Source organism: Paenibacillus apii, assembly GCF_011043685.1.
Lineage (GTDB): Bacteria > Bacillota > Bacilli > Paenibacillales > Paenibacillaceae > Paenibacillus_AQ > Paenibacillus_AQ sabinae.
Map to the genome: position 1 here is coordinate 57,539 of NZ_JAAKGU010000012.1, position 57,671 is coordinate 115,209.

The following is a 57,671-nucleotide window of genomic DNA, read 5'->3' on the forward strand; positions in this document are numbered from 1 at the left end:
ACCCGGTCGCACATTTCCGCAACGACGCCCAGATCATGGGTGATCATCATGACGGCTGTGCCCTGCTCCTCGTTGAGACGGCGGATCAGATCCAGAATCTGCGCCTGAATCGTCACATCCAGTGCCGTGGTCGGCTCGTCCGCGATCAACAGCTCGGGACTACAGGAGATCGACATCGCGATCATTACCCGCTGGCGCATGCCACCCGATAATTGATGCGGATATTCGTCAATAATCGCTTCCGGTCTTGGAATGCCGACCTTGCGCAGCATTTCGACCGCATGCTCCCGGGCTTCCTTTTTGGACAGCCCCCGATGCAAGCGCACCGTTTCAATAATTTGCTGCCCTACAGTGAACAGCGGATTGAGCGAGGTCATCGGCTCCTGAAAAATCATGGAGACAGCGTTGCCGCGGATTTTGCGCATTTCCTTCTCTTTAAGCGGCACGATATCCGTCCCCTTGAAGACGATGCGGCCGTCCACAATGCGGCCAGGCGGACTCGGCACAAGCTTCAGCACGGACAGGGAGGTGACGCTTTTTCCGCAGCCCGATTCTCCCACCACGCCAAGCACCTCGCCGGGATTGATATAGAGATCGACGCCGTCGACCGCAGGCACTTCCCCTTTTTCCGTAAAGAAATGCGTATGCAGATTCTCGATTTTCAATATAGGCTGAACCAAAGAAGCTTACCTCTTTTCCCGTATGAATTGAACATAGGTCAAATTTGAATAAAATAAAAACTCTCCAAAAGTCTGCAGAGAGCACCGAACCTGACATCGCATGAAAGTATTAACCTGACATCACATGAAAGAGATGCCGCTTTAAACCAACACAGTTGTTATATTTATTGACTTTACTATATATAATCTGCTCCGACAAGAATAAATTTTTGAAACTCGGGTTCTCTTTTTTCACAACTTGCATGAACATACATATGATTACATAAAAAAACACATAAAAAAATGACTGCGCTATTTATACAGCGACAGCCACTTCTCAATACGATAGCGGAAGGCCTCCCGGTAATGGGTGGGTTCGATGATTTCCGCTTCCTCTTTAAAATTAGCTACCCATTCCATGAACTCCCTGTCCCGCTCAAGCGAAACTTCAAAGCAGGCATATTTGCCCTGGGGCTTCATTTCTACAGGGGCGATTTCCGGTTTCCTCCGCTTGATCTCTTCCAGCGCGTTGTCGGAAAACCTGACTTTGAACATCACCCGCAGGCTGTCTTCTTCAACGGACCATTTCTGCTTCGTAAATGCCTGCAAATTGAAAGATTGTTTGGAAAAAGGCCTATCCAGCAGCTTTACATTCGTCAGGTCATGGGTGTGAAAGCTGCGAAAGGCCTTGAAGCTGTGGCAGTAGCCAATGAGATGAAAACGATTGTCCAGCGGGACCAGATAATACGGGTCGATTTCGATTCCGCTCTCCTCCTGCGAATTATCGCAGAAATCGACTCGAATGCTTTTTTGTTTCAGCACAGCGTTCAGAATGCGAATCAGATGGGACTGCTCCGTGCCGGAATCGTACCGGTCGAGAAAGAGAGAGCCGGCTTCCTTCTTGGCGCTTTCCATATTCTCTTCCCGATCCGCTCTGAATTTATAATCAGCCGCCAACACCTTCTCGTAGGCGCTCTCGAACCCTTCGGGCAGCCAAGGCTTTATCTTATCTATATTGACGCGAAGCTGCGAAAAAGCGGCCGCTTCTTTCGATGACCAGTCCAGGGGATACAGCGCAAAATTACCGATAAAAGCATAACCCTTCCCGTGGCCCAAATGGGTAATTGGAATATGCATGGCGCTCAAGGCATCCATATCCCGATAAATCGTTCTCTCACTGGTGCCGCAGCGCTCGGCCAATTCGCGCGCCAGGATGCCGGGCTTGGCCTGAACGAGCGTAATTACACGCATCAGACGAATTAATCGGTCTGTCATATTAACTACTCCTTGCCAACATTAGTAAAATAAATTCGTCTTTAAGCTGCATTCGGAAATGTGCGTCTATATCAAACCTAAATAATTCCACATAATGGGATATGTAATAGAACTATTTTACTATTTTAACACAATTAACAGTGCGATTATAAACTCCTCTTTTATAAAAATAAGCATAAAGTCTCATATAATTGTTTAGGTATTAATTCCTATATTTTTTTTGAAAATTTACCCGTTTGCGTATCGGGGTTCCCCGTTTTCTTCAAGGAGAGATCCTTCCTTCCATTCGCTCTGCCTATAGAGCAGCTCGGCTTGACGCAGCAGCACGCTGTCTCCGGAGCGCACGGCCAGCAGCAGAAGCTTGTCGGCATGACGCCGCAGCATCTCCCGGGCGTCAGTCTGCTGCCCGCAGGCGTATAAAGACAGAGCCTCCGTAATGGTCTTCTCCGCTATCAGGAGCTCCCGGTGCTTCTCAACGTAAAAAGAGCAGACCTCATCCATGTATCCGGTGTGGCGGCTGTATTCCAGCGTCAGCTTCTGCACAGGCAGTTCCCGTTCCCGTTCGCCTGTCCGCTGCCGGTATCCCCACTGAAGCCAGAGCATCTCGTAGCGGCCGGACGCACGGGGCTCCAAATCAAAATCCAACGCGATATATTTCGTCTGCCCCGCGCGGATCGTCCCCAGTGAGAGAACGATCGCCCGGTCTTCGCTGTCCGCCTTGTGGCAGCCATGCAGGCCGGTCAGGCTTACATGGGGCTCAAGCCATATACGCAGCTCAATATCGCGCGCAGCAATTGGATTGGATTTCTTCCGCCCTGTAATCGGCTGTACGAATCCGCGCCATTCGATGAGGAGGACGGCTTTTTGGGGTTTTCCGGAAAAAATGCAATCGCGGCTCCATGTATAAGCCGGTTGAATACTGGCATGCATGATTTCCACCTCTTTCTTTTTTTGGGTCTTCTATATAATGTACCAATATTGGCGGACAACTCCTTGTCATGGAATGTATGTTCGGTTTGATATTATCGACAAAAAAAGAGCATATTCACCCGAAAGTAAACCGCTCCTATGGCAGCACCCGCTATAATTTGCATCTTGCAATGATTTATTTCATTATACCGAATTATTCCGATAGATTTCTCTTCCGCCTCCCGGGACGCGCCGATTGAATAAAAAGACCTGACCCTACAACAAAACGCGGATCGGGCGGCGTCTTTTGCCGCAATCTGCCCGGATGCTGACATGCTATAATCAGTATAGTAGTATGAAAGAAACCCAACTTCATGTCTGGCGGTGATCAACCTATGAAATCGAAATTTCTTCCTGCACTCCCCCGTCTGCTTGGCGCCATTGTGTTAATGGCTTCCCTGGTTTACAGTCTGCCGGCTTCAGCCGCCCAGGCGAATGTATTCGGCGATTTGTACCGCGGGCTGGAGCAGTTCTCCGAGCTGCCGGATCAGGTAAATGAACTGCAGGAAAGCTATCAACAGACCGTAAGCGAGCTGGAGCAGACGAAGGATCAGCTTGGCCAGACGATAGATCAGCTGGACCAGACCCAGCATCAACTGGAAACCTACCGCAGCGAAAACGCCTCTCTGCAGGAACAGAACCGGATGCTTACCGCGATGGTCGATGAGCTGAGGGACGAGCGTGCCGCCCGGGAAGGCTATGTCCACCGGCTGAAGGTGACTATATTTACAGGACTCGGACTGATTGCGGGCTATTTTGTGCTGACCAGGGTTATCCGCCTCGGCATGCGCAGCCGCTCAAGCAAAGGAGACAGATTTCGTTAATACACAGTACGGCACAGAATACCTGGGACTATCGGGAAGAGGTGAGGGCGGTGAACGTGGAAGTCCAGGATCAAGAACATTCTTCAAGCGGCCAGGCCTTGACCTTCACGCTGGAGGAGAATGAGGAAATTCATGTACTGCATCCGCAGCAAATCATAGCGTATCAGGGACCTTCCTCGGGAAGGGCCGACCGGCTGATGGATGTTAAGGGAATATACCGCAAGCGCAAGCTGATCCGGGCGGATATGACCGGTCCCTGCAGGTTCACGGCGGCGCTGCCGCCAGGCTACCGGATCAAAACGTTCCGGCTGGAAGGCAAAGACGACCTGCTCTATGACTTCAGGCATTTGTTCTATTACAGCAAAGGCATTGAAATGCAGACCCGTATTCTGAGCGTGAAAAATATGATTGTGACCCGTGATCTCATCAAGGTCAGGTTCTCCGGCAGCGGAAGCATCGGCATTCTGACCGAAGGAACCGTGTGCGAAGCGGCTCTGGACCCGGTCGAGCCTCTGTATGTCGATGCGGGCAGCGTGATCGCCTATCCCGAGAATGCCAAGCTGGAACTGACGGTCTACGGGAATCATCTGGCCAGCCAGCATATGAGCTATCACTGGAAAATGACCGGCAGCGGCCCGGTCCTCTTTCAGGCCGGCCGGCAGAACCGCAGATTTGAACAAGAGAACCGGGAGGACGGCATTCTCAAACGATTCCTAAGGGAAGTGCTGCCCTTCGGAGGCGTCTTCATCAAGTAATCCATCATCCCCCGCTAATTAATAAACGGATGCCAAAATCAAAATGGCCGGTTCCAGTCATAATCCGACTGGAACCGGCCATTTGGCGCTGCTTAAGCTTCCGCCGTTCGTTTGCCGCCTGTGCGCAGCCGGCAGACATCCCCTTCTTAGCCGAGATAAGCGTTCAGCATCCATACATGCTTCTCAACATTTGTCCGGATTCCGATGAACAGATCGCCTGTCGGCTGATCGCCGGATGCCTCGGCCAGCGTAATGCCGGCGCTCAGTTCTTCCGCAAGAAGCGCGTAATCCTTTGCCAAAGCGGCCACCATTTCCTTGGCGCTCTCGCCGCCGGTTGCTTCCTGCAGGCTGGACAGAGCGAGGTATTCTTTCATTGTCGAAGCGGGCTTGCCGCCGATGGCCAGCAGACGCTCAGCCAGCTCATCCACATAGCCCGCAGCTTCGTTATAGTATTCTTCGAATTGGCTGTGAAGCGTAAAGAAGTCCGTACCAGTAACAAACCAGTGATAATGATGAAGCTTAATTCCCAGCAGTGTCCAGTTGGCAGTTTGACGATTCAATACGGCATGCAGTTCGGTTTGAGTTTTCAGATCAGTGCTCATTGATTCATTCCTCCGGTCTTAAATTCTTTAATATTTAGACTTAATCTAAATCTATATTTAATTTAGCACAAATCTAGCTGCTTTGCAATCCATTGACTGTATTTAATTGGTGCATATTTTACCATGTCCCTCTTGGAAAGAACTGTTATATCCGTCACACCCACTCGGTTGGCCTGATAAGAGGCTGCATAGGAAAAAGGGGGCTCCGAAGAGCCCCCGCTAACGTTCAACTATATTTCATTCCCGCGATCAATGTAAAGTCGTCAGCGGGAGCCTCCCGCTTGTGAGCCAATCAGCTTAAGCTTCATCGCTAGCGGGGAGATGGTTGTTCCCTGAATGACGGCCGAGGTCAGGACGACGAAAAAGACAACATTAAAGAACATCCTGCCGTGCTCCAGCCCGGCCAGGAGCGGGTACATGGCGAGAACGATCGGAATGGCGCCCCGGAGTCCCGCCCAGGAGATGAGCGTTTTTTCACGAATGGAGTATTTAAAAAAGAGCAGGCTTAAAAAGACGCCGACCGGTCGCGCCACTAGCATTAATATGAAAGACAGAAGCAGCCCCTCCCAGGCTATATTCACCAGTTCCTGGGGGAAGACCAGCAGACCGAGCAAAATGAACATGAAGATCTGCATCATCCAGCCGAATCCGTGATTGAAGCTCATAATGGTGCGGTAGTTGGTAAGCTCGGAATTGCCGAGAACAAGCCCCATCGTATAGACCGCAAGCAGACCGCTGCTGTGCAGCAGAGCGGCCGAGCCGTAGGTCAGCACGGCAAATCCGAAGGCCATAACGGAATAAAGGCCGGTGGAATCCAGGTTGATCCGGTTGATCGCCTGAACAGTAGTTTTGCCCATTGCCAGGCCTATGAGCAGGCCAATTCCCATCTCCCAGATGAAAGACAGCAGCAGACGCCATACCGCGGTATCCGGATGGTGTATCCATTCGATCAGCGACACGGTAAGAAAGACCGCCATCGGGTCGTTGCTGCCCGACTCCGCCTCCAGCGTGGAAGTCAGGCGTTTGTTGATATTTTTGCCGCCCAGTACGGAGAAGACCGCCGCGGCATCCGTCGATCCGACGATGGCTCCGAACAGCAGCCCTTCCGCCCAGGAAACATCGAGGACCCAGGTGGCGAACAGCCCTACTACGCCAGTGGTCACCAGAACCCCCAGGGTGGAAAGCGCCAGCGACGGACCGATAACGGGCCGGATATCCTTAAAGCGAGTCTGCATGCCGCCTTCAAACAAAATGACAACGAGGGCGAACAGGCCCGCAAATTGAGTGAGCGGCACATTATTGTAGTAAACAAAGCGGCTGAGAATCATGCCGGCGGCGATAAACAGGACCAGGGACGGCAACCCGAACCGCGAAGAAAATTTGGTGGACAGCACTCCTATCAGCATGAGAGCAGCCAGCAGCATAAGGATGGAATCGGCTTGATGAGTCATCTTGTCGATCACGCCCTTTCTAAAGATGTCGTGTCCTCCCTATTAAGTTTCTGCAGCTTCGCCTACTCTCTTGAGTAAATTTGCAATTCGTGGATGGACCAGAAATTTCCGCCGGTTCCGGTCTGGACGATTCGGACATACCTGCCCCTTGTCTGGGCAAAAGGATACATGCTGACGTCCTTCCTTCCCCTGCCCGACGTAATCTGCTGCCAGTTTTGCCCGTCCTCCGATACATAAATGTTGTAGATCCTCGGATAATCGTAAGGAGACTTGGAGGTGTCCATCTCTACGGCCTCTATGGAATGCGAGCTTCCCATGTCGATCTGAACCATTTCTCCGGAGGTCATATTTTTACCGCTATCCCACCGGGTGCTCAGATCTCCGTCGATCATGTAAAAAAGCTTCCTTTCGCTCATGTTCAAATTGTCCGAGACCTTCCAGTCGGTCCGGTCCACCGGCACAAGGCCGGTAGCCGTAATTTGCGTCTTGGCCGACAGCAGCGCTTTGCCCGTGACCCGGACCCCGTAAGTGTACAGTACTCCCTCTTTGAGCGCGCGGTCGGTGTACGACGTAGCTTGAACTTTAGAGGCGATCTGCTTCAGCTGGCTATCCGTGCCCTCCGCGCGAAACACATCATAGCCGTTCCCCGGAGATTCCAGCCAATTCAGCCGTACGGAGGTCCCTCTAACCGCGGTGGCCGTCAGGTTTTTGGGCGCCTCATCCCCTACTTCCGAGGACGGCTGCAAAATATATTGAACCGCTTCTCCAGGGGCCAGCGTTTCCGTAAAGGTAAGCTCAGGCTGCGCCTGCAGGCCGGTCACGTAGCGGCGCGATTCTTCATACGTATTACCGTCTCCGAAACGTTCCCCCTCATAGAGCGTTTGCTTGGGCATGGTAACTTTGACGCTTACGGTCTGCGGCGTGTTCTCGAAATTGACGAAGTTCACCAGGACCTTGTTCGACGTCGCGTTGCTCCCGGGAAGCGGAGCCAGCTTGGAGGTATCCACGGCCCGGACGTATACCAGTTTGTCGGCAAGCGCGCTTTGGTTCAGCAGATTATAGGTAAGCGGAGCGCCGTGAGTCGCATAGGCCAAGCTCAGTCTTCGCATGATTCTGACGCGGGAATCCTCGCCTTCTTTGGTGTAGTAAATCTCCGTCTTGGCCGGATCATGCGTCTTCAAGTTGATGTTTTTGAACTGAAACAGACTGAAATTGTAGAAAAAGGCGGCGTGCTGCACGAACATATCCGCATAGCCGATATGAGCTCTCATGATCCGGTCGAACGCGGCCGACGTCCGCTCCTTCGCCCCGTAATGATAATCGTCCACATGGGTGTCGGAAGTGCCGAACTCGGTCACCAGCATTTTTTTGGGAAGCCCGTCATTCGAGCCTTGGAACGTCTTCAAGTTCTCGGTAAAGCTGCCGCCGTTCTTGGCAACATAAGAATCCCCGTATGAATGGCCGTTCGTAAGATCGGTGACCTTCTCCAGCTCCAGCCGCTGCTCGGGATCGCGTTCCCAGCCGTCCGGGTCGCCGCATTGCTTGACGCCCCCTCTCTGGCTCCCGCAGGAATCCTCTCTGTATGCCGGCCAATACGCCCAGCCCGGAGCAACCGTCTTGAGATGGGGCGCGATTTGTTTGCCCTCCTTGTTCAGCCAGTCGGCAATCGCCAGATTGACCGCTTTGGAGCGGTTAAACAATCCCGGTTCGTTGTCTACCTCGTAATACTGAAAATAAGAGCCGTACTGCCGGAAATATTCGGTCAGCTTCTTCTTCGCGCTATCCGGCAAAGAGCCGTCCGCATTCAGCTTGATATCTCCGGTGTACAAATACAGCGCGACCGACTGCATATTGTAATCCTTAAGCACCTTGTAGTAATTCTCCAGGTCGGAACGGGAAAAGCTTACATCGCTGGCGCCGCCCGTCCGCATAATATTGCCGCTGTACGCCAAACCAAGCCACTTGATAATGTACGGCAGATGAGCGGTGGCGCCTGTATCAAAATAAAACTGCTTGTTGGCAACCATGGTGCCCGTAAGCACATAGCTGCCGTTAATCGGATCGCTGATCGGCGAATTCAGCGAACGCAGGCTGAGATCGTCCCAGGTCCACCATGAATATTGATCCTCCGCGCTCGACGCATACATGGAACGAACCACTTTCAGCTTGAGCTCGTTTGTGCCTATTTTCAGTTGTTCCTTCGGAATATACAATTCGTATGTTTTACGGTAATCGTACCCGCTGCCCGTTCCTGCGGCGCCCGCGATTTGAATTATCCCCGACAGCTGGCTGTTGGAAAAGGCCGCCATCTGCGGGACGGATTTATGGGCGTCGAGAATGCTGACCTGAAACAATACCCCATTGTCGGGAATTTGGGTCAAGCTATACGAGATTCGCAGTTCGGGCAAGCTCTTGCCGTTAAGACCGGAAGGCACCTTTTTGAGATCTCCCGTGTCAAGTTCAGATGTATCCATACTCACTGCGCTCCCCGCGGATGATGAATCCCTGAGCGCGAACTCGCCGGACGATTCATTCCGAGTGCCCAGCTGCCAGATGATTTTCCCCGGCGGGGATACGGGCGCTGTCTTATACGCGGTGGAAAAGTTGGAATTTCCGGGTTCTTCCGCTCCTTCGTTCCCTAAAAAAGAGACAGACAGCAAAAATAAGACGATAAATCCTGCAAGCTTCAAAAGTACGGTTAAAGGTAGGGCTTTTCGTGGTATACTCATTTCCTGTCCTCGCTTTCTCAAGGAGTCCGACCTCCCGGTTTACAATCATTGTTTAGTCGGGCAGAAAAAGCTCTTTGGGAGGAATGACCTCTTCCGGCCGCCCCGGTCCTTGCCAGAGCAGCTTGATATCGGCTTTACCTTTATTTTCGAAGTACTCCACTTTAATGTCGTAAAAGGTATTCTCTTTCAATTTAATCGTTCCTGCCCGGGGAACATCGTTCTGAAGCGCCCAGTTGTCGATGACAAGCTTGCCGCCGATCCATACCCGTACACCGTCGTCGGCTATCGCTTTAATTGTATAGCTTCCGGTGCCGGGAGCTTTGAGGCGGCCTTGCCACCTCACGGAGAAGAAGTTGCTGTTCACGGCTTCCCCGGGCGCCCCCTCCTGCCAGCTTAAGTCCAAATTCGCGTCAGTCTTGCTGAAAGCCGGCTTGCCTTCCAGTTCTCTGTTGGTGAAGTAATCTCCCCGTAGTCCGTTGCCGGCAGCCACCGCCTCTTTATCAACCCATTGGATAAAATCTTCTTTGGACAACGTGTAGTCGGCGTTCATGAATCTGTTGATGGTTTGCTGGCTGTTGTTCTCGGTGAGCATTTTTCCCCAGGTCATCACATAGACCCATTTGCTCTGGCTCTTGGCCAGCAGCCGGGGATCGGGCAGCTCGCCGCTCTCGCCGATGGCGATCGGCTTGCCGTCTGCAAGCTTCAGCAGACTGTCGTAATACGGCTGCTGATAATCGTTATTGTATATATCCGCTGCCAGAATATCGACCTTGTCCGCCCCCGGGTAATAGGGATCGTAGGCGTCGGCATACCCGTTGGGCGCATTCGGATTCCATACCCAGAGCAGATTATTTAATTTATGTTTACCCACAAAACGGTCATACATAATACCCCAGAGTGCCGAAAAATTATTTTTCCCGCCCCACCAGAACCAGTCTCCGTTCATTTCATGGTAGGGTCTCCACAGAACGGGCACCCCAGCGCTTTGCAATTGCTTCAAATATCCTGCGGTCTGATCCAGGTCGGCAATCAGGCGCTTATACTGTTCCGTGCCGGGAGTAACGTAGGCGTCGAACTCGCTCTGGCTCAGACTCATGGAGACATTGGACCAGGTGGGAGCAGTGCCGGGCAGGTTCTCGTGAAAAGTCATGGCCACGATTCCGCCGCTTCTATACCAGTTGATGGCGCTATGTACAACGGCATTCCGCTGGCGGTCGATCGTGTCCGGCGACTGGCCGTTAATAGCTCCAAGCTCGTAACCGTGAAGCGCGGCATACTTGCCGGTCGCGTTCTCGAGCTTGTTACTAAATTCGTCCGGGCTTTCCAGATAATCATGCTGGCCGGATATCAGACTGTTGCCGCTTAAACCCGCAAGGTACCCGAGCAGTTCTCTTGCTTCAGCCGAGGCTGACGGATTCACGGGTACGGGCGGCGTCCGGATTACGGACTTTGGCGGGGTTTCCGGCTGCATCCACGGCAGCAGGGACATGATCAGAATCAAAGGCAAAACTGAAGCGAACAACCGATACTTGGAGGATTTGTTCAATTTCATCATCCTTTCTAAAGCCTGGAATCCTTTCGGAGAAAGCCGGCCTCCCGAATGCTTCGGAAAGATGGCCTTCCCCAAGAGGGGCTTATAGTTTTGAAGCCCTGCTGTATTAAGCAGGGCCTCGCAAGGCTCAAATGAACTGAATATTGTGATGATAAGTATCGGGAGCACCCGTGGGGGGATCGCCGTAAAAGCTATATCAGAGCGAATCGGAAAGATAAAACGCGCTTGCTGGAACGGCTTCCTTGATCTGGCTGCTGCTTTCCCACATCAGACGCGCTTTGGCGCTTCCCGTATTATCGTAATATTCAACTTTAATGTCGTACAGTTTCCCGGCTTCCAGGTCGATTCTACCCTTCCGCTCTAGACCGTATTGGGTAGACCAGCTGGTAATAACGGCAACGCCGTTGACCCACAATTTAATACCGTCATCCGAACTGGTGTAGAAGGAATAGTTCTCGGTGTACAGAGGCTTGATTTTGCCGCTCCACCGCGCGGAAAACTTATCGGGACCGACGGTGGAATCCGGCGTTCCGAGTCCCCAGTTGAAATCGATGGCCGATTCTTCCCGCACCAACGTTGGCGTTCCGGTTAACTGCATGTTTGAAAAATATTCGCCCAGCAGGCCATGGCGCGGCCCCGAAGGCGTGGCCGAAGGCAGCGGCGCGGTCAGGGATGAGCTACCGGTTGAAGAATCCGCAGCGGACTGCTGATTGTCCGGCGTATATGTTGGTGTTGGCGTCGGTGTCGGGCTTGGCGATGGTACCGGCGTCGGTGTCGGACTTGGCGTAGGTGTCGGTGTTGGACTCGGTGACGGCGATGGTGTTGGGCTCGGCGTCGGTATCGGTGTCGGCGATGGTGTCGGCGACGGACTTGGCGTCGGGCTTTCCGACAGCATTGGCACCGTATACGAAGCCAGAGCCGTACTAATTTCATCGCGGGTTAACGTAAAACCGTTGTTCAGAAAACTCTTGATTGTAGTCGTGGTGTTGTTTTCATAGAGCATTTTGCCCCAGGTCATCATAAAGACCCATTTACTCTGATATTTGGGCAGCATTGTAGGGTCGGGCATTTCACCATTCTCGCCAATGGCAATCGGCTTGCCAGCGGCCAGACTTAACAGATCGTCATAATAGCTCTGTCTGTAATCCTTGTTGTAAATGTCCGCCGCCAGAATATCCACTTTATCTGCACCGGGATAAGTATTGGCGTAAGGATCGGCCCAGCTGTTCGGAGCATTCGGGCTCCACACCCAAATCAGGTTGTTCAATTTATGAACATTGACAAAACGGTCGTACATAATATTCCAGAGGTCGGTGAAATTGGTCTTCTTGCCCCACCAGAACCAGCCCCCGTTCATTTCGTGATAGGGCCGCCACAGAACGGGCACTCCGGCATCGCGCAGGGTTTTCAGCGAAACCGCCACCTTGTCCAGCTCCGTGATCAGATTTTGGTACTCCGGGGTTCCGGGTGTAACATACTTGTCGAAGTCGGCCTGGGATAACGACATCTGCACATTGGACCAGCTGTATGATGTTCCCGGCAGATTCTCGTGGAACGTCATCGCGACGATGCCTCCGGACTTATACCATTTGATGGCGCTGTTCACCACATTTTGCCGGAGCCATGTTACGGCGCCGTCCGTTTGGCCGTTGATCGCGCCAAGCTCATATCCATGGAGAGCCGCATATCTGCTGCTCGTAACTTGAAGCTTGTTGTTGAACTCGTCCGGGCTTTCCAGATAGTCGTGCTGACCGGTGATGATTCGGGTACCGGAAATGGAATACAGGTAACTCAGCAGCTTGACCGCTTCGGGTGAAGCGTCGGGGGTCACCGGCGCTGTGGACACAGCCGCCGCGGAAACGGTCGATGCGCTTCCTCCGCCCATGAACGGAACAAATGATAGGAGCAGAGTCAGGGTTACCAGCATGTAGAACAATCGATACGTACGGTGAACTTTCAATTTCATCTTCCTTTCGGTAGCCAGGCTGCCTCTCTGAAATGGAGAGGCCCTATGGCTTTGCGTCCCTACCTCGCGATAGGTTTGCCTTTGTCGTATTGGAAGGCTTAACCTTCTACCGTAAATATCGACGGTGTACAATTAATGATGAAGACTGATTTTCATAATCTTCTAATAAATGAGTCAAAAGACCCGTTTAACAACCTTGTTATATGGTTAATAAGTAGGTTATCCCTCGTTCAGGCATTATTACGAGATAAACTGCTGCAGTTCAATATCCTTCCAATCCAGCGTTATGCGGATATTATCCTCTTCCACCAGCTCCGATCCGGTTTGAACCTCGATGAATTCCACATCGGTCAAAGCGAGAATGCTGTGCTTCGTTCCTTCCGGTATGCGCACAACGTCTCCGGCTTTCACCTTATGCAATTTTTCGTTGAGGATGATACTGGCTTCCCCGCTGATGAAGGTCCAGATTTCGCTGCGCTTGAGATGATACTGGTAGCTGATATTTTTTCCCTCTGCGATAAAAATCCGCTTAGTCAGCACTTCATTGCTTTCCTGGTATTTGACGTAATCGATCACCTTATAGTGGCCCCACCGGCGTTCCTCGTACATCGGTCTTTGCTCCGTGCCCTTCAGCACCTCTTTGATGCGCGGGCTTTCCGATTTGTGAGTAACGAGGATGCCGTCCGGACTCGCGGCGATAATCAGGTCCTGGGCGCCGATTACCGTGATCGGAATGTCAAGCTCGTTGACAAGGCAGCTTGTAGAGGAATCATCGGTCAGCACGCCCTTGCCCAGTTGGTTGCTCGCCATTTCCTCGGTCAGCGTATTCCAGGTTCCCAAGTCCTTCCAGAATCCGTCATACGGCTGGACAACGATCTTGTCTTCCTTTTCAACCACTTCGTAATCGAAGCTGATGGAAGAGAGCAGCTTATACTGCTTCTGCAGCTCCTCGTAAGTCAAAGGCAGCCCTTTTTGCTGTAAAATATTAAGCAGATATCCCAGCCGGAAGGCGAACACCCCGCAGTTCCACAAGGCGCCCTGTCCGATCAGTTCTTCGGCCCGCAGGCGATCCGGTTTCTCCAGGAAACCGCTAACCGGTCTTACCTCTTTCTCCGGCGCGCCGCCCGAAGGAATGATGTATCCGTATTTCTCCGAGGGATGCTCCGGCACAACGCCGATCAGCGCCAGATTCGCGCCGGTATCGTCAAGCGCCTGCTCCAGCTGTGAAACCGAGCCGAAGAAGGAGCCTTCCACATAAGGATCGACCGGGAGGATCGCGACGGTCTCATCCGGGCGAACGCCTTCTACCGAATACAGGTAGACAGCCGTCAGCGCAATGGCCGGAAACGTATCGCGGCGCTCGGGCTCGACGATGATCTTAACATCCCCGCCCAGCTGGCTTTGGATCATCTCCACCTGCCCGCGTCCTGTCGCCAAATACGACGATTCCGCAAGTCCCGCTTCTCCCAGCTGCCGCCATACCCGCTGAACCATCGATTCCGGCTCACCGAGCGGGCTTTCCAGCACCTTCAGAAACTGTTTCGACCGAGAGTCGTTGGACAGAGGCCACAGCCGTTTTCCCGAACCGCCAGACAATAATACCAGTTTCATAATGATACCCTCCCTCATAATGGTCATGATACAGCTGTGAACAGCCTGCTTTTTAACGGGATATCTCTTGGTAGCGGCGGCGCCGCGGCTTAACCTGCTTCGCCCGCGGCCGCGCCGCCCCTGATCCGGTTCGTCACATACCGATATATACCGCTTATACCGCTCCTGCCACGCTTGGAGACAAGCCGCTGAGTCCGCCCATCCGCGGGCGTCCCACCGAATAATACTCCAGCCCGGTTCCTTCGATTTGTTCTTTGGAATAGACGTTGCGCCCGTCGATCAGGACCGGCTTGCGCATTCCTGCGGCCAGAAGGTGCAGATCAATATCCTTGAACACGGCCCAATCCGTGAGCAGGCAGACCGCGTCGCTGCCGGTTCCCGCTTCCTCCGGCACGGCGCACCAGTGAATCAGCGGGTGATCGTATTGCTTCCGGAAATTGTCCGCGGCAATCGGATCGTACACCTTCACATGCGCGCCTTCCTTAACGAGCGCCTCGATAATCTCCCTTGCCGGCGATTCGCGCACATCGTCGGTGTTCGGCTTGAAGGCCAGTCCCCAGATTCCGATTGTCGCGCCCTGCAGACTGCCTATCGACTCGTGGAGCTTCGCAAGAATCATGAACCGCTGGCCCTGATTGACTTCGACCACCGATTTCAGCAGCTTGAATTCGTAGTCGACGTTCCCTGCGATCTGGATCAGCGCCTTCGTATCTTTCGGGAAGCAGGAGCCGCCGTAGCCGATTCCCGCCTGGAGGAAGGAAGAGCCGATGCGTTTGTCCAGGCCCATTCCCTCGGCGACCTCGGTCACATCCGCTCCTACCTTTTCGCAGATATTGGCGATTTCGTTGATGAACGAAATTTTGGTCGCCAGAAAAGCGTTCGAAGCGTACTTTATCATTTCCGCGCTGCGGATGTCGGTGACAACAATATTTTCGGTGAAGCCCTGATGAAGCTCCCGCATGACGGGCTCAAGGGCCGGGTTGTCGAGACCGATGATCACCCGGTCGGGATGCAGCGTATCCTGGATGGCCGAGCCTTCCCGGAGGAATTCCGGCGCCGATACGATATCGAACGGATAGCCGGTGTGGGCAGCGATAATCTGGCGGATTTTCTCGTTCGTTCCTACGGGAACGGTAGACTTCGTCATGATGATCTTATAACCTTCCATGGCCCGGCCGATGTCCGCCGCCGCGCTTTCGATGTACTGCAGATCCGCTTCCCCGTTCGGGAGAGATGGCGTACCGACAGCAAGGATGACGATATCCGAGAGGCGAACCGACTCCTGGAGATCGGAGGAGAACTTCAGTCTTCCCTCTTTCAGGTTCATTTCGATCAGCGCTTCGATTCCCGGTTCGTAGATGGGCGACTTCATCTGGCCCAGCCGGGCGATCTTCTCCTCATCCTTGTCGACGCAAATAACATGGTTACCCCCAAGTGTAAAGCATACGCCCGATACTAGGCCGACATAGCCGGTGCCGATTACCGCCAGATTCATATCTTCATCCTCCTTTTAGAAAGTTCACATACGCCTGTTCAACATACTGTTTGAACTGCACCATAAACGTTCGTTCATCGAATTTCTGCGCGTGCTTCATAATTTTTCCGACGTCCCATGCATACGATTCCACTTCGGCAATAGCCCCAAGCAAATCGTTAACTTCCTGCTTCTTGAAAAATACGCCGTTGACATAGGGAACTATCGTGTCCAGCGCTCCGCCCGCCTGATAGGCGATAACCGGTCTTCCTGCGGCGTTCGCCTCCAGCGGCGTTATGCCGAAATCCTCTTCCCCGGGAAAAATATAAGCCCGGCACTGCGACATCAGTCCGTTGACCTCATCGTCTTCGAGACGGCCGAGGAATTTTACATTGCTCTTGGCCATTCCTTCCAGCCGCTTCCGGTCGGGACCGTCGCCGACGATGAGCAGCTTCAGACCGTTGCGGTTAAAGGCTTCGACCGCCAGATCGATCCGCTTGTAGGAAACAAGCCTGGAGACGATCAGATAATAATCGCCGATGGAGCTCGAGCTTTTGAACCGGGATGTATTGATGGGCGGGAAGATGACATCAGCATCCCGATGGTAGTAGTTCCGTATCCGGCTCTTGACAACGGATGAGTTGGCAACGAACTGGTTCACGTTTTTGGAGGTCCGCTGATCCCACATTTTGAGCTGCTGGATGTAGAGCTTCAGCACTCTTTTGAATAAACCGGAATTCGACTGCCGTTCCATATAGGTGTCATAATCCCAGGCAAATCTCATCGGGGTGTGGCAGTAGCAGAGATGAAATGTGCGCTTGGGAACCTGGATGCTCTTCATGAACGCGCTGCTGGAACTCAGTACGATGTCGAACCCGCTGAAGTCCAGATCGCGGATAGCCATGGGATAAAGCGGCAGCACCCCTTTAAAATTGTCCTTCACTCCCGGAATTTTTTGCAGCCAGGAGGCCCGGATATCCGCGTCCTTGAGATTCTCGGTCAGGCGGTTTCCGTTAAAAACCGTCGTGAAGATCGGAGCCTCCGGATACATATGGTGAAAAACCTCCACCACCCTTTCCGCTCCGCCCATTTGGATTAAGTAATCATGCGCTATCGCTATTTTCATGTGAATCATCCTCAACGTTTGATGGAGCTATGTGTGTCAAGAAGCGGCTGCTTAAGAGCCGGCTGCTTGCTTCACAGGTGATATCCGCTCTCCTTTTGTTCGTCAGGTGCCCGCCACCAGGCCTTTATAGTAGGCGACAATCTCTTTGACCGTGTTCTCGATCACAAAATGTTCCTTCACCCGCTTGATCCCGGCTTCCGCCATTCTTTCACGCTCTTCGGGATGCTCCAGCATCCAGTTGATCGATTCCGCAAGAATGGCCGGGTCTCCAGGCTGAATGAGCAGTCCTGTCTCACCCGGCACGACGATTTCAACCGGTCCTCCCTCGTTGGACGCGATTACCGGCAGACCCGCCGCCATCCCTTCGACAATCACCTGGCCGAACGGCTCCGGTGTGATTGAAGTATGGACGAGCAGATCCGCTTGTTGCATCAATCCCTGAATGTCCTCCACATGTCCCAGAAGACTTACATTGTCCAGCCCCTCGCGCTCGATCGTCGCAAGCAGCTTCTTCTTGTATTCGTCTTCGCCGAAGAGGGCGTCGCCCGCCAGCCAGAACTTGATTCGGCCGTTGCCCTGAAGCTTCTTGGCCGCATCCAGCAGAATATGCTGACCCTTCCATTCGGCCAGCCGCCCGACCAGCAGAACGTTGAAGTCCTTCTGGTCCCCGCGTCCGGCTACGCCGCCGATCGCTTTGGCGAAAGCGGAATAGACGACCAGCGTCTTCTTGGACTTTGGCAGCTCCAGCGCGCTGAGCGTGGACTTCGAATTGGCGATGACGCCGTTCGGCAATAGACGCGAGAGTAGCCGGATGGCTTTGGCGACAACCGGCTTCAGATAAGGCGCGCCAATATGGTCGCGAATATGCCAAATCAGCGGTACGCCTGCCATCTTGGCGGCAACCGTTCCGTACAGGGCAGACTTAAGGGAGTTGGTATGCACGCAGGCTACCCGCTCCTTCTTCAGCAGCGGAGCGATTTTACGGCCGTAGGCCAGCAGCTTCATGGCAGCAGCCGGCGCGCCGAAATTGACGGTGTTGCGGCCGCGGCTTCGGACGCTCTCGTCCATCGGCACGATCCGGACGTCGATTCCTCTGTCGCGCAAGCGGTCGGCCAGCGCACCTTCCTCCGCCAGAATCACAAGCGGGTCAACCTGTTCTCCGATATGGGTCAGAATGTTGAACAACGCCACCTCGCCGCCGCTCCATCTAGCCGTGTGATCGATATATGCCACTCTCAGCATCCAGCGTCTCTCCTTTCCCCATTACCTCTCTGAATACGGCCTCCACCTGATCCGCTACATGCTCCCAGGTGTACCTTTCCAGCACATGCTCCCTGCATTCCTCCCGGCTCGGAAGAAGCCTTCGGTTGCCGAGCATGTGGGAAATCCCTTCGGCCATATCCGCAGCGGACGAGCTCTTGAATAGCAGCTCCGGCCGGAAATTCTGCAGGATTTCCCGGTTGCCGCCGATCGGCGTCGCCATGACCGGTAGCCCGCTCGCCAGCGCTTCGGTTGTAATTAGGCCGAAGCCCTCCAGAGCCTGCGACGGAACGACGAACAGGTCGGCCGCCTGATAATAAGAGGCCAGCTCATGGTCGGGGATATAGCCGAGCAGCCGGACCTTGCTCGTAAGCCCGTAGTCTGCGATACGCCCTTCGAGCTCCGCCCGCAAGGGGCCTTTGCCGCCGATCAGCAGGATAGCGTTCGGGAAGCGCTCGGACACGGACCGCCAGGCTTCCAGCAGCTGCAGGAGGCCCATCCGGTTCACGAGCCTGCGAACCGTCAGCACTGTAGTGGCCCCTTCCGGCAGATTCAGCATTCGACGGACCGCAAGCCGGTTGCTTGAAGGAATGAACCGGTCGATGTTGGCTGCGCCGGGAATGATGACGATCTTGTCAAGCGGAATACCGTGCAGCGAATGGAGAATGTCGCGGAAGGTCTCGCTGAGGACGATGAACTTATCCGCGAGCCGGTAAGCCTTCCGTTCAATCGACTTGGCAATCGCGGTCTTCACCTGATGCTTGATTCCCTGGCCTTCGATCTTCATTTCCTCATTCCAGGGGCCGTGGAACGTCATGACAACCGGAATGCCCCGCTTCTTCGCCTCGATGGCCGGACCGACCCCGTAGGGAGCGAAATGGGAGTACAGGATGTCGATCCTTTCCTTCCCGCTGTTAAACATGTCCGCCGCCTTTCTCTGAAAGGCGTCCTTGCGCTTCCAGATCGACTCTTTCGGATCGCCGGCGTTATGGATAATCAGTTCCTCGGGAGTTGCCGGCATCTCCTTGGTGCAAATCAGCGCCTGCACCCGGTTGCGGGAGGAGAGCTGCTCGCAGACGGATTTGAAATACGTGTTGAGCCCGCCGGGCTGCACGGAAGGCCAGCTAAGGCCCGTTGACATAATGTTCAATCCGTCAGGATAAGACATAGCTTCTTCCTCCCTTCTTCTGTACTTTCTCCGCCTGGCTTGCCCTTAAAGCCTTTAAAGCCCTCAGGGTTTGAAGCCGACTATGAATTCTCACATGATCAGGGACGCCAGGGGTGTCCGCGATCTCAATCGCCCCATCCCCGCTTCCCTCACCCAACATAATCTCTTCGGCGAACGGCCGGCAGTCTAACCGGATTTCGTCATTTGGGGTGGCGTTGTCCCCGGTCATCGGGTCAAAGCCGGCAAACACGCTTGAAACTGAATTCATGCAGGTTTCCTCCTTTATCTAACCGTTCGCATCCGTTGTTTTCTTGCCCATATAGGAATTCATTGTCGTCTTCGCCTTAAGCCGGGAGCGGTTCTTAAGAAATCACCGGCTGTCCGCAGCAGCTTGGCCTTTAGCTCCGGCCAGTACGCTTTCGGTCTCCGGCTCGATCACCGCCGGGGCGGCTTCTTTCCTGCCGGCCTCGATCAGTTCTCTAACGCCGAGGCCAAGACCGATCAGCATCCAGATAAGATAGGCTTTCAGACCCGAGAACCCGTTGTCCGACACCAGCCCTACCACCGCGCCTACCCACGCCGCGAGGGCCAGCCTGCCATACAGCTGGAGCCGGTTCGTGCCGGCAACCCTGCCGTAAATTTGCCTGGCTACCGCGCCGAGTGCAATAAAGAACAGCAGGCCGCCCGGAGCGCCGAAGGTGAGCAGCAGGGCAATGAACCCGTTGTCCATAATGCCGTATTCGCCAAGTTCGCCGCTGTTGCCAAGCTTCGTGCTCTGTCCGACGCTGCCGATTCCCTGGCCTACCGGATTGGATTTAATCGCAGGGATCATCGTTCCGAGGAGGTTGAGCCGGTCGTTATACGAGCGGTCCTCTTGGATAGATGAGAGGGTCTCCATCCGTGCCGTCAGCCCCTCCGCTCCCGGAAGCTTGGGAACAATCCAGAACAGCGCAAGTGCTACAAAGACCACCTGAATCAGAGTCTTCCATTTACCCTTGGAAGATGAGGACGCGATATAGACAAGAAGCATAACCAGCAGAAGCAGCCAGGCGGCGCGGACGAGCGTGGTCAGCAGGCAGACGACCACAAGCAGAACGCCGATCCAGCTGAAGGCTCCCCGCCAGCGCTTCTCAAGGATCATCGGCACCAGCGCGAACACCAGGAAGGTTGCGGCGGGTCCCGGCGAGTTGAGGGTGGAGAAGACCCTGACCTCCAGCGGGTGCGGCGTGCCGATGGAATTCATACCCGAATTCTGCATCCAGAAAGCGTCCCATGCCGGAACCGTCAAATACTGTATGATCCCGTACACGGCTACCAAAACCGCGATATTGGCATATGTGCCAAGCAGCTTGTCGATATCGCGGGCTGTAAACGGCGTTACCGCAAAATACAGCAGAAGAAGAAGCGGAACCAGATAGTTCAGCAGATCGTATACCGAGCCTACGCCATTCTTCGCCAGCCCGACCAGGGTGGCGTATCCGAGCGGAATCGCGAACAGCAGCATCAGCCGCATATGAGGCCGCTTGAGGGTATGAATTTCGCGCAGAACCGGTATGGCAACCGTCGCCCCTGCAAGCAGCGGAGCCAGGCTGAGCAGCGAGACGGAGTGATAGGTGCCTTCACTCCAGTCGGCAAGCCGGCGAAGCTCAGGAGCGACGGCCCAGACCAGCAGCGTGTACGAAACGAGCAGCCGGGGCTTCAGCAGCGAGAGCAGGAAGGCCGGGAACAGCAGCGCCGACACAATCGCCAGCTGCAGGCTGCTCGACGAACTGAGCTTTGCGCTGACAAAGCCGATCATCAGCGGCACGACCGCGCAAACCGCCGCAAAAATGCCCGCAGTCACCACAGTGCGAAGATTTCCCGGCAGCGGAAGACCGGTACTGCCCGAATGGCGGCTAGTCATCGTCTCATACACCTCCTGTTCCTTGCGGACAAGCTTTTATTCGAAGCTCTGTCCGTTCGCTTTTTCCCGTTTGCGCAGTTCCTTCAGCAGAAGAACCAGAAACTGGGCATCGTCGACCAAATACCTCTTCCACAGCCTTCCCGGCTCCTGGCTTAGCCTCCAGAACCATTCCAGCCCCGTTCTTTGCATGAAATCCGGTGCCCGCTTGACCGAACCGGACAGAAAATCAAAGGTGGCTCCGACGCCGATCGAGATAGGCGCCCGGTAGGACAGATAATGACGGTAGATCCATTTCTCCTGCTTGGGAGCTCCGACGCCCACGAACACGATGTCCGGCCTGGTTTCATTCAGCATGCTGATAATCCGCTTGTTCTCTTCCTCGTTGTTCTCGAACCCGTAGGATGGAGAGTAGCAGCCGACGATGTTGATATCCGGATAGGACGCTTTGAGGTTCTTCGTCGCCCGTTCCGGCACGCCTTCGGCGGAGCCCAGGAAGAACAGCCGGTATTTCCGCTGCTGGAACGCATGCCCCAATCTGCTGAACAGATCGGCTCCGGACACCTTCTGCTTGAGCGGCTTGCCCAGCATCCTGGAAGCCCAGATGAGAGGCATCCCGTCCGCGACGACAGCGCCCGCCTTGGAGTAGACCGTCCGGAATTCCTTGTCCTTGCGCAGCTTGATCACATGATCGACATTGCAAGTCAGAATGTAGGAATGGTTCCTCTCCCGGATCGTAGTATCGATATACTCCAGCAGATCCATGAAATCATAATTGTTAAAATTGACATCGAACATGTTTACTTGATTCATCGTATCACTTCTTTTTGTGGGGAATCGGTTGGCTGCGAAGCCCGATACAGGCAGTTCAGGTACCAACAGAACGGAATAATAAATTGGACCGTCGACAGCGTATTATCAGAAAAGGAATAAATCAGAAACGCTGCTATCAAGAGCAGGTAATACATTTTTACCGGCGGCGCCAAAGCTCTGTAAACCAGAAGGAACACAGCCATTAACGACAGCCACAGCAGAGTCGAGCCGATGTACCCCCCGTCGAAGTAAAACCGGATATACTCATTGTGGGGAACGACAAAGCCTATAAACAATGTACCGTCATTGGCTACCGTAACGGCGCCCAGGCCTCTACCCGACAAAGGGGAGCCCGACGCTTTATCCAAAAAGTAAGTCCATGCTTCCGAGCGTCCCGACAAGTCGATTCCATCGCTGGTCTGCCTTTCGAAGGACCGTTTCTTGATATTGTCCCACTGCATGAATACGGCTCCGGCAATGACGGCCACCGAGCACAGCAGTGGAATCAGATAACGGGTCTTGCCTTTCAGGTAGCGCCGGAAGATGTCTAAGAAGTAATAGAGGGCCATAGGGATCAGTGCGAGCAGTGGCCCCCGCGTTCCCGTAGCGATCAGCGTCATGAAATTCACGGCCAGTATGGTATAAAAGAACCGCTCATGGCCCGGATTCCGCTTCAGCTCAATGAACGGAATCACCGTTCCAAGGAAGGCGAGCATCGCCAGATGCGACGGAATATTCGCCCCTTGAACCCTCACCGCACCAGTGAATTCAACATTCAGCATCGGGTGAAGATGCGCAGCCTGCAGCAGCGCTCCGACCACAAGGCTTACCGCCGGGAGCAGACAGATCAGCCGGATCTGCCGCTCTGCCACTTCTTTCTTCCAATTGATCAGCAGGAACATGAACGGCAGAGACAGTCCGATAAATGCCTTGACCGCAATCTGTGATGTCATCTCGGGGAGCCATATGGAGACCGTAAAGGTCATGAACACTATCGCGGCCAAAGCCCACAGCGGATAGCTGAGCTTGAAGCGCAGGCCGTTGACGAGGATGCAGGGCACGAGCAGCGCCAGCATGGCCAGCTTATACAGCGACAGGATTTCCATCCCGAAAAGGCTGCCGCCGTATAAAAAATTGATGGATATCGCCGTCGTCAGAAGGACGAAATAGCTGATATAATCCGGCCGGGTCAGGGATACGACGAGCAGCAGGAGCAAACCTACAGCGGCAACCGCAACAGCCGGCATGTATATCACTGTCGTGCCTAGAAACAGGGCCGATAGGAGAAAGAGCATTCCATACGGCAGAGCATACAATTTGGAAGCCCGGTGTCCGCTTATCATCATCCATTCACCCCGTTGCCGATTCCCGATTTCGATTCCGCAGCATATGGAGCGTTCCGCGGACGCTCTCCAGCCTGCATTTGTTCAGCAGCTTTCTTCCCTGGCTTCCGGATACCGCCGACAAGGCCGAATCCACGGCGATATACAGAATTTTGGCTCCCGTCTTCCCCCAAAGAAGCAGATTGCCCACCGGGCCTTCACTTCCGAGGGCGTTGGACAGCCCCTGGCTGTAATACCGCTTCATGATCCAGTCCTGCGTCAGTCGGCTTGCCGGAACGAAATGATCCACTGCCATCTGCGGATGATAAAGGATGGATTGTCTTTCTTTCCGGATTCTCCCGAACAGCCAGGTCTCCTCGCCCGACAAGAGCGATTCCCCTTTGCGGCCAAGCTCCAGCGGGAACAGGCTCAGATTGAAGACTTCGCGTCTCATCGCCATATTGGCGCCGCACGGGTGATACTTGCCGGGATACTCCTTGATCCGGTTCCCCAGATCCATGATCGTGTAAGGGAACTCGAACGGCTTGATGAGCCACTCCGGCCTCCCGTTCTCAAAGATGGGAGCTACCTTCCCGCCCATGGCCATCACGGCCGGTTTGCTTTCCATTGTGTTCACAATGGTAGAAATCCAATTCCGGACCGGCAGCGCATCGTCGTCGAGAAAGGCGATCAGCTTCGCTTTGGCCGCCAGTATCCCCGAGTTGCGGGCCGCCGACAGTCCTTGTACCGGTTCCAGCAAATATTTCATTTGAATCTGCTGCTCATACTTGTCCATGAACCGCTTCACGACGGATGCGGTATCGTCGGTCGACCGGTTGTCGACTACAATGACCTCCGCCTCATCCAGCATATCGAGCCCGAGCAGGGAATCCAGCGTTTTGGATAACAGCCCGGCACGATTGTAGGTGCAGATGATGATGGACAGCCGGGGTACGTCTCCGTGCTCTAACATGGGCATTCACCTAATTTCTGAATTAATAAGCGTTTTTCGATCCTAACAGCATGAGGCCGGTTTTTATAATAATCTTGAGATCAAGCGCCGTGCTCCGCATCCGGATATACGTCAGGTCCAGCTGGACCATCTCTTCGAATCCGACGCTGTTCCGCGCGTGCACCTGCCAGTAGCCTGTGCATCCCGGGGTAACGGTGAGCCGCTGCTTGTCGTACTCCGTATACTGTGCCACTTCATCGGGGAGAGGCGGCCGGGGTCCGACCAGGCTCATGTTCCCGGTCAGCACGTTCCACAGCTGGGGCAGCTCATCGATGCTGGTTTTGCGCAAAAACTTGCCGATCCGCGTGATGCGGGGGTCGTTCTTCATTTTGAACATTGCTCCGCTGACCTCGTTGTAGGCCATCAGGTTCTTTTTTAATTCCTCCGCGTTCGAGATCATTGATCTGAACTTGTACATCTCGAACGGCTTCTCGTCCTTGCCTATCCGAGTCTGCCGGAAGAACACTTTCCCTTTCGGATCGTCAAGCTTGATCAGTATTGCGACTACGGCAAACAGGGGCAGCAGCAAGAAGAGACACAGAGCGGAAAAAAGGATGTCGATGACCCGTTTCATAACCAGGTAAGAATTGCTTTCCTGCGCTTCTTCAGCATGGAGCACGTAAAGGCTCGATAGAATCCGCTCAGCGTCATCCGGCATTTTATGCATGCTCATTTCCCTCTCAATCCTCCTTGAAAGAATGGCCCTTATAATACATGTAATATCTAATCATTAACCTGCGGTTTGCTCCGCCTTGCTTAACCATTCGGCCATGGCGTCCATAACGGGATAGCGGAGATCCTTGTTCTGCAGGGCAAATTCCAGCGTCGTCAAAATGTAGCCGAGGCGTTCGCCCACGTCATATCTCGTACCATCGAAATTGTAGGCGTAGACCCGTTCGCTTTGGTTGAGCTTCTGGATCGCGTCCGTCAGCTGGATTTCGCCGCCGGCGCCTTTTTCCTGCAGATCGAGATATTTAAAGATTTTCGGCGTGAACACGTAGCGGCCCATAATGGCCAGATTGGAAGGAGCGGTTCCGAGCTTTGGCTTCTCGACGAAGTTGTGGACGCGGTACAGACGGCCTTCCTGCAGATCCGGCTCGATAATACCGTACCGGTTGGTGAACTCGTCGGGAATTTCCTGCACGCCGATGACCGAGTTCTGCGTTTCTTCGTACTGGTCGATCAGCTGTTTCAAGCATGGCGTCTTGCCGGTAACGATATCGTCTCCGAGCATTACGCCGAACGGCTCGTCGCCGATGAATCGTCTGGCGCACCATACCGCATGTCCCAGGCCTTTGGGTTCTTTTTGCCGGATATAGTGAATTTCAACCTTGGAAGAACGCTGCACTTCCTGCAGCAGCTCCAGCTTGCCGTCCTCAAGCAGCCGCGATTCCAGCTCGAAGGCGTTGTCGAAGTGATCTTCGATCGCCCGTTTGCCTTTACCGGTTACGATAATGATGTCCTCGATGCCGGAAGCGATCGCTTCCTCCACAATGTACTGAATAGTAGGCTTGTTGATGATGGGAAGCATTTCCTTGGGCATTGCCTTCGTTGCAGGAAGAAAACGGGTTCCTAAGCCGGCTGCGGGAATAATCACTTTTTTCACTTTTTTCATCATCCATGCCTCCTAAAAGTTTTGTTAGCATAAGCATCCTTGAACTACTTCGCAAAACTGACTTCGAAAGCAAATCCGCCGTATACTCCTCGAACAACCTCGCACTTACCGGCTACGATCTTACTTGGCTTGATTTATGGCAATGCCGAGAATTGCGGTCCCGGCTTGTTCCATCAAAGTCTTGACCCGGCGGATCGAATCCCGCTTGGATTTGCCGTAGCGGGCGACGATGACGACGCCGTCGGTAAGCGGCGCGAGCACGCGGGCATCGCTGTATTCCACCGCCGGAGGCGAGTCGAGGAGAACCAGGTCATGGGTTCTTTTCAGTTCCTCCAGAAGCTCCGTCATTGCCGCGTTGCCCAGCAGGTCGGGCGGACTAACGGAGGAGGAGCCTGCCGTAACGATGGTCAGATTAGCGAGATTGCCATAGACGCCGATCTTACCCAGCTCCTTCTGGCCGCTCAGACCGTCGGCCAATCCTATTCCGTTGTCTAGCCCGAACACCGTGTGAATGCCGGGGCTGCGCAGGTTGCCGTCCACAACCGCCACTTTCTTGCCGTCCTGAACGAAGGAAACCGCGAGGTTGGCCAGAACTGTCGTCTTCCCTTCTCCCGCTTCGCCGGAAGTGAACAGCAACGCTCTTCCTCCTCCGCCCTGCAGCAGCCCGAGCTGCCGAATGTAGGTGCGAAGCGAGCGGAACGATTCGGACACATGCGACTGCGGATTGCGCTCGGCAATGAGACTGTTACTTAACCGCAGCATACGCTCCCTCCCCTACCCTTGCTTTGTTGTCGCCGTCCTTGCCAAGATCGCGTTTGCGGATTACCGGTATGGTGCCGATGACCGGAAGGCCGAACTCGTGCTCCGCTTCCTTCTCGGAGCGAAGAGCTCCGCTCAGCGTCTCCATTAGGAGGATAATCCCAAGCGCCGCCATCAGCGAGACGACGAAGCTGATAACCAAATTCATCGTGTAGCCGCCGTTTACGGGTCCAGGTACATCCTTCGGATCCGCCGGTGTAAGGAAGGTGACGTTGCTTAGATTCATCAGCTCCGGTAAGGAACGAATGAAAGTCTGGGATACCGCATTGACAATTCCCGCGGCCTTGACATAACTTTCGTCGTTTACGCTGAGATTGATGACCTGGCTTCCTTCCGATGATTTGAGGCTAACCTTAGAGCTTAGCTGATCACCGGTCAGTCCGAACTCCGGATGCGACGCGGCCACGCGGTCCATAATGGCCGGCGATTTGATGACATCCTTGTAACTCCCGATCAGATTGAGACTGAAATTCAGATTGTTAAGGTTATTGCCTTCCGACAGATCTGCGGCGTTGTTCACCAGCAGCTGCGCTGTTGCGGAATAGACGGGGACCACGTAGTTCTTGCTGACGTAATAGGTGGTAGTGCAGGAGATCAGCACGAACAGTACGATGAGCCATAGCCTTTTCTTGATGAGATTCAGGTAATCCAAAATCGTCTTTTCCACAGCGATCCTCCCTCCGTAGGATTTTGAAAGACTTCTGAAAATTTCAGATAACTTACTTTTATTCTAACAATCCTCATTTTTCGCGGCATGGTCCCTGCCATTACTTTCGATTTCACTTTTGAATAAAGAAAATTACCGCTTTAGGACAAAGTATGGTATACTTTGGTACCATGGAATATGGTACCAATTAGTCTGTTTCGCTCAGGAACAATTGCCGATAAAATTAATAACCAAAAATTAAAGAATTAGTGCGAAGCATAATCCGGTATCCGGGGCTCCCAGAATATATGAATTTGCCAAGAAGAAACGGCTGCGCCGTCCTCGCAAGAGGAGGGTATCCGTTTCGTAGAAATATAAGACCAAACGATAGAGGCGAAGCTTATACAGTCTTATATTTACAAAAAAAAAACACGGACATCTTGTCCGTGTTCCTGAAAACATATGATTCCGTCCGAGTTTATTCGACAGACATCTCGTATTTGGTCAATCCGACGGCGTTGGCATAAAGAGCCGCCTGTGTACGATCCGCAACCTGAAGCTTGGCCAAAATTTGGCTGACATGCTTCTTGACCGTGAACTCGCTGATGAACAGTCTTGACGCGATTTCCCGGTTGCAGGCGCCCTGACCGAGCTCGATCAATACTTCCCGCTCTTTGGGCGTCAATTCGTCGGTAGGGCTCTTGCCGCTCATTCTCATCTTGTCTTCCATTAGGCCGGGGTCGTAATATTTTCTGCCCTTGTGGACCAGCTGAATGGCGAACAGAAGCTCTTCAGGCAGCGCCTCCTTCAGCACATAACCATCGACGAGCACCTCCTCCGCCTTGAGGAAATCTTCACGGCTCGCCGATGAGGTCAGAAGGATAAACTTGCTCTCAATTCCGCGGCTCCGTGCCGCCTTGATAACGTCAAGACCTGATTCGTCAGCAAGCTTCAAATCGATCAGCACCATATCGGGTCGAAGTTCTTCCAGTACGCGCAGAGCTTCTTCGCCGTTTGTCGCTTCGCCAGCGAACTTCACATTGGGCTGCATGGAAATGACCGCTGCCAAGCCTCTTCTCACAAGGGGATGATCATCCACTATGACGATATCCATATGCAAAGACCTCCTGTTATCTTTTATGCGTTCTTTAGTTCAATTACGCCTACCGGAATGGAAATTAGAATTTGGGTACCTGAATTTTCACTGCTCGACAACTGAAAATCCCCGCCAAGAGACCGGGTCAAATGCTGCATATTTTTCATTCCCAGTCCGCCGGTGTTTTCCTCCGAACGGGTCCATAGCAGATCGGTATCAAAGCCTACCCCGTCATCGCGGACGGCAAGTCCAACCCATCGCGGCTTCAAAGTCAGCTCAACCTCGATTTTACGGGCAGCCCCGTGGCGGATCGCATTGCCGGTCGCTTCGGAGATGATCCGAAAGAGGGCCTTGTGATACGTGTATGGCAGACTGAAATCGTCGCCCTTTACCTTGAAATCAATCTCGACATCGTTCAGCCTCGACAAGCTCTGCAGATGCGACCTTACCATACCAAGCCAGGTCGGGCCTCCGCTTTTCTTGGAGCTCAGGCTGTAGATTGTAATCCGCAGCTCTTTGGCTGCCTTGGTCGCCGAATCATGGATCAACTCGATCTGCTCCTCCAGCTGGGAGGGTGTCATTTTTCGGCAGGACTGCTTGAGAGAATGGGCCGCATAAACAATGCCAAACAGACTCTGAGAGACGCTGTCGTGCATTTCGTCCGCAATCCGGTTCTGTTCATTCGTGACAATGAGCCGGTTCTCGGTAACGCTCAGTTCATGGCGTTCCAGCGTAATGGCGCTGAGCTCGGCCAGAAACATAAGCTGCTGAATGTACCATCTCCGGTTCTCCAGCCCCTCGTGCGCTTCCAGCTTAACTCCGATCACACCCACAAAGCGGGTGCTCATCCGAACCGGCATTAACAGCAGATCCCCAGAACTCGGAAAGCTCTTGAATATCGGTTCCTTCTGGCGCCGCCACTCCGACTCGTGAACTTTAAGCTCCCCGAATAAATTGACTTCCTCCTCGGGCAGCCAGCCGGTCTGACGGCTTACGGGAGACGGCCCCCCTGGATAGCTCGCAAACCAGAACAACGCCTTGTTCAGCTTCGTCAGCTTGACGGCATATTCGGTAATGACCTGACCGATATTCATAAAATCATGCTCGCTTGAGGTTTCCACAATGTGATACAGCGACTTGATATGCTCAAGCATCTCGTTCGTTCGGGCGTTCGCCTCCTCCCGCTGCCGCCTGAACCGCGACAGCAGCTGCATAAAGGTCACTGTTAAAGCAAGCGCCAGAAACAGATTCCCGTTCTCCAGCAAAACCGAGACCAACGTACTTTCCGCCGATTTATAATAAAAATAGCTGAATCCAAAGAAAATGGCAAAATAGCCGACCAGCAGACTCCAGCAAAAATAAAAGGACAAAGAACCCGCGGCAATCAAAATGGGATTAAGCGAATACAGCTTGAATGGGCTGTTATAACCGCCTGTACAAATCGCCAGCAGAAGAATCAGCGACATCTCGATGCTCACCGAAGCCATAACGGCATGCGGCTTGTGCCGCAAACTCCGATAGGCAATCGTAAACGCGGGGGCGAGCAAGGCCAGAACCATGATGATCGGAATTTTATAAAACAGTGGAGGACCCGTTCGCGTAATTAAGAACATCAGTGAAGTAAGAAAAAGTGAAAAATAACGGAAAAATGTAATCATTCGATCTTCCGCAGATAACTTGATATTCATCCCACCACCCTATTCTCCAAATTTGTGGAAAATGCGAGCTTTTTACCTTCATGGGAACTGCTGTGTTAAATGCATCATACAAAAGAAAAATGACAATAACAAGTTACCTTTTTCAATGTGAACGGTTACACGATTAAAATTTTAGTATATTTTTTTTATTTTTCCCTGTTTATTCCGTGCCAAAACGGGGTATAGCGAACAGTTTTTTCTAAATTTTTCTATTTTAGTGTCCAGGGGCGTCAAAGTAATGTCAGCTAAATTTCCGTTTATTTTCCGTCGGTGCAGCGCATTCAACTTTTATACGTTACACCGGCATTCCACAGGAGAGACTCCCATATATTTCTTAAACAGCCTCGAGAATTAAAAGGGGGCGTTGTACCGGAGCATACCGGAAATTTCCTGAACCTGAAGCGAGGTGTTGAGCAGGAGCTTCTTGGCTTCACCCATCTTCAGCCGGTGAATGTAATCATGCAGAGGGTACCCGCTGCCGATCCGCGCGAAATACAGCCCCTTCCGTCAAAAGTCCCGTCTCCCGCCATTCGTTCACCCGGCTGCCCGTAAAGTTGATATAATACTCGTCCCAGCTGCCGCCCGGCAGGGGACCGAAATCATAGATTCGTCCCGGCCGGAAGCAATATACACGAACGCCCAATGCTCAAACGTGACGCCCGTGCGGAACAGCGTTCTCCCGGGCAGATGGCCTACCTGGCCTACCCGGATGGATTTCAGCATCAGCTTGGAGGACTCCACCTTCGGATCTATTATTCCGATCGGATACGGACTGATCATATAATCCATACGTATGGAAATAATTTGCATTCCTCCGCTCTCAACCCGTTCCAATCCTTTACCCTGGTCCCCGTTCCCAAAAAATTGACCTTTCGTCCCGGTTCGCTTCCGGGTGTCCCGGGGCGACAAAGTTGTACTGAGCGGACCCGAAGACAAGCCGGCTCTCCCGGCGGCCCGGTCCGTACAGGATGCCGTGTCCAGGGATCTGGGTCTCAATCTCCACATATCCGTCGGTGCGCGTTCCGGTTCTCAATGCGCTTTCCTGTTTGCCCATGGCCCTGACTTGGGCGATCAGGCCTATGAAGTCCCGTCACTGAGACCGGAGCTGTGATCGATATCAGCCAAAGCAAAATTCCAAAGATGAAGACGCTGCGGCGGATTGTGGACCTGATGGCCGGCCTAAAGCTGAACCAGTTGCAGCTATATATAGAAGGAGTTTGGGAGCGCAGCGTCTACAGTCTAATTTGGCTGCGCGGTCAATACGAGGCTTTGCAAGAGGTGCTTGCTGCCAGCGGCACCGGCCCGAAACCGCCAAGCTCCCGGAACTAAAGAGGCGGGAATCATGATTGATCGTCGTTGCGGCTCCTAATAGCTGCCGATCCTTCTCTTCATTGGACATGGGTCTCGCCGTCAGTATTCAAAAATAAAGCACCCTGTCCCGCATAACCGGAGATGGTTGATGCAGGCCAGAGCGCTTTTTGGTTTCGTTATGATCCATCCGCTGACAAGCTTAACCATTGCCTCGCGGCGAAGCCTCCGCCCAGGGCTGGGTCTCTGTAACGATAGGAACGCCGTCCGCCGCGGCCCGCTGCATCTCCAGGGCCAGATAATGGTCCTGGCAGCCTTCGGCCAGGCTGTAAAAGGACGGGCAGCCCCGGACGTAATCTCCCATCCGGGCCAAGGTTTCAGCGACGGCGATTTCATCGTCGGACAGCCGGGCGGGAGCGTGGGGATTCTCATACAGCCATTCCCCGCAGCCCATAATTCCCTGCAGGTGGAAGCCCTCCAGGTTCCCGCCATGTCCGGTATCGATCCTGCGCAGCCTGTCGTAAAGCGGACGGTCGAAGGACGGAAGCCAGGACACTTCATCGTTCACGATCTCCCCGCGCTCGCCGCGAACCAGAATCCGCTTCCCCCGAATCCATGAAAAATACTGGTCCCCAGTGAAATCAAGCACGCCCAGTTTATTCCCAAAATCGAGCGTGGCGATAATCTGCTGCGACTCCGTCAGCTCTTCCGAGAGCGGAGGACCGCTGCGGTCCGGGCTCTTCACAATAGGCGAGGTGAATGTCTGGGCCCGGATGACGGCATTCTCGAAGCCGATTCCAAGCAGTCTGCGGATGAGGCTGATGCCGTGGTAATCATGCGCCGCGGACACCTGGGCCTGGCTGACTTCGCCCAGCCTGCCGGAACGCGCAAGCCGGATCCGTGCCGCGTGCATCGGCTGGAATGCATACTGCTCCGCGATCTGGACTTTGGCCGCAGGTCCCACCCGCTCCCACAGACGGTGCAGGCCTTCCACACCGTCGGCGGGAGGCGTTTCAACCAGCGCCGGAATGCCGGCTTCCGCCAGTCTTTCGATGAATTCGGGGTTTGCCAGCCGTTTTACGCTGACGACTGCGAAGGAACAGCCGTTCCGGCATGCGGCGGCAAACTCACCAAATGAAGTGTAGGTCTTAACGCCCCATTGTTCCTGCAGTTTGTCCGCTTTTCCCCGGTCCCTGACTAGGGCGGCCTTTACGGCAAAACGTTCCGGCAGCGCCTTGGCGATCCGCAGAAAGAACTCCGCTCTCCAGCCTCCGCCGATTAATCCGAACGCGATTGCTTCCATTTCGTCACGCTCCTTCCCGATTCTTCGCTTCTTACGGTTTGACAGCCGGCAGTTTGACGATCGCTTCCGTTCCTTTTCCCTTAACGCTCTTGAACTCGATGGTGCCGTTCATTGCCTCAATGATCCGGAAGGTGACCATCAGACCTAGACCGGTGCCTTTCGTTTTGTTGGAGAAATACGGCTCCCCCAGTCTGGCCAGCTCCCCGGCCGTCATGCCCTCTCCCGAATCCCGGATGCTGATGACGACATGGCTGCCGGATTTCCAGGCCGAAATGCTCACCAGTCCGTTCTCCTGAAGGGCTTCGATGCCGTTCTTGATCAGATTGATCAAGGCCTGCTTGAATTTGGAGGAGCTGAACTTCACATACAGCCCGTCCTCCAGCTGGATTTCAATGGTGCTTTCCTGCATTTTGGCCAGCGGAAGCAGAATTCCCGCGACATGCCTGAGCTCTCCCCCGACATCGAGACATTCTACCGTGTCCGTTTGCGGCTTGGCGAACGTGAGAAAATCGTTGATAATATGCGCCGCCCGGTCCAGCTCCGAAATGGCCAGCTGCAAATATTCCTTCTCCTTGCTGTCAGAGCCTTCGCCGATAATCTGCAAGAAGCCTCTGGTGACCTGAAGCGGATTACGGACCTCATGAGCGACCGAAGCGGCCAGCTCGCTGATGATCTCCATTTTTTCCGAACGCTGAAGATCGTTGTTGAACTTCTCCAGCTCCTTCGAATATTCGACCACCTGCTCATGATTTTTGGCGAACTTCCTTCCTACGATCACAATCAGGGAAACAAGGAAAATAACGATGCCCCATTTCCACCAGTACAGATGGTACTCCTCGCCCGACATATAGAAAAGGGACAGCTCGCTGAGCGCCGTCAGCGCAAACACGGCGAAGCCCGAGGTGAAGATAATCGCTTCCACATTGCCGCGAAAGGCGTAACGGAGCGCATGTCCCAGCAGAAACAGAAACTGAACGATCATCAGAACGCCCGCAATATCCACTGTGAACATCCGGTACAGACCGTCAATCCGATAAGACCAGGCAATGTTGAGCACGCTGAGTCCCACGCAGAACAGCGAATACACCAGCTGGAATTTCCTCAGCCGGGAAACGCCGCCATACATGCCGGAACCGAATAATTTCTCGAAAAAATAGGTGAACGACGGCAGCAGCGTAAACAGCGAGATATCGAAAAACAGTTCCATCCATTTCGATTTACTGCCCAGCACGAGCGAAAAATAAGGAGAGTAGTAGATCATCAGCACGCCGGACGACAGCATGATCAGCAAGAGCAAAAATCCAGTGAAAAACAGTTCTCTTTTTAAAAAGATCGAGCAAACGCCCAGGACGACGGCCAAAAAAATGAGCGCCCCGCCGATGATGACGTCCATCAAATCTTGCTTCAAGTACAGGTTCAGCAGATTTTCGTAGCTGCCAATCCTGATCTCTCCCTCTATACCGGGGTGGCCGTCAAGCCCTTCGCTGTATATGTATAATTCGCTGCCGGTCTTGGGAGCGTTCAGCGGAATCAGAATCTTGCTTCCATTCAGTCCTCCGCTGCCTGTTGAACTATAGACAAGCGTATCGTCAAGATAGGCCCGGATTTTGCTGCCGTATACTTTATTCACCAGCGCAGCCGAATGGCTGCCCAGCGTGGGCAACGAAGCGCGGAACCATACCGCCGCTATCTTCCCGGGCGCCCCGGTCTTAAGATCGGAGGACGACACGTCAATCCATCCTTGATCCCCGAGGGGAGGGCTTGTCCCTTGGTCTGCTCCCGCTTCGGTCACCCATTTCAGCTTCCACCGGGAAAGCTCCGTGCTCTCCTGTTTCCCCCGCTCCATGGAAATTCCGATTTCAATCATGGAAGCCAGCAGCAATATGACAAACGCTACCGCTGCTATTTTGTATAGTGGCAATTTCATAACAGTGGCACCTCGGCTATCGTAAAAAGATATGTCGCTATAAATTTCGGCAATTTGCAATTCTTCTCTTTAAGCGGATTAAAACAACCTTCTCTCGAAAGAATACACTTGAAGATCTGGAAGCAGCGACCCGAACGGATTCGCCAGCCCCTATCGGGGTATACAATTAGTATATACCGTTTGTTAGACCAGACTTTCGATGACCAAGAAGGAGGGCTGCCCATTGAAAGAATACCGGAATAAGAAGCGCAGCGGCTCGGAAGAAGACGAAGATTTGGTAACCGAGCGGGATATCGATGAAGAGTTCGGCCTGTTTCAGGAAGGAACTTTTCCGGATGCCCTGCCTGACCGAAATCAGATAGAAGCTGTTCGGGACGCGCTTCCCAAGGAAGCGGGCACCCAAGATAATACACCCAAAAGGAGCTGAATAAAATGGCTGATTTCAATAAAACGGAGGCGGATTTTGAATACGAACGCTACGCCAAAATGAGAGGCATCTCTCCGGAGCAGGATATCCCTGTGGACGACCTCCGGCCGGTAGGAACCGAAACGGCACAAAGCATAAGCGAAAAAGCTGCCGGCAGTGTGCGCGTTCCCATCGAATCTCCCTTTACCCGCCATGAACCGGTCGGCGCCGTTTCCGCGGAAGCAGGCGGATTCGCCTATTCCGCGGATTATGACGAGCTGGCCCGGGACCCGGAGCTTGCCGCGGATGTCGGGCTGTACGCTCCCAGATCTGGGCCAGGCGGTCCTCCCGATCTGGAGGAGAGCATCCTCTCGGAACCCACTTTCAGGCGGGACGAGCTCCTGTATTCTGATGCGGCCAAGGCATCCTTCACCGCCGGACTCAGTGAAGGCGCCATCGATTACGCCGATGATGAAGTGACGGGCGAGGATTGGGACGATCCGCTGGAGGATGTTCCAGACGCCGATGAGATCCAGGCCGGCAGCCCGGTCGATCCGGCTTCCCCTTCCCTTGACGCCGTGCCGGGCACGGATGTGCTGAACGGATCGACGGGCGAGGACGAGTAAAGAACCCTTAAGCGCCGCCGGATCATAACCTAAGCGTCCGGCGGCGCTTTGATCTGACAGGTTCGCCCGATTGGTTTTTGGCCGCTAAAGGCTACTCCGCCTTGAGGGCGGAAACCTGTGCCTCAATCCTGCGTGTCTTCACCGTCAGGGCCGCGGCCAGCAGCATCAGTCCATTGACTACGAACACCCACCGGATCGGAAGAATGGCTCCAAGGAGGCCGCCAAGAATAGGTCCGGCCATGGTCGCAAGCTGGGAGACCGACTGATTCAGGCCGAAAGCGCGCCCCCGGAAGCCCGGCTCCGTGACCTGCACGATCAGCGCATTAATGGAAGGAAGCACTGCGGCGTAGAACAGCCCGTAGACAAACCGCACAATCGCGAACTGGACATAGCCAGTCACGAAGAACTGCAGCATATTGCCGATTCCCCCGCCCAGAAGGCCGATAAACAGAATCGTTCCATAGCCCTTGCGTCCCCCGATTTTCCCCCACCGGGGAGCCATGAGCACTGTGGCGATCCCCACCGCGGAGAAGACGACTCCCGAAGTAAGCGATGCGCTGTCCTTTGAAATCCCCATATCGAGCATATATATCGGAATAAGGGGTTCCAGAAGCATGACGGAGAAATAGCTGATTCCCGTCATGATCATCAGGGAAACGAAAGCTCCGTTGCCTCCGGCTTCCCGAATATCGTCACGAACCCGGGATCTTGGATTTGACCGGTCCACCTTCCGCTCTTTGACGAACAGGGTGGCGATCAGCGCCGACAACAGCACGATCGCGGAAGAGAACAGAAAGGCGCTGCGGTTACCGTAATAATAGCTGATGACGCCGCCGATAAGCGGGCCGATAATGCTGCCGGCAGCCCCCGAGGTCGACATGACGCTAAGCGCCCAGCCGGTCTTCTCTTCCGGGGTATTCGTCGCCACCAGCGCGATGGAGGACGGCACGAACCCGGCCAGCAGTCCCTGAAGCACCCGAACGACAAGAAATACATAAGGGTCATGGACAAAATAATTGATCAAATACAGAGCGGCCAGGCTGAAGCCCGAGCGGATCAGCATCGGTTTGCGCCCGTATTTGTCGGCCAGGGAGCCCCAGAAGGGAGAAATCAGCGCGCTGGCCAAAAACGAGATGCCGAAGGCGAAACCGGACCAAGCCTCCAGATGGCTGGTTACCCCCAGATCATCGCTCAGAAAAATGGACATAAACGGAATCGAGATCGAATACGAGGTGCTGCACAGAAATACGCCCAACCAAAGGACGGCAAGGTTTCGCTTCCACGAGAAGTTCATCATGCTGTACATCCTTTCAAGCTTCTTGGAAGCATCCTATTATTGTAAACCGGTTTGACTCCGGTGCCAATCCCGGATAGCTGTGTGAATTTTGCAAAGCGGACCGGCTCCGGGTTATGATGGCAGGGTGATGCGGATTTATTAAAGTAAAGGAGCGACAAATCAGTGAGAGCTTCAAGCAAATCTTCCTTCGCCATTTGGGCTCTGCTTGGCCTTGTGATGCTGATGCTGGCATCCGGCTGCGGCAGCAAACCCGGCGGCGAGGCCCCCGCCCCGTCCCCCTCCACGGGATCGGAGACCAGTGGCGCGCCCGGGAACGGAACGCCTTCGGAGAGCGCCAGCCACCCCCTCGTTACCATTGAGATGGAGGACGGCGGAATCATCAAGGCCGAGCTGTATCCCGAGATTGCCCCGAATACAGTGAACAATTTTATTTCGCTTATTCACAAAGGGTTCTACAACGGGACGATCTTTCACCGCGTCATTCCCGGATTCATGATTCAGGGCGGAGATCCGGAAGGCACGGGCATGGGAGGGCCTGGGTACAACATTGCCGGAGAGTTCTCCGGGAACGGCTTCCCCAACAAGCTTCTACATACGAGGGGCGTGCTGTCGATGGCCCGGACGAATGCTCCCGATTCGGCGGGATCGCAATTTTTCATTATGGCAGCGGACGCTCCGAGTCTGGATGGACAGTATGCGGCCTTTGGTAAAGTCACCGAAGGGCTGGACGTCGTGGACGCCATCGTCAATCTTCCAAGAGACGCTAACGACCGTCCCGATCATCCGCCCGTAATCAAGCAGATAACGGTGGATACCTTGGGCGTCAATTATCCCGAACCGGACAAAATGCCCTAACCTTATATGCAGGTCCGCCAGAAAAAGAGCCTCTTGGCCGTTACCGATCACAAGGTCGGTACCTGAGCTTGGAGGCTTTTTTTGCACGGAATCCGTACACTTGGTCTTATTTTCCTATAAGTGGATATTTGTTTCCAGATCATTTATCACCTTTGTCAAGAAAATCTGCCCGGTTGCAAGCCCGGTATTCCGGGCTGGAGAAATGTCGGTTACAGCCGCTTTCTGCTCAGGTTATGATGGCCGTCGCGGAGAAAGGTACTCCGGCTGTTCTTGAGCAGAGCGATCCGTTCCTCTGCCAAATGGTCGGCTGCCGCGTAGGTCGGAATGCCCTTTTCGCGCGAAATTTCAAGGACACGGGTGATGCTGTCGTAAATCTTCGACACCTGCTTGAGTGCCCGCTCCTTGTTATAGCCGTTCAGCTCATCGGCAATATTGATCACGCCGCCCGCGTTAATCACATAATCCGGCGCGTAGACGATGCCCATCGCATGCAGCGCGTCGCCGTGGCGGGACTCCTTCAGCTGATTGTTGGCCGCGCCCGCGACGACTTTGGCCTTGAGCAGCGGCAGCGTCTGATCATTGATGGTCGCCCCAAGTGCGCACGGCGCGTAAATATCGCTTTCCACGCCGACGATCTCGTCAGGATTGACCGCTTGGGCGCCGTATGCGTCCACAGCCCGGCGAACGGCCTCCTTGTTGATATCGGTGACGATAAGCCGGGCGCCCTCCTCATGAAGATGTCCGCACAAGGCAAAGGCGACGTGGCCGACGCCCTGAATGGCAATCGTCCGGCCCTCCAGCGAATCCGTGCCGAATGCCGCCTTCGCCGCCGCCTTCATCCCGCGGTATACGCCGAAAGCCGTAACCGGCGAAGGATTGCCCGAAGAGCCGTAGGATTGGGAAATCCCGGTCACATAATCGGTCTCCTGGTGAATAATGTCCATATCGTCCTCGGTCGTTCCTACGTCCTCGGCAGTGATGTAGCGTCCGTTCAGCCCCTGGATATATCGTCCGAAGGCGCGGAACATCGCTTCGTTCTTATCTTTTTTCGGATCGCCGATGATTACGGTCTTGCCCCCGCCCAGATTGAGTCCGGAGACGGCGTTTTTGTAGGTCATGCCTTTTGCCAGGCGAAGCGCGTCGACGATGGCTTCCTCCTCGGAAGCATAGGTCCACATCCGGGTTCCCCCCAGGGCTGGTCCAAGCGTCGTGTCGTGAATCGCAATGATTGCCTTCAGCCCAGACGCTTTGTCCTGACAAAACAGCAGCTGTTCGTAATCGTCCCGTTCCAATGCCGAGAATAATTCCATGTTCTTCTTATCTCCTGTTCTCTTGTATTGCCAATGTTAGTTTTCATAACAAAACTAGTATAGAATTAACCAGTTGTCAATTCCTTCAGCGGAAAATCCGTCAATTAACCCGTCTTTCCTTGCGGCAAAGGGGGGGCTGCAGACTCCCCCGTTATTTTCACGTTAATTCTGAGGACGTCACCCTTACTCCCAATATTGGTCGGGCCGGTATTCGATTTCCGACTGGGCGGTGATAACCAGGCAGCCGGAAGCTTCGTCGTAATCAACCGGATTGTCGCCGACATAATACCAGTGTTTGACGACAGGTCCGCCCCCGGGCTCCTCGAAGCGAAAGACGTTCAGCTCCGCCTTCAGCATCACAACCTCCTGCCCCTTGCCGGCCGGCACACCGTAGACGGTAATCCGCGTCAGTTCGCCCTCCCGGCTGAAGGCGTAAGTCAATCCTTCCGCGCTGCTCAGCAGCAGGCGTCCGGTTATGGCATGCTTGACTAATAGTCTTTCCCGCTCGCTCATTATAAAGACCTCCTTGAATCACGGGTGCGCCGCTTACGGCAGATCGATCAGGATCACAAAAGTGGGCTCCGATGCCGCAAGCCGGACCGATTCCTCTTCTTCGATGCGCGCCGAATCGCCGGAATTCAGCTTGCTGCCGCTGACCTCAAGACTTCCTTCGATAACATATACAAAAATGCGGCGCCCCGCATCCTGATGAAACGTAAGGAGCTGGCCGCCGAAGAGACGCCCCAGATAAATCGTCATGTCCTGTCCGATCTCGACGATTTCATCCGAGCCTTCGGCGGAAACAACCGGCACCAGAGCGCCATCGAGCTTCTCCGTCCGGTATATTCCCGCCCGGTACGAAGGCTTGGAACCGCGGACGGCGGGCATGAACCAGAGCTGGAGCAGCCGCACCGGCTCATCCTTCGACGGATTATGCTCGGTATGGATGACCCCGGTCCCGGCGGACATCCGCTGGATGCCGCCAAAGGAACTTTCCGCGACATTGCCCAGATTATCTTCATGGCGGAGCACGCCGGAGAGAATAATGGAGACAATCTCCATATCGCTATGTGGGTGGGCTCCGAAGCCCTTTCCCGGAGCGATGATGTCGTCATTGCATACACGCATCGGCCCGAAAGCCGTATTGGCCGGGTCATAATATTCCCCGAACGAAAAAATATGGCTTCCCTTCAGCCAGCCGTGATCGAAGCGGTGGACCAATTCCTCCGTATATACCTTAATCACTCGCGCTTTCGCCTCCTTTGTTCGAATGCTTTTCCGCCGGGGCTGCATATCCCGAAACGGCCTTGCCGTCTCACCAAAATTGTAGCAGAAAGAAACGGCAATAGCGAAACCGCCCCGGACGCTAACGAACCCCCGCCGGGATGGCGGGGGTTCGCAATTAACCGCCGCCTTCCGGAAGACAGCGGGGATTAGCGTTAGGTTTGGGATTCAGCCCTTGAATCCGTTAAATTGAACCACATCTTCGAGCGGCAGGCGCGTGGTCTGGCGCCCTTCGGCCGCGGCATGCCCAACGGCAATCAGCATAACGGTCGCATAGCGCTGCGGAATCTGGAACATCTCGCGGAACCGATCGGCATTGTAGCCGCCCATAGGCACCGTGTCGTAGCCTTTCGCCTTGGCCGCCAGCATCAGCTGCATGGAGATCAGGCCGCCATCGACGAGCGCGATTTCCTTCTGCTTCTCCCGGCTAAGCGCGGAGTAGGTGTTCCAGCTGTTCTCGACCATCGTGTTCCGGACTACCGGAGTCGCATAACCGGCCTCTACCGCCGAGTCCCAAATCTTGTCGACGTTCCGGTAGGCTTCGAGGTCGCCAAGCACGGCAATAATGGCGGATGCTTCTACAACCTGCTGCTGGTTAAAGGCGACCGGCAGCAGCTGCTCCTTAAGCGACTGATCCGTAATGACGATAAACCGCCAAGGCTGAAGATTCGAAGAGGACGGGGCCAGGATGGCATCGCTTAGCAGATCCTGGATCTCTTCATCGGACATTGTCCGGGAAGGGTCGTATTTTCTTACTGAATGGCGATCCCGTATAACTTGGCTGAAAGACAGGCTGTTCTTTACTTGGGTTTCCATAGAGGTTCCTCCTGAATAATCATTCGACCGGCCGGGCCGTGCGGTTGCTGCTCCTACCCTCAATTCTGTGTGTATAACAGCACAGTTAAAAACAAAAAAATAGCACTTCCGGTAATTCGTCTCAACATTTAACTGTTGTTTAATAAGCACAGTATAAAGCAACAAAAAGCAAACTGTCAATATTCTGCTTTTCGGACGACGTCGGCAACCGTATAATTTTTGAGCACCTCGGTAACGCTTCGGTCGACCTCTTCCAAAATGCCGCAGCAGGCCTTCTTCATCTGAGTCCCGAAATCGTTCACGCACATCGTGCCGCTAACCGCTTCATGTCGGGCCTCTCCTACTTCCAGCGCGCGGTACACTTCAGCCAGCGTCAGCTGATCGGGCGCCTTGTTCAGCGTGTATCCCCCATCCCGCCCTTCCCGGGTGACCAGGATGGATGCCTTCGCCAGCTTGGCCAGTATGCGGCGCAGCAGCGTAGGCTCGGATGACATCATCTTGGCGATCTCGCAGCTGGGACAGGTTCCCCCGTCCTTGGCAAGCAGGACCAGCGCCTGAAGGGCCAGACCGAATGATTTATACTGCAGAGAGCCTATATTGCGTTTGGTCATCCCCTTCTCCTCCCTTCGCCTTAGTCCCTCTAATTGTATCAATGGCACACCCAACAAGCAATCCGTTTTAAAACGGCCCTCATCAAGAGCATATCCGGCAAAAAAAAGAGAACCCCTTGCCGCTAGCGGCTTTCGGGATTCCCTGCGCCTATCTTTCCCGCTGACCGGGGACCCGGCCTCGAGGCCTGTCCGGCAGCTCCGCGGGCTCTAAATCATAAATTCCGCTCTTTAACCTACAGCTTGGAGATCGTTTCGGTAAGCACCGGCACGATTTGCGATTTGCGGGAAACGACGCCTTTAAGCAGGGCCTTGTTGCCGTCCAGCTTCACATTATAAGCCTTCTCGACGGCGCCTGCCGCGCTGCCCAGCGCTACGCCGATGGAATCGCTGTTCAGGATGTCCGTTACGACGAACAGGAACAGGTCAAGCCCCTTCTCGTCGATAATGCCCTGCAGGGCGGCTTCAAGCTCGGCCTGGCGGGACAGCACATCGTTCGTATCCACGGCGTTGACCTGGGCGATAACCACTTTCTTGTCGCCCATTGAGAATTCCTTCGCGTCCAGATTCAGCAGCGTATCGATGCTCTTGTCGCTCAGGTCCGCTCCGGCCTTCAGCATGCTCAGACCGTAGCTATCCGCGTCCACGCCGGCGATCTGTGCCAGTTCCTTGGCTGCAGCCACATCTTCTTCCGTGCAGGTCGGGGATTTGAACAGCAGGGAGTCGGACACGATGGCGGACAGCATAAGTCCGGCTACCGGCTTCGAAATCTCCACTCCGTTCTCCTTGTAGAGTTTCTTCAGGATCGTTGCCGTGCAGCCTACCGGCTCGGCGCGGTAATACAGCGGGTGAGCCGTTTCGAAGTTGGCGATCCGGTGATGGTCGATAACTTCGACGACGCGCACCTGGTCGATGTCATTGGCGCTCTGCTGACGCTCGTTATGGTCGACGAGAATAACCTGCTTCGCTTCGCCGGCCACATTTTCTACCAGACGCGGCGCTTCCACTCCGAAATGGTCCAGGGCGTATTGCGTTTCGGAGCCGACTTCGCCGAGGCGGATGGCTTCAGCGTCCCAGCCCAGCTCTTTTTTGAGCGCGGCGTAGGCGATGGCGGAGCAAATCGTATCAGTGTCGGGATTCTTGTGTCCAAAGATTAATGTTTTTTCCATTTCCAAGCTCCTTACTTTGGTTTTGTTCCATTAATATACCACAGATTGATAGGAAGCCGCCAGAAGCGGAAGTCGCCAGTCTCGAACGAAACCCCGTTTTTGAGCCTCCCGCCGGTCTCTCCGCCCCAGACAACTGCAGAGCTCGTGAGAGTGCTTCTGTTTCCTTTTCCAGGCATACGACTCTTCAGAATTTCACTTTCTTAAAATAAGTAGTTGAAATTTCCTTAGTTAACTATTAAAATTAAGGCAACTAAATTTTTACTGAATGAAATAAACATACTATATAGGATGAACTTGCAAAATGACATCAGGGTAAGGAGTAACGAAGGGGAAGTTTGGAACTGTAGGAGCGATAGCGATCGCCTTTGTCACCGGATTTCATCCGCGAATAGCGGTTTTAATTAAGAAATCTGGGGACAACAGCGGCCGGAAGTCCAAACATTCCTCGTAGTTACCGACTGGTATCTGATGTAAAAAATTCAAGTTCAGCTTATATATAGGAGGTATTCACATGGAACTCAAAGGACTTCACCATGTATCCGCCATTACGGCCAATGCGCAGGAGAACTTCAAGTTTTACACCGAGGTTCTGGGTCTGCGTCTGGTTAAAAAAACGGTCAATCAGGACGATATCTCCGTCTACCATTTATTCTACGGCGATGAAAAAGGAAGCCCCGGCACCGAGGTCACATTCTTCGAAATACCAATGGCGGGCCGCAACCGGGACGGCAATAACAGCATCTCCGCACTGTCTCTGCGGGTTCCCTCCGACGCCGCTTTGGACTATTGGCAGGAGCGGCTCGGACAATACGGGATCAAGCTCGGAGAGATTACGGACCGCGGCGGGCGGCTAACGCTGTTCTTCCGCGACCCCGAAGGGCAGCGGCTCATCCTCGTCTCGGATGAGAACAATCAGGGCGTCGCAGGCGGGCGCCCGTGGGCCAAAGGTCCCGTTCCCGCCGAGTATGCAATCGCCGGACTTGGGCCGGTGCATCTGACGGTGGAGAACGCTGCACCAACCGCGGCCGTACTAGAGCAGCTTCTCGGGTTCCGGCGCAGGGGCGCCTATCCTTCGGATGTCCCGGGCCAGCCAGACGTCATCGTGTTCGAGACCGGCCAAGGCGGCTCGGGCGCCGAGGTGCATGTCGAGGAGCGGAATGATCTGCCGCCCGAGCATCTGGGCCGGGGCGGCGTGCATCATGTCGCCTTCCGGGTGGACAACGAAGAGGAGCTCAAGCAGTGGATTGAGCGGCTCCGTTCCGCGAATCTCCCCAATTCCGGCTTTGTCGACCGCTTCTACTTCCGTTCCCTGTACTTCCGGGAGCCGGGCGGCATTTTGTTCGAGCTGGCTACGGACGGACCGGGCTTCGATACGGATGAGCCGGCCGACCGTCTTGGCGAATCGCTGGCGCTGCCTCCGTTCCTGGAGCCGAAGCGCAGCCAGATCGAGGAAATGCTTAAGCCGCTGGATACGCGGCAGTAACTTTGGCTGTTCAAAATAAAGAGGATGCTCTGGGGCGCGGCCCGAGGTCATCCTCTTTTTTACGCGAAAAATACGGTAGCTCAAGATATCGGCTCTTCCCTGCCCGGACCTCCTTCGACGCCCGGAAGCCCTTCCGGCTCTCTGCCTTCGATAATAAGCCGCAGCTCCGATAACGCCCGTATTTCATAGGTCGGTACAATTACCGGGTCCCTGGGCTTACCCAGGGGGTTAAACCAGCAGGTGTCGATGCCGTAGGAAATGCCGCCCTGAATGTCCGAGGTCAGCGTATCGCCGACGATCAGCACTTTGCGCTTGTCCCCGGCGGTGAGTCCCAGCCTTGCGAAAGCGTGGTCGAAGATGCCCCGCTCCGGCTTCTGGCTTCCGACTTCCTCGGAGATGATAATCTGCGCGAACGCACCGCGAAGCGGCGAGCCTTGAATGCGCGAGTACTGAACCTCCTTGATCCCGTTGGTAATGACCGCGAGACGGCAACCCGCAAGCTCATTGCACAGCTCCGCCGCCCCCTCAACCAGGAAAATCCCCTCTCCCAGATGGAGCAAGTAAGCGGAACTGAACGACTCCGGGTCCAGTTCAAGGCCATGCGCGGCAAACAGCCGGGTAAACCGTTCCACGCGCAGCGCGGCGGAGGTAATCAGCCCCAGCTCCAGATCCCGCCACAGCGCTTTGTTGATTTCTTTGTAGGCAGGGGCGCAAACCTCGTAGCTGGAATGCATGCCGAACTGCTTAAAAGCTTCCCGCAGCGCATAGCTTTCCGCCTGGTCGTAGTCAAACAGCGTATCGTCCGCGTCAAACAGAATGACTTCATACTTCACTTGCAGTCTAACCTCCCGACTTCATGCATGGAATTGACGCATACTTGGTTGATATCGTTCTTTAAGTTGAACTTCCTTTAAGTAAGTTCAACTTTCGACCCGTGCATTCCTGCCTCATCGGGGAGAAGGTTTTATGAACTACAGATCCGCACGTTCCCGAACCGCCTCGCTTAGCCTTCGGTAAATGCCGACAATTTCATCCATCGGCATCCGCACCAGCCCGCTGGAGGACGGGGCGACGAACTCGCGAACACCGTTCACCACCGGCTCCAGCGCCTCCTGAAAGCCCCAATCGGCCTTCGCCCTGCGGCTGAATTCCGTGTACACGCCCTTGCCGACAAAGCAGGCGATTTGCGGCCGGTACTTCATCAGCTTGGCGCGAAGCATTTCCCGCCCCTGATCGTATTCGTCGCGGGTAATATCCTCCGCTCCCCGTGTGGGGCGGGCGACGATATTGGTGAAGCCGTAGCCGAGCTTCAGCAGTTCGCCGTCCTCGGAAGCTTCGTACAGCCGAGGCGTAAGTCCGCTGCGGTACAGAATTCTCCAGAAGTTGTTGCGCGGATTCGCATAATGATGCCCGACTTCTCCGGAGCGCAGGCTCGGGTTGAAGCCGATGAATACAATTTGCAGCCCGAAATCAAGATGATCTTCCACCGGATTCATGACCCTCACCTCCGTTCATAAGGCATCGCCTGCGCATTTAATCTTCTCCATTCTCCGGCCGCCTTTAGGGCAGCAGCGCTTTTAATTCGGGCGTCAGATCGGAAGCCTTCAGCCTGCTAATGTTGCTGTTTCCATTCCTGAACTTCAGAAGAACGAGATACGAACCCTTCTCTGCCGAATACAGCCGCTGTATTTTTAAGATCTCATCAATTCGCGCCTTGTCTTTGACAATGACGGACCGTCCCGCTTCCCTCGCAGCCCGGAGATGCGCCCAAGGATCATAATCCATTCCTTTGGAAAGGACATCCTCGCCGCTCTGCTTCGCCACCTCGACGGATACGAGATCTTCGGGTTTGATCCGAACCTTTTCCGCATAGCCTTTTTGTTCGAGCCAAGCCCCCAGTTCATGAAAAGACGGTTTCCAGTTGTAGCCTCCGAACATGTATCCCGAATAAGGATGGTTTATCGACTCTTCCGTGGCGATACGGATGTTGGCCAGCGAAACCGCGTCGTCTGTCTGGTCTTCAAAGGACATGTTCAAGATCTCTTTTTTCAGAAGCTCTTTGAACGCCGCGATATCCGCAGCATCCGTGATGTTTACGTATTTGACGCCTGAGCTTACCTGAATGCTCGCGGCCTTCTTGTCAAGCAGCGGCAGGAGATATTCCGTCCGCTTGAATGACGGGGACTCCATCACCGCTCGAAGTTCGGGCTCGAAACCGGCCAACGGGATATTGTACTGCCGGGCGACCTTGTGGCCATCCTTCAGCTCATAGACCAGAGTATAGCCAAATAATCTTCGTCCCGTGTAAACCTTGTACCGGTCCTCCCCCTCACCCGGCCGCACCTGGATCAGCGCTTCATGAAGCTTGCGGACGGACGTTATATAAGCAGGGTCTGAAGAAAACGGGTCTACTCCCTTATAAGGACTGCCGATCGTATTGTAATCCGCCGGAATTGCATGAACCGATTGTGAATCCGTATAAGCCTGGTACAAACTTCCGGCAAATACCCCGGCAACCTTGTCTGCAGCGGGTAATCTCGTCTCAAAGCCGGTAAGGGGCGATACGGGAAGGTACAGCAGCAGTCCAAGAACAACCACGTAACCCGCAAAACGCAGGGGCAGCTTCCGGTTCAGGATTTGCCACGATTTCCGGATGACCATTTCCGCTCCGGCATAGCCGATAACGGCCCCGATCGCGAAGCCGGCGACGGCCCACCCGATGCCTCCCGGACGCATTTGGGCAAAGTAGGTTCCGGAGATCAGCATGGCGCACAACATGACTCCGCCTTTAAACAGCGGATTGAAGTAGGTGAATGCGATCGCCTGTCCCGCCGTCTCCACCTGACGCTTGCGGTACAGCACATACGACAGCAGGACGAACAGAACGATTAATGCCGCGTAGATGCCGAGTTCTCCCCAGGAATAAGGCACCGCGTTAATATTTATCATGTGGAGTAGCGGGGACCAGTAGTCTATCCCTCGCAAATTATTGTACGGAAACCCGTACAGGTACATAGATAAATGGAAAAGGGCCATTTGCGAGAGCACGGCGGGCAAAATCAGCAAAATATAGACAACGATGCCCTGCAGTACGGTAATACCGAGACATATGCCGGCGAAAGCAGTCAAGGTGAACAGGAACAGCGAGAGGAGGCTGACTATAGCTCCCCAGGACCAGACATCCGCACCGCTGTACAGGAACATGTTGCCGTCCCAGCCTTGCACCACGCCGGCGGTAAGCGCCGTAATCCAGACCGGAACGAGCAGCAGAATGAAGCCGCTAAGCAGTTGGACCGTAAGCAGATGCTTCCGTCGGAGCGGAAGGCTATGCGCCATGTCCGCCGCCCCTTTATGCTGAAGGTAGCGGAACAGCAGCAGACCGGCTGCCACAGGCAGCGACAGCGTGAACAGCATGGTCAGTGAGCCGCTGATGTAGAACAGATCCTTCACCTTCTGCGGCGGCGAGTCAGGATTTCCATTTCCGCCAAGAAACATTTGCAGCGGAAGAGCGAACAGCAGACCGAGCAGGTACACGACGGCGATCCAGGAATGCTGCCTTAGGTTTTGCCGGAGCATCCCCCGGTTAAAGTAGAATCGGCGCGATGTCATAGCCCGCTCCCTCCATTTCGTAAATAAAGATTTCTTCCAGGGTCAGCGGCAGAAGATCCAGCACGTACGGGTTATAGACCCGGAAGGCGTCCGCGATCCGCTCGCGTTCTCCTTTTACGATAAAGAGGGAGACGCTCCCCCGCCGTTCGCGGTGCAGAATGTTCAGCTTGCCAGACAGCGCCGACTCATGCCGTTCATCCCGGAAAGCGACCTGCACTTTATGCGTATCGGATTTGAGCTCGTCAAGCTCCTTGTCGATCAGCAGCGCCCCTTCGTGCATAATGCCGACATGGTCGCAGAGGTCTTCAATCTCGCGCAAATTATGCGAGGAGATGACGGCGGTAAGGCCGCGCTCGGCCACCTCCTGGAACAGCACATTTTTAATCAGCCGCCGCATTACCGGATCGAGCCCGTCGAGCGGCTCATCCATGATCAGCACATCCGGCATGCAGCTGAGCGCCAGCCAAAAAGCGGCCTGCTGCCGCATCCCTTTGGACAGCCGGTTCAGCTTGCGCTTCGGGTCCAGCGAGAACAATCCGCCAAGCTCCTCAAAGCGTTCCCGGCTCCAATGCGGGTAGACGGAGCTGTAGAAATCGGCCATCTGCCGGATGGAAGCCTGGGGGAAGAAATAAGGAAAATCCGGCATAAATACGATTCTCCCCTTGGTTTCAGGGTTCTCAAACACCGGCTTGCCGTCAATCCGCACGCTTCCCCCATCGGGAATGTAGATCCCCGCAAGCGTCTTGAGCAGCGTCGTCTTGCCCGCCCCGTTCGAGCCTAGCAGACCGAATATGTTCCCTTTATGTATGGTCAAGGACATTCCCTGAACCGCCTTCCGGTCCTGAAAAATTTTGCTGACCTCCCGTATCTCGATCATGGCTGATCCTCCTCCCCTTTTTTCTCCGACGCCTGTTTAAATAATTCGCCGATTTCCGCTTCGGTAAAGCCGAGGTATACGGCCTCTGCCATCAGTCGCAGCAGTTCCTCGCGCACTTCGGCCTTCTTGGCCGCATTCGTTCCCTGCTGCGCAGGCGAAACGAAGCTGCCCTTTCCCGGCCGGGAATAAATATAGCCTTCCCGCTCCAGTTCACGGTAAGCCTTCTGAATGGTATTCGGATTCACGGTAAGCTGCGCCGACAGCGTCCGTACGGACGGAAGCTGCTCATCGGACCGTAAAATGCCATATAAAATCAGTTCCTTGATTTTATCCGTTAACTGCTCGTAAATCGGCCTGCGGCTGCGAACGTCCAGCTCGAACACATGCGACTCCCCCTTCCCTCGCTCACGGGCTCATAGCTCCCTTTGAATGAGCAAGTGTGTCAACTGTACTATTATTAATAATACAGTTGGCGGACATTGTCAATACACTTTTCACCCAAATGGAACAAGCCGTCCCCGGGAGATTTCCTCATCTCCTTGGGGACGGCAGAATCAGCGGAGGTGAAAGGGATGCCGCCTATTTCGCCTATTTAGAGCAGCGTTCCTTTCTCCGAAGCCGGAATTGCTCCCTCGCTGCGCCGGCGGGCTCGGTCGCTGATCAGGGCGAAGAGAATCCCGGGAAGAAGTAGAAGGCCGGCCAGCGCAAAAGTGCGGCTGAACCCCTTCACCGCCGCCTCCTTCATTTCACGGCCGATCCGGCCAACGAGCGCTTCCGTCTCGCGCATCTGGCCTTGCGCCGACTGCTCAAGCGCCGCCCGTTCTTCCGGAGCAAGCTTCGAAGCGGCGGCATGAAGCTGCGAGCCGACTGCCGCCGCCGCGCTCTCGGGCGAAGGAAGCGAAGCCGCTTCGGCCGAATCCCCGGAACCGGCGCCTTGCAGCGACGCCATCAGGGCTTCCTTCACAGGCGGCAGCAGCTTTGCGTCGTTCCGAACCATCTGCACGGCGCTGCTGCGGGCGGCTCGGGCCTTATCATCAAGATTCTGCTGGAGCGAAGTGACGATGATGGCTACGCCAAGAACACTGCCAAGCGCCTTCGTCATATTAATGACACCCGAGGAAATCCCGACCTTCTCCTCGGGTACATTCCGGACCGCCGCCGACATGACCGGAGCCATCGTAAGGCCAATTCCGATGCCGGCCAATGCCAGGCGCAGCAGAATGCCGCTCACCGGCGAGGCGGAGGTCAACCCGCCAAGGGAATAGGTGGCGCCCGCCATCACCACGACTCCCCCCGCGGCAAACCACCGGCTTCCGTACTTCCCGGACAGCGGTCCGGAAACCGCCGAGGTCAAGGTTGAACCGATTGCCAGCATCGACAGAATCAACCCCGCCTTAAGTTCGGTCATTCCCATAATACGCGTCATAAAAAAGGTGGTCAGCAGCGAAATATTCATCAGTCCGGCACCGACAATCAGCAAAGTCAGAGCCGCTCCGTTAAAGGCTTTGATCTTCATCAGCTCCAGCGGAAGCATCGGTTCAGCGCCCTTACGCTCCGCGTACAGAAAGAGAAGCAGAGAAAGCAAACCTGCAGCGAAGAGCAGCAGAATGGCCGATGAGGTCCAGCCCCAATCATCGACCCGGATCAGGCCATAAACGAAACAGAACATACTCCCGGTAATGAACAGCGTACCCGCCAAGTCCACTCTCCGTCCGGCAGAGACATCTTTCGACTCCCTGATGAACATTGGCGTCAGAATCAAGCTCAGCACGCCGAGCGGCACATTGACAAAAAAGATCCACTGCCAGTTTAGATTCTCCGTCAGCACTCCCCCGAGCGCCGGTCCGCTGGCTGCAGCAAGACCCGAGACGGCCCCCCATATCCCGATAATTGCGCTATGCATCTCCTTCGGAAACGTCGTGGTCGTCAGCGGAATCGTCACCGGCACGATGATCGCGCCCGCCAGACCCTGTATGACCCGCAGCCCGATTAAGACTTCGAGACTCGGCGCAAATCCGGCGAGCAGCGACGTGACCGTGAATAAAGTGATGCCGATGAGAAACACCTTTCTGCGCCCGAACTGGTCTGCCAGCCGGGAAGCCGTCAAAATAAAGACGGCAAAGGCCAAATTGTAACCGTTCATGACCCACGAAATTTCCGCGACGCCGCCCCCAAAATACGTTGTCATTTCCGGCAGGGCGATGTTAACGATCGTCGTATCCAGCAGCGCCATAAAAAATCCCAGAATGATGGCTGTGAACGCAAATGCCCTCTTCATTTTTTCACTCATCTACAAACTCTCCCCTCGGTAAAACATGAACTATAGTTCGCGTTCAAAATTATATGAACTTTAGTTCATGTTTGTCAACAAAAAAATGAACAATAGTTCAACTTTTGTTTGACACTCCATGCCGCCTTCCTTACAATCTTGATTGAGGAGGGTTTTCGCGTGAACGAAACTGAAGAACAGCTAGCGGACAAAACAAGAAAGCCCCGGCAGGACCGGAGCATCAAGACCAAGGAAGCGATTGTTCAGGCGGCGGCCGAACTCTTTTCCGAAAAAGGCTATCACCGCACGAACACCAAGCAGATCGCCGCCGCCGCGGGCGTCTCCACCGGAAGCTTTTATTCCTATTTCACGGACAAGCGCGATGTATTTCTTGATGTTCTTAAAATTCACAGTGAAGCGATGCAGTCCCATGTTGACGCTACAGTGGCGCAGCTTAGCGCCAGGCAGTCGGACAAACGTACGGTCATCTCTCATATGATCGACAGCCTTATTCAATCCCACGCTCCGTACATCAGCTATCATCGGGAGCTTTCCGCTATGATGCTAGCCGACGAGGGGATCAAGGAGATGCTGGAGAGCCAATACGATACAGGCCGGCGAAAAACAGTGGAGTTTCTGAAGCTGAGCGAGCAGGAGCTGTGTGTTAGCGATCTGGAAGCCGCCGCCGTTGTTGTCTTCGAGTCGGTAAGCAGCGTCGTGGACCGTATTGTCTTCTTCGGCGGAAGCGTTTCAGCTGACCGTATTAAAGCGGAGCTAGCCGACATGCTGTGCCTTTACCTATTCGGCGAAAAATAGCCAAAAAAAGCGTCACCGAAAGCCTATAGAGCTCTTCGGGACGCTTTTTAAGTTTGAAATTCTATACGGGAGCCCGCACAAGTTCAACGCGTATCATGCCAGAAATTCACCGGCCTCAGAGCGGAGGTGATGATCTCGTATCGGTATCCTTTCTTTTGGAGATACTCCAAAATACGGGGCAGCACCTTGAGCGTCGCCTTCTGATCATGCATCAGAATAATCGGGGCGGCGGCGCCCTTCTCCAGCTTGTTCACCTGGCTGACCACATTGGCATAGACGGAATCACCCTCGCTCCCATACTTCCAGTCCAGCGAATCGACGTTCCAGTCCCACAGGCGGTAGCCGCTGCCCAGCACCTCATCTCTGAAGGCTTTCGTAAAATACGGCTTGCTGCCGTAAGGCGTGCGGATCAGCTTGGTGAATTCTCCGGAGACTGCCTTAAGCAAGGCATTGTCCCGGTTCATTTCGGCAAGCGCCGCTGACGGCGAGGCGTAAAATTTACTCTTCATATGGGTCATGCCATGCAGGCCGAGGCCCTGCTTAGATTGGACCATGCGCTTCACTTGATTCGGGAAACGCTCGATGCGCGGTCCCAGCATGAAAAAGGTCGCCTTCGCGCCATGCTCATCCAGAATATCGAGCAGCTGCCCGGTCGCCGCCGACGGTCCGTCGTCGAAGGTCAAATAGACGATTTTCCCCAGGGCTCCCGGTTTGGAAGAATCCCGTGGGGGCGAGGAAGATTCCGGAGATTCGGGCGCGGCCGGAGACGGGTCCGGGGCAGGCACGGCCGGCTCCTCCGGCGCAAGCTCGTTCTTGAACTTCGCGGCAAAAGCGAAGTCATCCAGCGTCTGCGTCCCGTCCGTAATCCGCAGCAAATGCAGATCGGGCCGATAGGACACGGCATATCCCAGCAGCGGAACAATTTTCACGGGAACCATCAGGTTGTCTCCGCGTTTAAAGACAGTCAGGCTTATTTCCGTCCCGTCCCCCGTGATTCCCTTACCCTCTTGCAAGATTCTGAGACTTCCGGCATCTCCAGCTAGACTTAGATCCTCCGGCGTGCCCGTAAAGCTGAGCTTCAGCTTCTCCGCAAGCTCGCGAACCGGCACATAGAACGTATACTCCACGCACACGGCACGGATATCCGTAACACTATCATTGATTGCCAGCTTAATTCCGCCGCTTTCCGCGGCAACCGCTCCCGTCCCTGCCCCCCATGGGATAATGAAGATAAAGAGAATGGCACATAACAACAGTTTTTTAATTGACAAGGCGGCAAGTCTCCTATCCTGTGTAGTCGGGTTCTCTTAAACCTTATCATAAATAGATTTGGACGAATTTGAGAGAATGTAACCACCAGGCAAAAAACTTGTTACCGCCGCCGAAACACCGTACGGAACAGCGATTTAATTGTGACAAACTTAGCAACATTCGTGAATTCATGAACAAATTATGAACAATAAAAAAAGGGCACAAAACAGCGTAGTGACAGTGATTTATATCACATCATCTCGAATTTTGTAACAGTTTCTACACAGAAAATTAAATAAACCGCCACTTTATAGGATTTATATGGTATTACGACTATATTGTGTATTTTGCATTCCCATTAAGGAATTTCTAATATAGATAGAGGTTGATGTTTTCCGGTTAATGAAAACCAGTATTTAAGGAAAGGAGTTCATCATGAACAAAAAAGGGCCTTTATACGCATTGTTTATCAGCCTTTTCCTGCTGCTGCCCGGATGCAGTTCGATTACCGTTCTGGATCCGAAGGGACCTGCCGCAAAAACGCTGTCCGACACGATCATCCTGTCCATTCTGACGATGCTCGGCGTCCTGGCCGTGGTTTACATCCTCTACATTATCATGCTCGTGAAGTACCGTGCAAAAAAAAGCAACGAAGGGTACATTCCTCCGCATGAAGAAGGAAATATATGGCTGGAGACCACTTGGATCGCCATTCCGATCATCATCGTCGCCTTCCTCTCGGTTGTCACGGTGAAGACGACGAATGCCGTGGAGAATGTTCCCGAGGGCTACAAGGATCAGAAACCGATGGTCATTTATGCTTCGTCCTCCAACTGGAAATGGCATTTCAGCTATCCGGAGGAAGGCATTGAAACCGTTAACTATGTGAACTTCCCCGTCAATCGTCCGGTCGAGTTCCGGCTGTATTCTTTCGGACCGATTTCAAGCTTCTGGATTCCGCAGCTCGGCGGACAGAAATACGCGATGAGCGATATGACGACCTATCTGAATCTTGTCGCCGAATCCCAAGGAGATTTTCTTGGCAGAAACTCGAACTTCAGCGGCAAGGGCTATGCCCAAATGGAGTTCACGGCTAGATCGATGAGCGCCGAACAATATGAGCAATGGATAAAAGACGTCAAGGAAACCGCTCCGCAGCTGACCGAAGACAAGTTCAAATCGCTGCTGGCTACGGCTCATGTCGGACAGGAGACGTTCTCGTCCACGCATCTGTCGTTCAGCCCTCCTCCGGGAGAGCACAGCGAGCATATGGACATGGACCACAGCAACATGGAGATGGACAACGGCAACACGGAGCACCAGGAGAACAAGGACGTACATCCGTCTCCCGCTCCGGAGAAGCAGAGCGAATTCGACAGTAAGCCGAATCCTGAACTGAACTCTCCTCTGCCCAGCTCGCCTGCGGCTGAAGCTACGCACCAGAGCCATTAATTTTAGACTTACTCGAACAATCTGAAAGGAGTCCTCCCAATGAATTTTGACTTGGAGAAATTCAAGGTTCACGGCGAACCCCTGATCTACGGGGCGATGATCAGCATCGCGCTCGTCTCGATCGGGATTGTCGTCGGTTTAACCGTTTTTAAAAAATGGGGCTGGCTGTGGCGGGAATGGCTCACGACCGTGGACCACAAGCGGATCGGCGTCATGTACATCCTGGCTGCCCTGCTAATGCTGTTCCGCGGAGGCATCGACGCAATGATGATGCGCCTGCAGACCGCCGCGCCGGACATGAAATTTCTCGACGCGCAGCATTACAATGAGGTCTTTACGACCCACGGCCTGATTATGATTCTCTTCATGGCGATGCCATTTATTATCGGATTGATGAACGTTGTCGTGCCGCTGCAGATCGGCGCGCGCGACGTCGCCTTCCCGCGGCTGAACGCGGTCAGCTTCTGGCTCTTCTTCTTCGGAGCCATGCTGCTGAATATTTCATTCGTCATCGGCGGGTCGCCGGATGCCGGCTGGTCCGCCTACTTCCCGCTGGCGAGTCTGGAGTTCAGTCCGACGGTCGGCAATAACTACTACTCGCTGGCGCTGCAGATTTCCGGTATTGGCACACTGATGACAGGCGTCAACTTTATCGTGACGATTCTGAAGATGCGCGCTCCGGGCATGACGCTGATGCGCATGCCGATGTTCACCTGGTCCGTGCTGATTACGAACGTTATCATCGTCTTCGCCTTCCCGGTTCTGACCGTGGCCCTGGCGCTGATGATGTTCGACCGTCTGTTCGGCTCTCAGTTCTTCACCATGGCCAACGGAGGCATGGATATGCTCTGGGCCAACCTGTTCTGGGTATGGGGCCATCCGGAGGTTTATATCGTTATTTTGCCGGCCTTCGGTATTTACAGTGAAATTATCGCAACCTTTTCCAAGAAAAATCTGTACGGCTACACTTCGATGGTAGCAAGTATGCTGATTATCTCCCTGCTGTCCTTTCTCGTATGGGCGCATCACTTCTATACGATGGGTCAAGGCGTAATGGTCAACAGCTTCTTCTCGATTTCGACGATGGCCATTGCCGTTCCGACAGGCGTCAAAATCTTTAACTGGCTGTTCACCCTGCGTAAAGGGCGGATCAGCTTCACGACACCGATGCTCTACTCGCTCGCTTTCATTCCGATCTTCACGATCGGCGGCGTGACCGGCGTCATGCTGGCCATGGCCAGCGCCGACTATCAGTACCATAACACGATGTTCCTGGTTGCTCATTTCCACTACGTTCTCATTCCAGGCGCCGTATTCGCCGTTATCGCGGGCTTCCATTACTGGTTCCCGAAAGTATTCGGCTTCCGCCTGAATGAGCGGATCGGCAAGCACGCCTTCTGGTGGATTATTATTTCCTTTAACGTGGCGTTCTTCCCGCTGTTCATTCTCGGCCTTAAGGGCATGACGCGCCGGATGTACACCTATTCCGCGGAAACAGGCTTTGGTCCGCTCAACATGATCTCGTTCGCCGGCGCGCTCGGACTTGCGATCGGCTTCGTTATTCTCGTATACAACATTTACTGGAGCACGCGCTATATGCCGCGCGACGAGAACGGCGATCCTTGGGATGCACGTACGCTGGAGTGGGCGACCCATAGCCCGATCCCGGAATACAACTTCGCGGTTGTTCCAAAAGTTAAATCCCGCGATGCTTTTTGGGCCATGAAACACGACAAGCAGCCGCTGTTCGAAGAACCGATCACGAAGATTCATATGCCGAGCAACACCGGCAAGCCGTTTGTCCTTGGCGTTGTTTTCTTCTTCCTCGGGTTCTTCCTGGTCTTCAGCATGTGGATTCCGGCGATTGTTGCCGGCGTCGGCGTTCTGATTGCCCTGGCAGCGATGTCCTTCGAACGCGATCACGGCTTCTATATTCCGGCTGACAAAGTGATCAAGACAGAAAAGAAACTGGGGGGTGGAACGGTATGAAAGTAGATACCTCCAAACCGCTTGAATATAGCACGCACGAGAACAGCAACCGCATCTTCGGCTTCTGGGTCTTCCTGGGAGCGGAGATCGCGCTGTTCGCCACACTCTTTACCGTATTCTTCGTCCTGGTGAACCGTTTCGCTGAAGGCCCTAGCGGAAGCGAGCTGTTCGAGATCGGCCCGGTGCTGATTGAGACGTTCCTGCTGCTCACCAGTTCCTTCACGATCGGCCTGGCGATTCACGCCATGCGCCATCAATACAAGCGGGCCACGCTCGTCTTCTTCGGCATCACGCTGCTGATGGGCCTCGGCTTCCTCGGCATCGAGATTGCAGAATTTGTGACTTATGTGCATGAAGGCGCGACGCTTCAGACCAGTGCGTTCCTGTCCAGTCTGTTCGTACTGCTCGGCACTCACGGCGCCCACGTAACCTTCGGTTTTCTGTGGGGCGCAGCGATTATGATCCAGCTCATGCGGGAAGGGATTAACCCGGCTACAGCCAACAAATCGTTCATCTTCTCGCTGTACTGGCACTTCCTGGACGTTGTCTGGATTTTCATCTTCAGCTTCGTCTACCTGAAAGGACTGATGTGACATGATGAAGAAGCTGTTTCCCATTCGCCATGTAATCGGCTATATTGCCTCTCTGGTCCTTTCCGCGGCGGCGCTGGCGGTC

General features: G+C 54.2%; 52 protein-coding genes, 1 pseudogene and 1 riboswitch (2 of these 54 running past the window's edge). Of the genes and pseudogenes, 12 read left to right on the plus strand and 41 right to left on the minus strand.

Annotated features, from left to right (window positions below; translation table 11 throughout):
- The 3 genes from G5B47_RS20945 to G5B47_RS20955 form a co-directional block, all read right to left on the minus strand.
- Positions 1-680: the 5' portion of an ABC transporter ATP-binding protein gene (locus G5B47_RS20945; RefSeq protein ID WP_165102325.1), read on the minus strand. The gene continues 310 nt to the left of window position 1, outside the view; 680 of the gene's 990 nt are visible here — the first part of the coding sequence; the start codon lies at positions 678-680; its stop codon lies beyond the left edge, outside the window.
- 291 nt (positions 681-971) lie between these two features.
- On the minus strand, positions 972-1,934 hold the full coding sequence (locus G5B47_RS20950) for a helix-turn-helix transcriptional regulator (RefSeq protein WP_165102328.1): 963 nt from the start codon (positions 1,932-1,934) through the stop codon (positions 972-974).
- A gap of 228 nt (positions 1,935-2,162) precedes the next feature.
- Entirely contained in the window at positions 2,163-2,864 is a 702-nt protein-coding gene (locus tag G5B47_RS20955; RefSeq protein ID WP_165102331.1) for a hypothetical protein, read from the minus strand.
- Positions 2,865-3,238: 374 nt separating this feature from the next.
- Here G5B47_RS20955 and G5B47_RS20960 point away from each other — a divergent pair, with 374 nt between their 5' ends.
- The gene (locus G5B47_RS20960; RefSeq protein ID WP_165102333.1) at positions 3,239-3,727 is read left to right on the plus strand and encodes a hypothetical protein; all 489 of its coding nucleotides are present in this window, start codon (positions 3,239-3,241) and stop codon (positions 3,725-3,727) included.
- 56 nt (positions 3,728-3,783) lie between these two features.
- Positions 3,784-4,482, plus strand: coding sequence for an AIM24 family protein (locus G5B47_RS20965; RefSeq protein ID WP_165102582.1), 699 nt, complete (start codon positions 3,784-3,786; stop codon positions 4,480-4,482).
- Between the two features lie 146 nt (positions 4,483-4,628).
- Here the strand turns inward: G5B47_RS20965 and G5B47_RS20970 are convergent, their stop codons facing one another.
- The 22 genes and pseudogenes from G5B47_RS20970 to G5B47_RS21075 all read right to left on the minus strand — a co-directional run bounded on the left by G5B47_RS20970 (position 4,629) and on the right by G5B47_RS21075 (position 31,337).
- Positions 4,629-5,084 carry a Dps family protein gene (locus G5B47_RS20970; RefSeq protein WP_165102335.1) on the minus strand — a complete coding sequence of 152 codons (456 nt, stop codon included), beginning with the start codon at positions 5,082-5,084 and terminating at the stop codon, positions 4,629-4,631.
- Positions 5,085-5,374: 290 nt separating this feature from the next.
- Positions 5,375-6,535: pseudogene (locus G5B47_RS20975) on the minus strand (potassium/proton antiporter); the annotation flags it as partial.
- A 62-nt stretch (positions 6,536-6,597) separates the two neighbouring features.
- The gene (locus G5B47_RS20980; protein WP_235950219.1) at positions 6,598-9,009 is read right to left on the minus strand and encodes a discoidin domain-containing protein; all 2,412 of its coding nucleotides are present in this window, start codon (positions 9,007-9,009) and stop codon (positions 6,598-6,600) included.
- Positions 9,010-9,316: 307 nt separating this feature from the next.
- Positions 9,317-10,816, minus strand: a complete 1,500-nt coding sequence (locus G5B47_RS20985) for a glycosyl hydrolase (RefSeq protein ID WP_165102585.1) — start codon at positions 10,814-10,816, stop codon at positions 9,317-9,319.
- A 196-nt stretch (positions 10,817-11,012) separates the two neighbouring features.
- On the minus strand, positions 11,013-12,776 hold the full coding sequence (locus G5B47_RS20990; protein WP_235957256.1) for a glycosyl hydrolase: 1,764 nt from the start codon (positions 12,774-12,776) through the stop codon (positions 11,013-11,015).
- Positions 12,777-12,788: 12 nt separating this feature from the next.
- A riboswitch (cyclic di-GMP riboswitch) is annotated at positions 12,789-12,872 on the minus strand.
- 150 nt (positions 12,873-13,022) lie between these two features.
- Complete coding sequence (locus G5B47_RS20995) at positions 13,023-14,393, minus strand: sugar phosphate nucleotidyltransferase (RefSeq protein ID WP_165102347.1); 1,371 nt, start codon at positions 14,391-14,393, stop codon at positions 13,023-13,025.
- 154 nt (positions 14,394-14,547) lie between these two features.
- A complete protein-coding gene (locus G5B47_RS21000; protein WP_165102349.1) occupies positions 14,548-15,888 on the minus strand; it encodes a UDP-glucose dehydrogenase family protein in 1,341 nt (446 codons plus the stop codon).
- Positions 15,889-15,892: 4 nt separating this feature from the next.
- On the minus strand, positions 15,893-16,993 hold the full coding sequence (locus G5B47_RS21005; protein ID WP_165102352.1) for a glycosyltransferase: 1,101 nt from the start codon (positions 16,991-16,993) through the stop codon (positions 15,893-15,895).
- A 102-nt stretch (positions 16,994-17,095) separates the two neighbouring features.
- Positions 17,096-18,235 carry a glycosyltransferase family 4 protein gene (locus G5B47_RS21010; protein ID WP_165102355.1) on the minus strand — a complete coding sequence of 380 codons (1,140 nt, stop codon included), beginning with the start codon at positions 18,233-18,235 and terminating at the stop codon, positions 17,096-17,098.
- The gene (locus G5B47_RS21015) at positions 18,201-19,421 is read right to left on the minus strand and encodes a glycosyltransferase family 4 protein (protein ID WP_165102357.1); all 1,221 of its coding nucleotides are present in this window, start codon (positions 19,419-19,421) and stop codon (positions 18,201-18,203) included. Before G5B47_RS21015 ends, G5B47_RS21010 begins: the two co-directional genes overlap by 35 nt.
- Positions 19,408-19,689 (minus strand): hypothetical protein, encoded by a 282-nt coding sequence (locus G5B47_RS21020; RefSeq protein ID WP_165102360.1) that lies wholly within the window; start codon positions 19,687-19,689, stop codon positions 19,408-19,410. The genes G5B47_RS21015 and G5B47_RS21020 overlap by 14 nt, the downstream gene beginning before the upstream one ends.
- 102 nt (positions 19,690-19,791) lie before the next feature.
- Positions 19,792-21,324 carry an O-antigen ligase family protein gene (locus G5B47_RS21025; RefSeq protein ID WP_165102363.1) on the minus strand — a complete coding sequence of 511 codons (1,533 nt, stop codon included), beginning with the start codon at positions 21,322-21,324 and terminating at the stop codon, positions 19,792-19,794.
- Between the two features lie 36 nt (positions 21,325-21,360).
- Entirely contained in the window at positions 21,361-22,134 is a 774-nt protein-coding gene (locus G5B47_RS21030) for a WecB/TagA/CpsF family glycosyltransferase (RefSeq protein WP_165102366.1), read from the minus strand.
- Complete coding sequence (locus tag G5B47_RS21035; protein ID WP_235950217.1) at positions 22,131-23,480, minus strand: O-antigen ligase family protein; 1,350 nt, start codon at positions 23,478-23,480, stop codon at positions 22,131-22,133. Before G5B47_RS21035 ends, G5B47_RS21030 begins: the two co-directional genes overlap by 4 nt.
- Before the next feature lie 4 nt (positions 23,481-23,484).
- Positions 23,485-24,429: a glycosyltransferase gene (locus G5B47_RS21040; protein WP_165102369.1), complete on the minus strand. Its 945-nt coding sequence runs from the start codon at positions 24,427-24,429 to the stop codon at positions 23,485-23,487.
- 22 nt (positions 24,430-24,451) lie between these two features.
- Positions 24,452-25,141 carry a sugar transferase gene (locus G5B47_RS21045; protein WP_025333452.1) on the minus strand — a complete coding sequence of 230 codons (690 nt, stop codon included), beginning with the start codon at positions 25,139-25,141 and terminating at the stop codon, positions 24,452-24,454.
- Positions 25,142-25,198: 57 nt separating this feature from the next.
- Entirely contained in the window at positions 25,199-26,083 is an 885-nt protein-coding gene (gene galU, locus G5B47_RS21050) for a UTP--glucose-1-phosphate uridylyltransferase GalU (protein WP_165102372.1), read from the minus strand.
- Between the two features lie 120 nt (positions 26,084-26,203).
- Positions 26,204-26,845: a CpsD/CapB family tyrosine-protein kinase gene (locus G5B47_RS21055; protein ID WP_165102374.1), complete on the minus strand. Its 642-nt coding sequence runs from the start codon at positions 26,843-26,845 to the stop codon at positions 26,204-26,206.
- A complete protein-coding gene (locus G5B47_RS21060; RefSeq protein WP_165102377.1) occupies positions 26,829-27,569 on the minus strand; it encodes a YveK family protein in 741 nt (246 codons plus the stop codon). Before G5B47_RS21060 ends, G5B47_RS21055 begins: the two co-directional genes overlap by 17 nt.
- A 457-nt stretch (positions 27,570-28,026) precedes the next feature.
- A complete protein-coding gene (locus G5B47_RS21065; protein ID WP_025333448.1) occupies positions 28,027-28,662 on the minus strand; it encodes a response regulator in 636 nt (211 codons plus the stop codon).
- Between the two features lie 23 nt (positions 28,663-28,685).
- On the minus strand, positions 28,686-30,332 hold the full coding sequence (locus G5B47_RS21070) for a sensor histidine kinase (RefSeq protein ID WP_165102380.1): 1,647 nt from the start codon (positions 30,330-30,332) through the stop codon (positions 28,686-28,688).
- 543 nt (positions 30,333-30,875) lie between these two features.
- Positions 30,876-31,337 carry a hypothetical protein gene (locus G5B47_RS21075; protein ID WP_165102383.1) on the minus strand — a complete coding sequence of 154 codons (462 nt, stop codon included), beginning with the start codon at positions 31,335-31,337 and terminating at the stop codon, positions 30,876-30,878.
- Between the two features lie 111 nt (positions 31,338-31,448).
- Here G5B47_RS21075 and G5B47_RS21080 point away from each other — a divergent pair, with 111 nt between their 5' ends.
- The gene (locus tag G5B47_RS21080; RefSeq protein ID WP_165102386.1) at positions 31,449-31,670 is read left to right on the plus strand and encodes a hypothetical protein; all 222 of its coding nucleotides are present in this window, start codon (positions 31,449-31,451) and stop codon (positions 31,668-31,670) included.
- A 181-nt stretch (positions 31,671-31,851) separates the two neighbouring features.
- Here the strand turns inward: G5B47_RS21080 and G5B47_RS21085 are convergent, their stop codons facing one another.
- Positions 31,852-32,952: a Gfo/Idh/MocA family protein gene (locus G5B47_RS21085; RefSeq protein ID WP_165102388.1), complete on the minus strand. Its 1,101-nt coding sequence runs from the start codon at positions 32,950-32,952 to the stop codon at positions 31,852-31,854.
- A 31-nt stretch (positions 32,953-32,983) separates the two neighbouring features.
- Entirely contained in the window at positions 32,984-34,879 is a 1,896-nt protein-coding gene (locus G5B47_RS21090; protein WP_165102391.1) for a sensor histidine kinase, read from the minus strand.
- Positions 34,880-35,102: 223 nt separating this feature from the next.
- Between G5B47_RS21090 and G5B47_RS21095 the strand changes: the two genes are divergently transcribed.
- Both G5B47_RS21095 and G5B47_RS21100 read left to right on the plus strand, forming a co-directional pair.
- Entirely contained in the window at positions 35,103-35,306 is a 204-nt protein-coding gene (locus G5B47_RS21095; protein ID WP_165102209.1) for a hypothetical protein, read from the plus strand.
- Between the two features lie 5 nt (positions 35,307-35,311).
- Positions 35,312-35,911, plus strand: coding sequence for a hypothetical protein (locus G5B47_RS21100; protein WP_165102394.1), 600 nt, complete (start codon positions 35,312-35,314; stop codon positions 35,909-35,911).
- 91 nt (positions 35,912-36,002) lie between these two features.
- Here G5B47_RS21100 and G5B47_RS21105 read toward each other — a convergent pair whose 3' ends face one another.
- Positions 36,003-37,205, minus strand: a complete 1,203-nt coding sequence (locus tag G5B47_RS21105) for an MFS transporter (protein ID WP_165102590.1) — start codon at positions 37,203-37,205, stop codon at positions 36,003-36,005.
- Positions 37,206-37,424: 219 nt separating this feature from the next.
- Between G5B47_RS21105 and G5B47_RS21110 the strand changes: the two genes are divergently transcribed.
- Entirely contained in the window at positions 37,425-38,063 is a 639-nt protein-coding gene (locus G5B47_RS21110) for a peptidylprolyl isomerase (RefSeq protein ID WP_165102592.1), read from the plus strand.
- A gap of 209 nt (positions 38,064-38,272) precedes the next feature.
- Here G5B47_RS21110 and G5B47_RS21115 read toward each other — a convergent pair whose 3' ends face one another.
- The 6 genes from G5B47_RS21115 to G5B47_RS21140 form a co-directional block, all read right to left on the minus strand.
- On the minus strand, positions 38,273-39,373 hold the full coding sequence (locus G5B47_RS21115) for a Leu/Phe/Val dehydrogenase (RefSeq protein WP_165102396.1): 1,101 nt from the start codon (positions 39,371-39,373) through the stop codon (positions 38,273-38,275).
- Positions 39,374-39,556: 183 nt separating this feature from the next.
- Entirely contained in the window at positions 39,557-39,886 is a 330-nt protein-coding gene (locus G5B47_RS21120; RefSeq protein ID WP_165102399.1) for a hypothetical protein, read from the minus strand.
- 33 nt (positions 39,887-39,919) lie between these two features.
- Positions 39,920-40,618 carry a pirin family protein gene (locus tag G5B47_RS21125; RefSeq protein WP_328804606.1) on the minus strand — a complete coding sequence of 233 codons (699 nt, stop codon included), beginning with the start codon at positions 40,616-40,618 and terminating at the stop codon, positions 39,920-39,922.
- 207 nt (positions 40,619-40,825) lie between these two features.
- Positions 40,826-41,473, minus strand: coding sequence for a nitroreductase family protein (locus G5B47_RS21130; protein WP_165102405.1), 648 nt, complete (start codon positions 41,471-41,473; stop codon positions 40,826-40,828).
- A gap of 176 nt (positions 41,474-41,649) precedes the next feature.
- Complete coding sequence (locus G5B47_RS21135) at positions 41,650-42,084, minus strand: RrF2 family transcriptional regulator (RefSeq protein WP_165102408.1); 435 nt, start codon at positions 42,082-42,084, stop codon at positions 41,650-41,652.
- 233 nt (positions 42,085-42,317) lie between these two features.
- A complete protein-coding gene (locus G5B47_RS21140) occupies positions 42,318-43,250 on the minus strand; it encodes a manganese-dependent inorganic pyrophosphatase (RefSeq protein WP_165102410.1) in 933 nt (310 codons plus the stop codon).
- Between the two features lie 511 nt (positions 43,251-43,761).
- On the opposite strand from G5B47_RS21140, the gene G5B47_RS21145 reads away from it, so the two are divergent.
- A complete protein-coding gene (locus G5B47_RS21145; RefSeq protein WP_165102412.1) occupies positions 43,762-44,733 on the plus strand; it encodes a ring-cleaving dioxygenase in 972 nt (323 codons plus the stop codon).
- Between the two features lie 80 nt (positions 44,734-44,813).
- Here the strand turns inward: G5B47_RS21145 and G5B47_RS21150 are convergent, their stop codons facing one another.
- The 6 genes from G5B47_RS21150 to G5B47_RS21175 form a co-directional block, all read right to left on the minus strand.
- A complete protein-coding gene (locus tag G5B47_RS21150) occupies positions 44,814-45,566 on the minus strand; it encodes a YjjG family noncanonical pyrimidine nucleotidase (RefSeq protein ID WP_165102415.1) in 753 nt (250 codons plus the stop codon).
- A gap of 138 nt (positions 45,567-45,704) precedes the next feature.
- Entirely contained in the window at positions 45,705-46,229 is a 525-nt protein-coding gene (locus G5B47_RS21155) for a mismatch-specific DNA-glycosylase (RefSeq protein ID WP_165102418.1), read from the minus strand.
- Between the two features lie 64 nt (positions 46,230-46,293).
- Entirely contained in the window at positions 46,294-48,342 is a 2,049-nt protein-coding gene (locus G5B47_RS21160; protein ID WP_165102421.1) for a DUF6449 domain-containing protein, read from the minus strand.
- Positions 48,317-49,219: an ABC transporter ATP-binding protein gene (locus tag G5B47_RS21165; RefSeq protein WP_165102424.1), complete on the minus strand. Its 903-nt coding sequence runs from the start codon at positions 49,217-49,219 to the stop codon at positions 48,317-48,319. The genes G5B47_RS21160 and G5B47_RS21165 overlap by 26 nt, the downstream gene beginning before the upstream one ends.
- Positions 49,216-49,602 carry a GntR family transcriptional regulator gene (locus G5B47_RS21170; RefSeq protein ID WP_165102426.1) on the minus strand — a complete coding sequence of 129 codons (387 nt, stop codon included), beginning with the start codon at positions 49,600-49,602 and terminating at the stop codon, positions 49,216-49,218. The genes G5B47_RS21165 and G5B47_RS21170 overlap by 4 nt, the downstream gene beginning before the upstream one ends.
- A gap of 209 nt (positions 49,603-49,811) precedes the next feature.
- Positions 49,812-51,509, minus strand: a complete 1,698-nt coding sequence (locus G5B47_RS21175; RefSeq protein WP_165102429.1) for an MFS transporter — start codon at positions 51,507-51,509, stop codon at positions 49,812-49,814.
- A gap of 159 nt (positions 51,510-51,668) precedes the next feature.
- Between G5B47_RS21175 and G5B47_RS21180 the strand changes: the two genes are divergently transcribed.
- On the plus strand, positions 51,669-52,304 hold the full coding sequence (locus G5B47_RS21180) for a TetR/AcrR family transcriptional regulator (RefSeq protein WP_165102432.1): 636 nt from the start codon (positions 51,669-51,671) through the stop codon (positions 52,302-52,304).
- Positions 52,305-52,387: 83 nt separating this feature from the next.
- On the opposite strand, the gene G5B47_RS21185 is transcribed toward G5B47_RS21180, so the two are convergent.
- Positions 52,388-53,575: a polysaccharide deacetylase family protein gene (locus G5B47_RS21185; protein WP_165102435.1), complete on the minus strand. Its 1,188-nt coding sequence runs from the start codon at positions 53,573-53,575 to the stop codon at positions 52,388-52,390.
- A 415-nt stretch (positions 53,576-53,990) separates the two neighbouring features.
- Here G5B47_RS21185 and qoxA point away from each other — a divergent pair, with 415 nt between their 5' ends.
- The 4 genes in view from qoxA to qoxD are tightly spaced (at most 39 nt apart) and all read left to right on the plus strand, a layout consistent with a single transcriptional unit that may run on beyond the window.
- Positions 53,991-55,007, plus strand: a complete 1,017-nt coding sequence (gene qoxA / locus G5B47_RS21190; RefSeq protein ID WP_165102437.1) for a cytochrome aa3 quinol oxidase subunit II — start codon at positions 53,991-53,993, stop codon at positions 55,005-55,007.
- Between the two features lie 39 nt (positions 55,008-55,046).
- The gene (gene qoxB / locus G5B47_RS21195; protein WP_165102440.1) at positions 55,047-56,996 is read left to right on the plus strand and encodes a cytochrome aa3 quinol oxidase subunit I; all 1,950 of its coding nucleotides are present in this window, start codon (positions 55,047-55,049) and stop codon (positions 56,994-56,996) included.
- Positions 56,993-57,589 carry a cytochrome aa3 quinol oxidase subunit III gene (gene qoxC, locus G5B47_RS21200; RefSeq protein ID WP_165102442.1) on the plus strand — a complete coding sequence of 199 codons (597 nt, stop codon included), beginning with the start codon at positions 56,993-56,995 and terminating at the stop codon, positions 57,587-57,589. The genes qoxB and qoxC overlap by 4 nt, the downstream gene beginning before the upstream one ends.
- Position 57,590: 1 nt before the next feature.
- A protein-coding gene (qoxD, locus tag G5B47_RS21205; RefSeq protein WP_165102445.1) for a cytochrome aa3 quinol oxidase subunit IV crosses the window boundary here: on the plus strand, positions 57,591-57,671 show its 5' end (the start). The gene runs 213 nt beyond the window's last position; the window shows 81 of its 294 coding nt (coding positions 1-81); its start codon is at positions 57,591-57,593; the stop codon falls past the right edge of the window.

Bases quoted from the DNA above. Each gene is read 5' to 3' on its own strand.
- G5B47_RS20950 (WP_165102328.1), bottom strand. From the start codon at position 1,934: ATGACAGACCGATTAATTCGTCTGATGCGTGTAATTACGCTCGTTCAG.
- G5B47_RS20955 (WP_165102331.1), bottom strand. From the start codon at position 2,864: ATGCATGCCAGTATTCAACCGGCTTATACATGGAGCCGCGATTGCATT.
- G5B47_RS20960 (WP_165102333.1), top strand. From the start codon at position 3,239: ATGAAATCGAAATTTCTTCCTGCACTCCCCCGTCTGCTTGGCGCCATT.
- G5B47_RS20970 (WP_165102335.1), bottom strand. From the start codon at position 5,084: ATGAGCACTGATCTGAAAACTCAAACCGAACTGCATGCCGTATTGAAT.
- G5B47_RS20980 (WP_235950219.1), bottom strand. From the start codon at position 9,009: ATGGATACATCTGAACTTGACACGGGAGATCTCAAAAAGGTGCCTTCC.
- G5B47_RS20985 (WP_165102585.1), bottom strand. From the start codon at position 10,816: ATGAAATTGAACAAATCCTCCAAGTATCGGTTGTTCGCTTCAGTTTTG.
- G5B47_RS20995 (WP_165102347.1), bottom strand. From the start codon at position 14,393: ATGAAACTGGTATTATTGTCTGGCGGTTCGGGAAAACGGCTGTGGCCT.
- G5B47_RS21000 (WP_165102349.1), bottom strand. From the start codon at position 15,888: ATGAATCTGGCGGTAATCGGCACCGGCTATGTCGGCCTAGTATCGGGC.
- G5B47_RS21005 (WP_165102352.1), bottom strand. From the start codon at position 16,993: ATGAAAATAGCGATAGCGCATGATTACTTAATCCAAATGGGCGGAGCG.
- G5B47_RS21010 (WP_165102355.1), bottom strand. From the start codon at position 18,235: ATGCTGAGAGTGGCATATATCGATCACACGGCTAGATGGAGCGGCGGC.
- G5B47_RS21015 (WP_165102357.1), bottom strand. From the start codon at position 19,421: ATGTCTTATCCTGACGGATTGAACATTATGTCAACGGGCCTTAGCTGG.
- G5B47_RS21020 (WP_165102360.1), bottom strand. From the start codon at position 19,689: ATGAATTCAGTTTCAAGCGTGTTTGCCGGCTTTGACCCGATGACCGGG.
- G5B47_RS21025 (WP_165102363.1), bottom strand. From the start codon at position 21,324: ATGACTAGCCGCCATTCGGGCAGTACCGGTCTTCCGCTGCCGGGAAAT.
- G5B47_RS21030 (WP_165102366.1), bottom strand. From the start codon at position 22,134: ATGAATCAAGTAAACATGTTCGATGTCAATTTTAACAATTATGATTTC.
- G5B47_RS21035 (WP_235950217.1), bottom strand. From the start codon at position 23,480: ATGATGATAAGCGGACACCGGGCTTCCAAATTGTATGCTCTGCCGTAT.
- G5B47_RS21040 (WP_165102369.1), bottom strand. From the start codon at position 24,429: ATGTTAGAGCACGGAGACGTACCCCGGCTGTCCATCATCATCTGCACC.
- G5B47_RS21045 (WP_025333452.1), bottom strand. From the start codon at position 25,141: ATGAGCATGCATAAAATGCCGGATGACGCTGAGCGGATTCTATCGAGC.
- galU (WP_165102372.1), bottom strand. From the start codon at position 26,083: ATGAAAAAAGTGAAAAAAGTGATTATTCCCGCAGCCGGCTTAGGAACC.
- G5B47_RS21055 (WP_165102374.1), bottom strand. From the start codon at position 26,845: ATGCTGCGGTTAAGTAACAGTCTCATTGCCGAGCGCAATCCGCAGTCG.
- G5B47_RS21065 (WP_025333448.1), bottom strand. From the start codon at position 28,662: ATGGATATCGTCATAGTGGATGATCATCCCCTTGTGAGAAGAGGCTTG.
- G5B47_RS21070 (WP_165102380.1), bottom strand. From the start codon at position 30,332: ATGAATATCAAGTTATCTGCGGAAGATCGAATGATTACATTTTTCCGT.
- G5B47_RS21085 (WP_165102388.1), bottom strand. From the start codon at position 32,952: ATGGAAGCAATCGCGTTCGGATTAATCGGCGGAGGCTGGAGAGCGGAG.
- G5B47_RS21090 (WP_165102391.1), bottom strand. From the start codon at position 34,879: ATGAAATTGCCACTATACAAAATAGCAGCGGTAGCGTTTGTCATATTG.
- G5B47_RS21100 (WP_165102394.1), top strand. From the start codon at position 35,312: ATGGCTGATTTCAATAAAACGGAGGCGGATTTTGAATACGAACGCTAC.
- G5B47_RS21105 (WP_165102590.1), bottom strand. From the start codon at position 37,205: ATGAACTTCTCGTGGAAGCGAAACCTTGCCGTCCTTTGGTTGGGCGTA.
- G5B47_RS21110 (WP_165102592.1), top strand. From the start codon at position 37,425: ATGCTGATGCTGGCATCCGGCTGCGGCAGCAAACCCGGCGGCGAGGCC.
- G5B47_RS21115 (WP_165102396.1), bottom strand. From the start codon at position 39,373: ATGGAATTATTCTCGGCATTGGAACGGGACGATTACGAACAGCTGCTG.
- G5B47_RS21120 (WP_165102399.1), bottom strand. From the start codon at position 39,886: ATGAGCGAGCGGGAAAGACTATTAGTCAAGCATGCCATAACCGGACGC.
- G5B47_RS21130 (WP_165102405.1), bottom strand. From the start codon at position 41,473: ATGGAAACCCAAGTAAAGAACAGCCTGTCTTTCAGCCAAGTTATACGG.
- G5B47_RS21135 (WP_165102408.1), bottom strand. From the start codon at position 42,084: ATGACCAAACGCAATATAGGCTCTCTGCAGTATAAATCATTCGGTCTG.
- G5B47_RS21140 (WP_165102410.1), bottom strand. From the start codon at position 43,250: ATGGAAAAAACATTAATCTTTGGACACAAGAATCCCGACACTGATACG.
- G5B47_RS21145 (WP_165102412.1), top strand. From the start codon at position 43,762: ATGGAACTCAAAGGACTTCACCATGTATCCGCCATTACGGCCAATGCG.
- G5B47_RS21155 (WP_165102418.1), bottom strand. From the start codon at position 46,229: ATGAATCCGGTGGAAGATCATCTTGATTTCGGGCTGCAAATTGTATTC.
- G5B47_RS21160 (WP_165102421.1), bottom strand. From the start codon at position 48,342: ATGACATCGCGCCGATTCTACTTTAACCGGGGGATGCTCCGGCAAAAC.
- G5B47_RS21165 (WP_165102424.1), bottom strand. From the start codon at position 49,219: ATGATCGAGATACGGGAGGTCAGCAAAATTTTTCAGGACCGGAAGGCG.
- G5B47_RS21175 (WP_165102429.1), bottom strand. From the start codon at position 51,509: ATGAGTGAAAAAATGAAGAGGGCATTTGCGTTCACAGCCATCATTCTG.
- qoxA (WP_165102437.1), top strand. From the start codon at position 53,991: ATGAACAAAAAAGGGCCTTTATACGCATTGTTTATCAGCCTTTTCCTG.
- qoxB (WP_165102440.1), top strand. From the start codon at position 55,047: ATGAATTTTGACTTGGAGAAATTCAAGGTTCACGGCGAACCCCTGATC.
- qoxC (WP_165102442.1), top strand. From the start codon at position 56,993: ATGAAAGTAGATACCTCCAAACCGCTTGAATATAGCACGCACGAGAAC.